At 51.3% G+C, this 57,671-nt stretch carries 47 protein-coding genes, 4 pseudogenes and 1 riboswitch (1 of these 52 running past the window's edge); of the genes and pseudogenes, 17 read left to right on the top strand and 34 right to left on the bottom strand.

Annotated features, from left to right (window positions below):
• Nucleotides 1-501: 501 nt before the first annotated feature.
• Nucleotides 502-4,392, bottom strand: a complete 3,891-nt coding sequence (gene purL / locus HPC37_RS02015; RefSeq protein WP_208121574.1) for a phosphoribosylformylglycinamidine synthase — start codon at nucleotides 4,390-4,392, stop codon at nucleotides 502-504.
• A gap of 169 nt (nucleotides 4,393-4,561) precedes the next feature.
• Here purL and mltF point away from each other — a divergent pair, with 169 nt between their 5' ends.
• Together mltF and HPC37_RS02025 are read left to right on the top strand one after the other, a co-directional pair.
• Nucleotides 4,562-6,043 (top strand): membrane-bound lytic murein transglycosylase MltF, encoded by a 1,482-nt coding sequence (mltF, locus tag HPC37_RS02020; protein ID WP_208121575.1) that lies wholly within the window; start codon nucleotides 4,562-4,564, stop codon nucleotides 6,041-6,043.
• A gap of 31 nt (nucleotides 6,044-6,074) precedes the next feature.
• On the top strand, nucleotides 6,075-6,224 hold the full coding sequence (locus tag HPC37_RS02025) for a hypothetical protein (protein WP_208121576.1): 150 nt from the start codon (nucleotides 6,075-6,077) through the stop codon (nucleotides 6,222-6,224).
• Nucleotides 6,225-6,231: 7 nt separating this feature from the next.
• On the opposite strand, the gene mutT is transcribed toward HPC37_RS02025, so the two are convergent.
• The 3 genes from mutT to secM all read right to left on the bottom strand — a co-directional run bounded on the left by mutT (nucleotide 6,232) and on the right by secM (nucleotide 9,746).
• On the bottom strand, nucleotides 6,232-6,642 hold the full coding sequence (gene mutT, locus HPC37_RS02030) for an 8-oxo-dGTP diphosphatase MutT (RefSeq protein WP_208121577.1): 411 nt from the start codon (nucleotides 6,640-6,642) through the stop codon (nucleotides 6,232-6,234).
• A 50-nt stretch (nucleotides 6,643-6,692) separates the two neighbouring features.
• Nucleotides 6,693-9,386, bottom strand: a complete 2,694-nt coding sequence (secA, locus tag HPC37_RS02035) for a preprotein translocase subunit SecA (protein WP_208121578.1) — start codon at nucleotides 9,384-9,386, stop codon at nucleotides 6,693-6,695.
• A gap of 63 nt (nucleotides 9,387-9,449) precedes the next feature.
• Nucleotides 9,450-9,746 (bottom strand): secA translation cis-regulator SecM, encoded by a 297-nt coding sequence (secM, locus tag HPC37_RS02040; protein WP_208121579.1) that lies wholly within the window; start codon nucleotides 9,744-9,746, stop codon nucleotides 9,450-9,452.
• Nucleotides 9,747-9,840: 94 nt separating this feature from the next.
• Between secM and HPC37_RS02045 the strand changes: the two genes are divergently transcribed.
• Nucleotides 9,841-10,152 carry a DciA family protein gene (locus HPC37_RS02045; protein ID WP_208121580.1) on the top strand — a complete coding sequence of 104 codons (312 nt, stop codon included), beginning with the start codon at nucleotides 9,841-9,843 and terminating at the stop codon, nucleotides 10,150-10,152.
• Here HPC37_RS02045 and HPC37_RS02050 read toward each other — a convergent pair.
• The 8 genes and pseudogenes from HPC37_RS02050 to HPC37_RS02085 form a co-directional block, all read right to left on the bottom strand.
• Nucleotides 10,139-10,993: a Dam family site-specific DNA-(adenine-N6)-methyltransferase gene (locus HPC37_RS02050; protein WP_208121581.1), complete on the bottom strand. Its 855-nt coding sequence runs from the start codon at nucleotides 10,991-10,993 to the stop codon at nucleotides 10,139-10,141. The two genes, HPC37_RS02045 and HPC37_RS02050, sit on opposite strands and share 14 nt — an antisense overlap.
• Nucleotides 10,986-12,076, bottom strand: a pseudogene (aroB, locus tag HPC37_RS02055) (3-dehydroquinate synthase). Before aroB ends, HPC37_RS02050 begins: the two are co-directional and overlap by 8 nt.
• 8 nt (nucleotides 12,077-12,084) lie before the next feature.
• Nucleotides 12,085-12,600: a shikimate kinase AroK gene (gene aroK / locus HPC37_RS02060; RefSeq protein ID WP_345789996.1), complete on the bottom strand. Its 516-nt coding sequence runs from the start codon at nucleotides 12,598-12,600 to the stop codon at nucleotides 12,085-12,087.
• A 205-nt stretch (nucleotides 12,601-12,805) separates the two neighbouring features.
• Nucleotides 12,806-14,107, bottom strand: coding sequence for a type IV pilus secretin PilQ (pilQ, locus tag HPC37_RS02065; protein ID WP_208121583.1), 1,302 nt, complete (start codon nucleotides 14,105-14,107; stop codon nucleotides 12,806-12,808).
• A 7-nt stretch (nucleotides 14,108-14,114) separates the two neighbouring features.
• Nucleotides 14,115-14,462, bottom strand: a complete 348-nt coding sequence (locus HPC37_RS02070) for a hypothetical protein (protein ID WP_208121584.1) — start codon at nucleotides 14,460-14,462, stop codon at nucleotides 14,115-14,117.
• Nucleotides 14,398-14,991 carry a hypothetical protein gene (locus tag HPC37_RS02075; RefSeq protein WP_208121585.1) on the bottom strand — a complete coding sequence of 198 codons (594 nt, stop codon included), beginning with the start codon at nucleotides 14,989-14,991 and terminating at the stop codon, nucleotides 14,398-14,400. Before HPC37_RS02075 ends, HPC37_RS02070 begins: the two co-directional genes overlap by 65 nt.
• A complete protein-coding gene (locus tag HPC37_RS02080) occupies nucleotides 14,984-15,520 on the bottom strand; it encodes a hypothetical protein (RefSeq protein WP_208121586.1) in 537 nt (178 codons plus the stop codon). Before HPC37_RS02080 ends, HPC37_RS02075 begins: the two co-directional genes overlap by 8 nt.
• Nucleotides 15,510-16,313 carry a hypothetical protein gene (locus HPC37_RS02085; RefSeq protein ID WP_208121587.1) on the bottom strand — a complete coding sequence of 268 codons (804 nt, stop codon included), beginning with the start codon at nucleotides 16,311-16,313 and terminating at the stop codon, nucleotides 15,510-15,512. The genes HPC37_RS02080 and HPC37_RS02085 overlap by 11 nt, the downstream gene beginning before the upstream one ends.
• Nucleotides 16,314-16,433: 120 nt before the next feature.
• Here HPC37_RS02085 and HPC37_RS02090 point away from each other — a divergent pair, with 120 nt between their 5' ends.
• Together HPC37_RS02090 and HPC37_RS02095 are read left to right on the top strand one after the other, a co-directional pair.
• Nucleotides 16,434-18,992: a penicillin-binding protein 1A gene (locus HPC37_RS02090; protein ID WP_208121588.1), complete on the top strand. Its 2,559-nt coding sequence runs from the start codon at nucleotides 16,434-16,436 to the stop codon at nucleotides 18,990-18,992.
• On the top strand, nucleotides 18,992-19,306 hold the full coding sequence (locus HPC37_RS02095; protein ID WP_208121589.1) for a DUF4298 domain-containing protein: 315 nt from the start codon (nucleotides 18,992-18,994) through the stop codon (nucleotides 19,304-19,306). Before HPC37_RS02090 ends, HPC37_RS02095 begins: the two co-directional genes overlap by 1 nt.
• A gap of 17 nt (nucleotides 19,307-19,323) precedes the next feature.
• On the opposite strand, the gene HPC37_RS02100 is transcribed toward HPC37_RS02095, so the two are convergent.
• The 6 genes from HPC37_RS02100 to iolD all read right to left on the bottom strand — a co-directional run bounded on the left by HPC37_RS02100 (nucleotide 19,324) and on the right by iolD (nucleotide 26,227).
• Nucleotides 19,324-19,977 (bottom strand): chalcone isomerase family protein, encoded by a 654-nt coding sequence (locus HPC37_RS02100; protein ID WP_208121590.1) that lies wholly within the window; start codon nucleotides 19,975-19,977, stop codon nucleotides 19,324-19,326.
• Nucleotides 19,978-20,060: 83 nt separating this feature from the next.
• Entirely contained in the window at nucleotides 20,061-21,455 is a 1,395-nt protein-coding gene (gene fumC, locus HPC37_RS02105) for a class II fumarate hydratase (protein ID WP_208121591.1), read from the bottom strand.
• A gap of 161 nt (nucleotides 21,456-21,616) precedes the next feature.
• A complete protein-coding gene (locus HPC37_RS02110; RefSeq protein ID WP_208121592.1) occupies nucleotides 21,617-22,162 on the bottom strand; it encodes a carboxymuconolactone decarboxylase family protein in 546 nt (181 codons plus the stop codon).
• A 189-nt stretch (nucleotides 22,163-22,351) separates the two neighbouring features.
• On the bottom strand, nucleotides 22,352-23,365 hold the full coding sequence (gene iolG, locus HPC37_RS02115; RefSeq protein ID WP_208121593.1) for an inositol 2-dehydrogenase: 1,014 nt from the start codon (nucleotides 23,363-23,365) through the stop codon (nucleotides 22,352-22,354).
• Between the two features lies 1 nt (nucleotide 23,366).
• Nucleotides 23,367-24,263 carry a myo-inosose-2 dehydratase gene (iolE, locus tag HPC37_RS02120; protein WP_208121594.1) on the bottom strand — a complete coding sequence of 299 codons (897 nt, stop codon included), beginning with the start codon at nucleotides 24,261-24,263 and terminating at the stop codon, nucleotides 23,367-23,369.
• 20 nt (nucleotides 24,264-24,283) lie between these two features.
• On the bottom strand, nucleotides 24,284-26,227 hold the full coding sequence (gene iolD / locus HPC37_RS02125) for a 3D-(3,5/4)-trihydroxycyclohexane-1,2-dione acylhydrolase (decyclizing) (RefSeq protein ID WP_208121595.1): 1,944 nt from the start codon (nucleotides 26,225-26,227) through the stop codon (nucleotides 24,284-24,286).
• 276 nt (nucleotides 26,228-26,503) lie between these two features.
• Here iolD and HPC37_RS02130 point away from each other — a divergent pair, with 276 nt between their 5' ends.
• The 5 genes from HPC37_RS02130 (at nucleotide 26,504) to HPC37_RS02150 (ending at nucleotide 31,063) form a co-directional block, all read left to right on the top strand.
• On the top strand, nucleotides 26,504-28,402 hold the full coding sequence (locus tag HPC37_RS02130; RefSeq protein ID WP_208121596.1) for a bifunctional 5-dehydro-2-deoxygluconokinase/5-dehydro-2-deoxyphosphogluconate aldolase: 1,899 nt from the start codon (nucleotides 26,504-26,506) through the stop codon (nucleotides 28,400-28,402).
• A 69-nt stretch (nucleotides 28,403-28,471) separates the two neighbouring features.
• A complete protein-coding gene (locus HPC37_RS02135) occupies nucleotides 28,472-29,251 on the top strand; it encodes a CBS domain-containing protein (protein WP_208121597.1) in 780 nt (259 codons plus the stop codon).
• A complete protein-coding gene (locus HPC37_RS02140) occupies nucleotides 29,227-29,919 on the top strand; it encodes a DUF294 nucleotidyltransferase-like domain-containing protein (RefSeq protein ID WP_208121598.1) in 693 nt (230 codons plus the stop codon). Before HPC37_RS02135 ends, HPC37_RS02140 begins: the two co-directional genes overlap by 25 nt.
• Nucleotides 29,916-30,338 (top strand): putative nucleotidyltransferase substrate binding domain-containing protein, encoded by a 423-nt coding sequence (locus HPC37_RS02145; protein WP_208121599.1) that lies wholly within the window; start codon nucleotides 29,916-29,918, stop codon nucleotides 30,336-30,338. Before HPC37_RS02140 ends, HPC37_RS02145 begins: the two co-directional genes overlap by 4 nt.
• Nucleotides 30,335-31,063 carry an exonuclease domain-containing protein gene (locus HPC37_RS02150; RefSeq protein WP_235961283.1) on the top strand — a complete coding sequence of 243 codons (729 nt, stop codon included), beginning with the start codon at nucleotides 30,335-30,337 and terminating at the stop codon, nucleotides 31,061-31,063. Before HPC37_RS02145 ends, HPC37_RS02150 begins: the two co-directional genes overlap by 4 nt.
• A gap of 41 nt (nucleotides 31,064-31,104) precedes the next feature.
• Here HPC37_RS02150 and HPC37_RS02155 read toward each other — a convergent pair.
• From HPC37_RS02155 to sstT, 6 genes and pseudogenes are all read right to left on the bottom strand, one after another.
• Nucleotides 31,105-32,777 (bottom strand): annotated as a pseudogene (locus HPC37_RS02155) (solute:sodium symporter family transporter).
• 195 nt (nucleotides 32,778-32,972) lie between these two features.
• A complete protein-coding gene (locus HPC37_RS02160) occupies nucleotides 32,973-33,566 on the bottom strand; it encodes an NAD(P)H-dependent oxidoreductase (protein WP_208121600.1) in 594 nt (197 codons plus the stop codon).
• Nucleotides 33,563-34,009 carry an NfeD family protein gene (locus HPC37_RS02165; protein WP_208121601.1) on the bottom strand — a complete coding sequence of 149 codons (447 nt, stop codon included), beginning with the start codon at nucleotides 34,007-34,009 and terminating at the stop codon, nucleotides 33,563-33,565. The genes HPC37_RS02160 and HPC37_RS02165 overlap by 4 nt, the downstream gene beginning before the upstream one ends.
• A gap of 8 nt (nucleotides 34,010-34,017) precedes the next feature.
• Nucleotides 34,018-34,938 carry an SPFH domain-containing protein gene (locus HPC37_RS02170; protein WP_208121602.1) on the bottom strand — a complete coding sequence of 307 codons (921 nt, stop codon included), beginning with the start codon at nucleotides 34,936-34,938 and terminating at the stop codon, nucleotides 34,018-34,020.
• A 14-nt stretch (nucleotides 34,939-34,952) separates the two neighbouring features.
• Entirely contained in the window at nucleotides 34,953-36,395 is a 1,443-nt protein-coding gene (modF, locus tag HPC37_RS02175) for a molybdate ABC transporter ATP-binding protein ModF (RefSeq protein WP_235961289.1), read from the bottom strand.
• 44 nt (nucleotides 36,396-36,439) lie between these two features.
• The gene (sstT, locus tag HPC37_RS02180) at nucleotides 36,440-37,696 is read right to left on the bottom strand and encodes a serine/threonine transporter SstT (protein ID WP_208121603.1); all 1,257 of its coding nucleotides are present in this window, start codon (nucleotides 37,694-37,696) and stop codon (nucleotides 36,440-36,442) included.
• A gap of 241 nt (nucleotides 37,697-37,937) precedes the next feature.
• Here sstT and HPC37_RS02185 point away from each other — a divergent pair, with 241 nt between their 5' ends.
• Both HPC37_RS02185 and HPC37_RS02190 read left to right on the top strand, forming a co-directional pair.
• Nucleotides 37,938-38,360, top strand: coding sequence for a S24 family peptidase (locus HPC37_RS02185; protein WP_208121604.1), 423 nt, complete (start codon nucleotides 37,938-37,940; stop codon nucleotides 38,358-38,360).
• 102 nt (nucleotides 38,361-38,462) lie between these two features.
• The gene (locus HPC37_RS02190; protein ID WP_208121605.1) at nucleotides 38,463-40,319 is read left to right on the top strand and encodes an SLC13 family permease; all 1,857 of its coding nucleotides are present in this window, start codon (nucleotides 38,463-38,465) and stop codon (nucleotides 40,317-40,319) included.
• Nucleotides 40,320-40,366: 47 nt separating this feature from the next.
• Here HPC37_RS02190 and rimO read toward each other — a convergent pair.
• Nucleotides 40,367-41,703, bottom strand: a pseudogene (rimO, locus tag HPC37_RS02195) (30S ribosomal protein S12 methylthiotransferase RimO).
• Nucleotides 41,704-41,732: 29 nt separating this feature from the next.
• On the opposite strand from rimO, the gene HPC37_RS02200 reads away from it, so the two are divergent.
• The 4 genes and pseudogenes from HPC37_RS02200 (at nucleotide 41,733) to lpdA (ending at nucleotide 48,149) form a co-directional block, all read left to right on the top strand.
• Nucleotides 41,733-41,897: a hypothetical protein gene (locus tag HPC37_RS02200; protein ID WP_208121606.1), complete on the top strand. Its 165-nt coding sequence runs from the start codon at nucleotides 41,733-41,735 to the stop codon at nucleotides 41,895-41,897.
• Nucleotides 41,898-42,063: 166 nt separating this feature from the next.
• Nucleotides 42,064-44,727 (top strand): pyruvate dehydrogenase (acetyl-transferring), homodimeric type, encoded by a 2,664-nt coding sequence (aceE, locus tag HPC37_RS02205; RefSeq protein WP_208121607.1) that lies wholly within the window; start codon nucleotides 42,064-42,066, stop codon nucleotides 44,725-44,727.
• A gap of 23 nt (nucleotides 44,728-44,750) precedes the next feature.
• Nucleotides 44,751-46,654 (top strand): annotated as a pseudogene (gene aceF, locus HPC37_RS02210) (pyruvate dehydrogenase complex dihydrolipoyllysine-residue acetyltransferase).
• 73 nt (nucleotides 46,655-46,727) lie between these two features.
• Nucleotides 46,728-48,149, top strand: a complete 1,422-nt coding sequence (gene lpdA / locus HPC37_RS02215; RefSeq protein ID WP_208121608.1) for a dihydrolipoyl dehydrogenase — start codon at nucleotides 46,728-46,730, stop codon at nucleotides 48,147-48,149.
• A 67-nt stretch (nucleotides 48,150-48,216) separates the two neighbouring features.
• On the opposite strand, the gene HPC37_RS02220 is transcribed toward lpdA, so the two are convergent.
• From HPC37_RS02220 to rho, 9 genes are all read right to left on the bottom strand, one after another.
• Nucleotides 48,217-48,843, bottom strand: a complete 627-nt coding sequence (locus tag HPC37_RS02220; RefSeq protein ID WP_208121609.1) for a C40 family peptidase — start codon at nucleotides 48,841-48,843, stop codon at nucleotides 48,217-48,219.
• Entirely contained in the window at nucleotides 48,843-49,250 is a 408-nt protein-coding gene (locus HPC37_RS02225; protein ID WP_208121610.1) for a DUF4878 domain-containing protein, read from the bottom strand. The genes HPC37_RS02220 and HPC37_RS02225 overlap by 1 nt, the downstream gene beginning before the upstream one ends.
• Nucleotides 49,247-50,266 carry a biotin synthase BioB gene (bioB, locus tag HPC37_RS02230; protein ID WP_208121611.1) on the bottom strand — a complete coding sequence of 340 codons (1,020 nt, stop codon included), beginning with the start codon at nucleotides 50,264-50,266 and terminating at the stop codon, nucleotides 49,247-49,249. The genes HPC37_RS02225 and bioB overlap by 4 nt, the downstream gene beginning before the upstream one ends.
• A gap of 65 nt (nucleotides 50,267-50,331) precedes the next feature.
• Complete coding sequence (thiQ, locus tag HPC37_RS02235; protein ID WP_208121612.1) at nucleotides 50,332-50,961, bottom strand: thiamine ABC transporter ATP-binding protein; 630 nt, start codon at nucleotides 50,959-50,961, stop codon at nucleotides 50,332-50,334.
• The gene (gene thiP / locus HPC37_RS02240; protein ID WP_345789992.1) at nucleotides 50,945-52,537 is read right to left on the bottom strand and encodes a thiamine/thiamine pyrophosphate ABC transporter permease; all 1,593 of its coding nucleotides are present in this window, start codon (nucleotides 52,535-52,537) and stop codon (nucleotides 50,945-50,947) included. The genes thiQ and thiP overlap by 17 nt, the downstream gene beginning before the upstream one ends.
• On the bottom strand, nucleotides 52,537-53,535 hold the full coding sequence (gene thiB / locus HPC37_RS02245) for a thiamine ABC transporter substrate binding subunit (RefSeq protein ID WP_208121613.1): 999 nt from the start codon (nucleotides 53,533-53,535) through the stop codon (nucleotides 52,537-52,539). Before thiB ends, thiP begins: the two co-directional genes overlap by 1 nt.
• 36 nt (nucleotides 53,536-53,571) lie before the next feature.
• Nucleotides 53,572-53,663: riboswitch (TPP riboswitch) on the bottom strand.
• A 42-nt stretch (nucleotides 53,664-53,705) separates the two neighbouring features.
• Nucleotides 53,706-54,134, bottom strand: coding sequence for an RrF2 family transcriptional regulator (locus HPC37_RS02250; RefSeq protein WP_208121614.1), 429 nt, complete (start codon nucleotides 54,132-54,134; stop codon nucleotides 53,706-53,708).
• A gap of 104 nt (nucleotides 54,135-54,238) precedes the next feature.
• On the bottom strand, nucleotides 54,239-55,708 hold the full coding sequence (locus HPC37_RS02255) for a YdgA family protein (protein WP_208121615.1): 1,470 nt from the start codon (nucleotides 55,706-55,708) through the stop codon (nucleotides 54,239-54,241).
• A gap of 94 nt (nucleotides 55,709-55,802) precedes the next feature.
• On the bottom strand, nucleotides 55,803-57,065 hold the full coding sequence (gene rho / locus HPC37_RS02260; protein WP_208119466.1) for a transcription termination factor Rho: 1,263 nt from the start codon (nucleotides 57,063-57,065) through the stop codon (nucleotides 55,803-55,805).
• Nucleotides 57,066-57,303: 238 nt separating this feature from the next.
• On the opposite strand from rho, the gene rhlB reads away from it, so the two are divergent.
• Nucleotides 57,304-57,671: the beginning of an ATP-dependent RNA helicase RhlB gene (gene rhlB / locus HPC37_RS02265; protein ID WP_208121616.1), read on the top strand. Its footprint extends 901 nt past the window's final position; the window shows 368 of its 1,269 coding nt (coding positions 1-368); its start codon is at nucleotides 57,304-57,306; its stop codon lies off the right edge, out of view.

A 57,671-nucleotide genomic window follows, 5' to 3' on the forward strand; every position in this document is an offset into this window, starting at 1 on the left:
GGATCACACCCTCACTCGACCTAGCACTTTAGGCACCCGCTCAAGCATCTTATTCCGGGGGCGGATCGCATCATTAAATTTTATTTTTTGAAAAGATAAAGTGCGGTTAAACGTGATTTAAAAGTGCGGTTTTGCGATCGTCTCGACCGCACTTTGTATTTTAACCCTCGTGAATGGCTGTGGTGTTTTTGGGCCCCATAGAGCCGCTAGTGCGGAGCGCAGTGGTTATCAGTGAGAATTTTTCGTGTCTGAAGCCCGCGTAGCGGGCAAGCTAAAAATTCGAACGGTTAAATAACCACGCAGCCGCAGCACGACCAGCGGCGAACCTGGGGTGCGTTGGGTTTGGAGGTGCTTGCGCAAACAAGCCCCTAAGCCGCCGCAGGCGGAACGGCGATAGAGATATCGGAGTTATGGCCGCGCGCGCCGAGCGCCAGCGCAAAATGGCGAGCAACAAAAAACCGCACTTTTAAAGTGCGGTTTTGTTTACAACGACAAAGGCAGTTACTTCAACGCCACGCGCGCATTACGGAACAACCGCATCCACGCGCCGTCTTCGCCCCAGTTATCAGGGTGCCACGAATTGCTCACCGTACGGAACACACGCTCAGGGTGCGGCATCATCACCGCCACACGGCCGTCGAGATTGCAAAGTGCGGTTATCCCATCAGCTGAACCGTTCGGATTGGCAGGGTAACGCTCGGTTGGGTTGCCATTGTTATCTACAAATTGCGCGCAAACGAGATTATTCGCCCACAATTGCGCCAATTGCCCCTCGCGTTGCAGCTCCAAGCGGCCTTCACCATGTGCCACTGCAATCGGCATTTGCGAGCCAGCCATGCCCGCAAACCACGGAGAGTTGTTTTCCACAATTTTTACCAACGCGGTGCGCGCTTCAAACCGCTCGGATTTATTGGTCACAAACCGCCCCCAATGCTCGGTGCCAGGGATAATCTCGGCCAAGGTTGAGAGCATTTGACAGCCATTGCAAATGCCGAGTGCGAGCGTGTCGCGGGTGAAAAATTGGCTGAATTGCTCACGCAGTTGCGGGTTGAACAAAATGGATTTTGCCCAGCCACCGCCGGCGCCGAGCACATCGCCGTAGGAGAACCCGCCGCAGGCGACAAAGGCTTGGAAGTCTTGCAGGTTATAGCGCGCCGCGCTCAAGTCACTCATGTGTACGTCGATGGCGTCAAAGCCCGCGCGGTCAAAGGCGGCGGCCATTTCAACATGGCTGTTCACCCCTTGCTCGCGCAGCACCGCGATGCGTGGGCGCACGCCTTTGGCGATGAATGGCGCGCAAATGTCGTCACTTGGGTCATAGCTCAAGTGTGCGCTGAAGCCTTTGTCATCGGCGACTTTTTTGGCCTCAAACTCTTGGTCGGCACATTCTGGGTTGTCGCGTAGGCGTTGCATATGCCAGGTCAACTCCGCCCAAATGCGGCGCAGTTGCGAGCGTTGGCGTTGGAAGATGACCGCATCGTTAAAGCGAATGGTCACCTCATCTTGGCTGTTCACCTCGCCTAATGTATGGCAAAGTGCGGTCAGGTTGTGCTCGGCCAGCACAGCTTGCACGCGCGCTAGATCGCTTTCGCGCACTTGAATTACGCCGCCAAGCTCTTCATTGAACAAAATGCTTAAAGGCGCTGCGCCAAGCTCGCTGATGTCAAGTTCAAGCCCGCAGTGGCCAGCAAAGGCCATTTCCAACAGCGTGGTGATCAGCCCGCCGTCGGAACGGTCGTGGTAGGCGAGCAGCAGGTTTTGCGCCACCAGCGCTTGCATGGCGAGATAAAACGCTTTGAGGTTGTCAGCGCTGACCACATCGGCAGGTTTGTCGCCGAGTTGGGCATAGACTTGCGCCAGCGCACTGGCGCCAAGGCGGTTGTGTTTTTCGCCCAAGTCAATCAATAAAAGTGCGGTTTTGCCTTGGTCGGTGCGCAATTGTGGCGTGACGGTTTTGCGCACGTCTTCCACCCGCGCAAAGGCGCTGATGACCAGTGAGAGTGGCGCGGTGACTTGTTTTTGCTCGCCGTTTTCTTGCCAGCGGGTTTGCATCGACATCGAATCTTTCCCAACCGGGATGGTCAAGCCCAAGGCAGGGCAGAGCTCTTCGCCCACGGCTTTGACGGCGGCGTAAAGCCCCGCGTCTTCACCGGGGTGGCCGGCGGCCGCCATCCAGTTGGCGGAGAGTTTGACGCGCTTGATATCGCCAATGTTGCTGCCGGCAATGTTAGTCAGCGATTCAGCCACTGCCATGCGGGCGGAGGCGGCAAAATCGAGCAGCGCAATTGGCGCGCGCTCGCCGATAGACATCGCCTCACCGTGGTAGCTGTCTAGGCTGGCGGTGGTTAAGGCGCAGTCGGCGACAGGGATTTGCCACGGGCCGATCATTTGATCGCGCGCCACCATGCCGGTGACGGAGCGATCGCCAATGGTGATGAGGAAGGTTTTTTCCGCCACCACCGGCAGGCGCAGCACACGCTCGACGGCCTCGTTGAGATCAATAGCATCGCAGCTCAGTGGCTGGCTTTTGACAACCGCACTTTGCACATCGCGGGTCATTTTCGGTGGCTTGCCAAGTAGGACGTTAAGCGGCATATCGATCGGTTTGTTGTTGAAATGCGCGTCGTTAAGGGTCAAGTGCGGTTGCTCAATTGCCTCACCAATCACGGCAAATGGCGCACGCTCGCGCTCACACAAGGCTTTGAACTCGTCTAGGCGATCAGGTGCGACGGCGAGCACATAGCGCTCTTGCGATTCGTTACACCAAATCTCCAGCGGCGTCATGCCAGGCTCGTCAGAGAGCACTTTACGCAGCTCAAAGTTGCCGCCGCGCCCGCCGTCGTTAATCAATTCAGGCATGGCGTTGGAAAGGCCACCGGCGCCCACATCGTGGATAAACAAAATCGGGTTGTCGTCGCCCATTTGCCAGCAGCGGTCGATCACCTCTTGGCAGCGGCGCTCCATTTCAGGGTTGTCGCGCTGCACTGAGGCAAAGTCGAGATCTTCTTTCGATTTGCCGGTGGCCATCGATGACGCCGCCCCGCCACCAAGCCCGATGTTCATCGCCGGCCCGCCGAGCACAATCAGTTGCGCGCCGACAGGGATGTCGCCTTTTTCCACGTGTTCGGTGCGGATGTTGCCCAGCCCGCCGGCCAGCATAATCGGTTTGTGATAGCCACGCACTTCCTCAGCGCCTAGGGTGTTGACGGCCTGTTCATAGGTGCGGAAATAGCCGAGCAGCGCAGGGCGGCCAAATTCGTTGTTAAACGCCGCGCCACCCAGTGGCCCTTGCAACATAATCTCCAGCGCGCTGGCAATGCGGGAGGGCTTGCTCATAGGCCGCTCCCACGGTTGGGCAAAGTGCGGTATGCACAAGTTGGACACCGAAAAGCCCACCAAGCCCGCTTTTGGCTTGGAGCCGCGGCCAGTGGCGCCTTCATCACGGATTTCGCCGCCTGAGCCGGTGGCCGCCCCTGGGAACGGGGAGATGGCGGTTGGGTGGTTGTGGGTTTCCACTTTCATTAAAATGTCGGTGCGCTCTGGGTGGTAGCGGTATTGCCCGTCGCGGTCAGCAAAAAAGCGCCCTACGGTGGAGCCTTCCATCACCGCGGCGTTATCTTTGTAGGCGCTCAGCACGTAATCAGGTGTTTTTTCAAAGGTGTTTTTGATCATCTTAAACAGTGATTTTGCCTGTGCGCTGCCGTCGATGATCCAATCCGCGTTGAAGATTTTATGCCGGCAGTGCTCGGAGTTGGCTTGGGCAAACATATAAAGCTCAACGTCCACCGGGTTGCGCTTGAGTTGCGAGAACTGGTCAAACAAATAATCAATTTCATCATCGGCCAGGGCGAGGCCTAAATCGCGGTTGGCTTGCTCAAGTGCGGTTTTGCCTTGGGTGAGAATATCGACGACGGTGAACGGTTTGGGTTGATGGTTTTCAAAAAGGGCGTGGGCTTGAGCGGGATCGGTGATGGTGGTTTCTAACATTCTGTCGTGTAACACACCTTGGAGCAGCTCACGCTGGCTGTCATCTAACGGCGCGGATAAGGTGAGATAATAGGCCAAGCCGCGCTCAATGCGTTTGACTTTATCCAAGCCACAATTGTGCGCAATGTCGGTGGCTTTGGACGACCAAGAAGAAATGGTGCCAAAACGCGGGATCACAATCACACATTCGCCTTGTGGCGTGTGTTCAGCAAGGGTTGGGCCATAATGCAAAAGTGCGGTCAGCTGAGCGGTTTCTTGCTCGTTTAGGGCGCTTTGCAAATCCACAAAGTGAATGTATTCGGCATAACAATCGCTTACAGGCAAGTTGTGCGTGGCAAAGGCATTGCGCAAGTGTTGCAGGCGAAAGTCGGAAAGTGCGGGTGAGCCGCGAAATGTTTGCATCATTTTTTGTACCATACAGTTGCTGTGGGAGGGAAATTGTGCATATTATAAGCGAGTAATCTCTAATCAGCAATTTGCATTTTCGTTTTCTTGCCGCCGCGTGGGGCGATCGCAGTTGGTTTTCGTGGCGATCCGCGCTAGAATGCAAACGTTGACATCAAAGGAGCAATGATTGAGAGGATTAGTGTTGCGCGTGATTTTTGCGCTGGGGCTGTTGCTGTGGGCGATTGATATGATTTCGCCGTGGCAAAAAATCATGCTAAGCGAGAAAAATCACTACCAAACCATTCAAGAAAAGGGCGAGCTGGTGGTCGGCACGCTCAATAATCCTGTCTATTATTTTATCGGCACCGACGCCCCACAGGGGCTGGAATATGAGCTGAGTAAAGCCTTTGCTGATTATTTAGGCGTGGCGCTTAAGGTAGTGAGTTTAGATAACAACAATGCGCTGTTTGAGGCCTTAAAAGAAGGCAAAATCGACATGGCGGCGGCGGGCTTGCGCTTTCAGCCAAGCCGCGCGGCCGATTTCCAAATGGGCCCGAGTTACACCTCGGCGTCATGGCAGCTGGTTTATCGCCAAGGGGCGGAGCGGCCAAAATCGTTTGCGGATATCAAAGAGCCGCTGTTGGTGCCCTATTCACAAGAGCTGACCGCACTTTTAAGCGCGCAAAAAGCCCGCTTTGCCAAGCTGCAATGGCAGGTGCATAAAAACCTCACGCAAGAGGAGATGTTGGTGATGGTTGCCGACGGCAAAGCGCCTTATGCCATTGCCAGCTCCATTGATGTGGCCTCGACTAAGCAAATTAAGCCGAATTTGGCGGTGGCGTTTGATGTCAGCGACGAGGCCAGCGTGCATTGGTATTTTTCTAAAAACAGCTACAGCGAGCTGCAAGCTGCTTCGCTTGATTTCATGCACCTCGCGCTTGACCAAGGCTTGGTGGCACGGTTAGAAGAGAAGTATTTCAACCACATGCAAAGCTTTGATTATGTTGATGCGCGCACCTATTTAGACGCCATCGACAACGTGCTGCCGAAATACACTGAGCTGTTTAAAAAATACAGCGGCGAGCTGCCGTGGTACACCTTAGCGGCGATCGCTTATCAAGAATCCCACTGGAATGAAAACGCCACCAGCCCCACTGGCGTGCGCGGCATTATGATGCTGACCAAAGAAACGGCCGAGCGCATGAAGGTACAAAACCGCACCGATCCTGAACAGAGCATTCGTGGCGGGGCGGAGTATCTGCATATGCTGATGCGCCAAATCCCAGACACCGTGCACAAAGAGGATAAAATTTGGTATGCTTTGGCCGCCTATAACATGGGGCTTGGGCATTTGCTCGATGCCAGACGGCTAACCAAGCAACTCGGCGGTGACCCCGACAACTGGCTGGATGTGAAGAAAAACTTGCCGCTGCTGGCGGAAAAACGCTACTACGACAAGCTCAAATACGGCTACGCCCGCGGCTATGAGGCCTACGCCTATGTGGAAAATATCCGCCGTTATATGAATAATATTCGCAAGCACTACCGCATCAAAGAGCTGGAAAAGGCAATTGATGCCGACAACCCCGCGCTGGTGGAGCAAGAAGATAAAAGTGCGGTCAGCCCGAAAGAAGAGGCCGCCCGTGAGGTGAGCGCCAACGGCCGTTAGCGCAGCCCTAAGCTAAAAATTGAGGTTTGATATGAAACGTTCTCGCACTGTGTTTAAGAAAAAACCGTCGCTGTCATTGATGCAAAACCGCCGCCGGCTGCTGCGTATGCGCCACAATCGGCGGGTGAAAAGCCGCATTGAAGAGCGCCATTGGCTGCAATTTTTGGCTGAAAATGACTAAAGTGCGGTCAGCGCTCTTGCAATAAACGCTCGATGATCCGCTTATTCGCCGGTGGAAACTGCCCCACATCGAGCGCGTGCTGCTCAATCCAAAAGCCCTCTTGCCCCTCGCGCCCAAACGGTTGGTTGACCCACTCTTCAATCAAATAAAAACTCAACTCAATGATTTTGGTTGGGTATTCAAACTCAAAGCGATCATAGAGCGAATAATTCAAGATCATAATCCCGATTTCTTCTTCCAGCTCGCGCGCGAGCGCTTGCTCTTCGCTCTCACCTGGGTCCACCTTGCCACCTGGGAACTCCCAACTTTGGGCAAAATCTTTACCCTCTAATCGTTGGGTGAGGTAGATTTGTTTGAACTCGTTGCGGATGATGCCGACGGCAACTTTGACTAAGGGTTTGGCTTGTGTTTGAGCCATGTTTCCTCCATAAGCAAAAGGCAGGCGAGCCTGCCTTTGATTGTGGATTGTTATTTCAAACGCCCGTGGCAATATTTGTATTTTTTGCCAGAGCCACACGGACACGGAGCGTTGCGGCTGACTTTAGGCACTTCACCTTGAAGGGCACTTTCATCATCGCTGTCACCGTCGTGATATTGCATCGCCGCCGCTTGCTTTTCTGCCAATGCGCGGCGCTCACGTTCGGCTTGCTCGACCTCTTCTTGCGTGCGCACTTGAATTTTCGACAAGGTGGAAATCACGGTGAATTTCAGCGCATCAAGCATTTCGGTGAACATTTGGAAAGACTCGCGTTTGTATTCTTGTTTCGGATCTTTTTGCGCATAACCCCGCAGGTGAATGCCGCGGCGCAGGTGATCCATCGCTGCCAAGTGCTCTTTCCACAGCTCGTCTAAGGTTTGCAGCATTAAGCCTTTTTCAAACTGGCGCATATTCGCCGCGCCCACCAATGCTTCTTTTTGCTCGTAGTCGGCAATGGCGGCGTCCATAATGCGCTCGCGCAGGGTTTCTTCGTGCAGGTTGTTGTCTTCTTCGAGCCATTGCACCAGTGGCAAATCCAGCCCAAAGTCGGTTTTCAGCCGTTGCTCAAGGCCTTCCACGTCCCACAACTCTTCGAGCGATTGTGGTGGGATGTATTGGTCAATCACGCGGTTGAACACATCTTCACGGATCACCTTAATGGTGTCTGAAATGTCGTCGTGATCGAGCAAATCATTGCGTTGTGAATAAATCGCATGGCGTTGATCGTTGGCCACATCATCAAATTGCAGCAGGTTTTTACGCCCGTCAAAGTTGTGGGATTCCACCTTCGCTTGCGCGCTGGCAATCACTTTCGCCAACAGTTTGGATTCCATCGCCTCGCCTGGCTCGCTGAAGGCTTTGCGCATCATGTTGAGCTTGCCTTCGTTGAGGTAAATACGCATCAGTGCATCATCCAATGAGAGGTAAAAACGTGATGAGCCTGGGTCCCCTTGGCGGCCTGAGCGGCCACGCAATTGGTTGTCGATGCGGCGTGATTCATGGCGCTCGGTGCCGATGATGTGCAAGCCACCGGCTTCCATCACGATGCGGTTTTTCTCTTCCCAGTCGGCTTTGATTTTGTCAATTTGCTCTTGAGTTGGGTTTTCCAGCGCGGCGATTTCGGCCTTCCAGTTCCCGCCGAGCACAATGTCCGTCCCACGGCCAGCCATGTTGGTGGCAATGGTGACCGCACCTGGTGCGCCAGCTTGCGCTACAATTTCCGCCTCTTGGGCGTGGAATTTGGCGTTGAGCACGTTGTGCTTGATGCCCGCTTTGGTCAAAATGTTGGACAACAGCTCAGATTTTTCAATCGAGATGGTGCCCACCAGCACAGGCTGATTGCGCGCCACGGCGTCTTTGATGTCTTCAACAATGGCGTTGAATTTCTCTTCTTCGCTTTTGTACATCAAATCCGTGCGGTCGTCGCGGATCATCGGCTTGTTGGTTGGCACAACGATGGTTTCAAGCCCATAAATTTGTTGGAATTCAAAAGCTTCGGTGTCCGCTGTACCTGTCATACCTGCGAGTTTTTCATACAAGCGGAAGTAGTTTTGGTAGGTGATTGACGCAGTGGTTTGGTTTTCGTTTTGGATTTGCACGCCTTCTTTGGCTTCGATCGCTTGGTGTAACCCTTCAGACCAGCGGCGGCCTTGCATGGTGCGGCCAGTGTGTTCGTCCACAATGATCACCTCACCGTCTTTGACAATGTAATCGACATTGCGCTCAAACAAGGTGTGGGCGCGTAAGGCGGCATACACGTGGTGCAGCAAGGTGACTTTTGACGGGGAATAGAGTGAGTCGCCCTCGTTCATCAAGCCGGCTTCCACCAGCAGTTGCTCGATTTTCTCTTGCCCACGCTCGGTCAAAAAGGCCTGTTTGTTTTTCAAATCCAAGGTGTAGTCGCCATCACCGGTGTATTCTTCGGTGTCTTCTTTTTCTTGAAAGACCAAGTGCGGTATCAATTTATCAATCGCGATGTAAAGCTCAGAGCTGTCTTCCGCTTGGCCGGAGATAATCAATGGAGTACGCGCTTCATCGATTAAGATGGAATCCACTTCATCGACCAAGGCATAAAATAGCGGGCGTTGAAAGCGCTCTTGCGCCGAGTGGGCAAGGTTGTCGCGCAAATAGTCAAAACCCAGCTCGGAGTTGGTGGCATAGGTGATATCCGCAGCATAGGCAGCGCGTTTTTCCGCACCCGACAGCCCTGGCACGTTGACCGCCACCGTCATGCCTAAAAACTCAAACAGCGGGCGGTTAGTTTCCGCGTCGCGGCGGGCGAGGTAGTCATTGACGGTCACCACGTGCACGCCGCGGCCGGTGAGGGCGTTGAGATAACACGGCAGCGTGGCGGTGAGCGTTTTCCCCTCCCCGGTGCGCATCTCAGCAATGCAGCGATCGTTTAAGATCATGCCGCCTAACAGTTGCACATCAAACGGGCGCATGCCGAGTGTACGTTTGGCGGCCTCGCGCACGGTGGCAAAGGCCTCTGGCATGATTTTTTCCAGCGTTTCGCCTTGCTCAAGGCGCGCTTTAAATTCGTCGGTTTTGGCGCGCAGTTGCTCGTCGCTCAGTGCCGCATAGTCGTCTTCAAGTTGGTTGATTTGCTTAACAATTTTGCCTAAACGGCGCAGCACGCGATCATTGCGGCTGCCAAATAATTTGGTTGCAATAGTTCTTAACATAATAAATTCTTCGTTTTAAAAATAGAAAAAGGCAGGCAAAGCCTGAGTTAATTAAATTGGCGGTTAGGCAAAATGGGGGCCTGCGCGAATGGGCGCATTGGCGTGCAGTGGCGCGCGATAAAGTGGCGCCAAATAGGCAAAGTGCGGTTGCACGCGCTGGGTTTGCGGGCGGGCGCGCTCGGCATGCAGTGTGCGCACCTGTTGCAGCACGCGCTCATGCTCGCACAGTTGCGAGATGTGATAAACTTGGCGGTATTCTTGCGCGGGTGTGGGCTGAGCGTTGACAGACACAGAAAAGATCGCAATAATGCCTAGCCATAATTGCGACCAAAAGTGCGGTTTTGTGTTACAACGATACATACACGCCTTGCCAGTCAAAGTAGAATTCCACGTATTATAAAGCAAACGCCTCGCCTTGTCATAGATATGGCGTCAATTTTACGAAAAACAAGCCATGAAACGCAACCACACCAAAAATATCACCGCCATTTTAGCCCACAGCACTTTGGGCAAAATCGCCCAGCACGCCAGCGCGATCAACGCCATTAATGCCGAGCTGCAAAAAAGCCTGCCGGCGCAGTGGCAAGGGGTGTTTCGGGTGATTCAATTTCGTGAAGGGGTGTTGTGCTGTGAGGTGCAAAGTGCGGTCGTGCGCCAAGCGTTGCTCTTTCAACAAGGGCAGATTCTCGCCCTAGCCCAGCGCCATTTGCAGGTCGAGCGCATTGAGTTTCAGCTCAACCCTGCGATGAACGCTAACTTGCCTTAAACAACGCCAACAACTCCCCAACTTTAGTGCGCTGGGTGCCGTTTTGGCTGATGTGGCGCTGCACCAGGATTTTTTTAATTTTCGCCCCTTTGTAAAGCTTGCGGGTATACGGCGTGTCGTGGTTTGAAATCAGCACAGGGCAGTGCTTTTCAAGGGCGCTTTGGCGGGATAGTTGGGCAAGCAGTTGCTGCTGCTCAAGCCCAAAAGCGCTGCCTGCGTAATGGGTGAAGTTGGACAGCTGCGCCAGTGGTGCATAAGGTGGGTCGCAATAGATGACCGCACTTTGATTGGCAAAAGCAAAACTGTGCTCAAAACTGGCGCACACAAAGGTGGCTTTTTGCGCTTTGTGGTGGAAATAGCGAATCTCTTCTTCAGGGAAATAGGGCTTCACATAGGCGCCAAAAGGCACGTTGAACTGCTGCTTGCTGTTGTAGCGGCACAATCCGTTGTAGCCAAAGCGGTTGAGGTAGAGAAAAATCAGCGCGCGCTCAAATGGGTCTTGTGATTGGTTGAACGCACTGCGCTGCTGGTAATAAACATGGGCGCTGTTGGCATCATCGCGCTCAAATAATCGGCGGCTTTCGTTGATGAAATGCTCCACATCGCGTTTAATTATCTCAAAAAGGGCGATCAAATCAGGGTTGAGATCGCAGAGAATATAGCGCTCAAACTGGCTGTTGAGAAATACCGACCCTGCGCCGACAAAAGGCTCAATCAGGCAGCTTTTGTCTTTTGGCAGCAGTTTGTTAATCTCGGGAATTAAGCGAAATTTGCCTCCCGCCCACTTTAAAAAGGGCGGTGCTTGCCAACCATGCCAGGGGAGCGGGCCATCATCAGTCAAATTGACTGCAATCGTTGATAGCGGCTTTCACGCTATCAATATCATCCACCGCGCTGACGTAGGCCTGTCCAAGTTTTTTCAGCAGCACCAAGCGCAATTGCCCTTTGAGCACTTTTTTATCGCGCATCATCAGCGGCAGGTAATCCTCGGCGCTCATGCCGTCTGGCGACACCGTTGGCAAATTGGCACGCGCCAGCAGCCGCTCGAGGCGGGCAACATCGTCGCGACTAATGTCACCCAAGCGGTGTGAGAGCGCCGCGGCCATCATCATGCCGGTGGCCACCGCCTCACCGTGCAGCCAGTTGCCGTAGCCCAAGTGGGTTTCAATCGCGTGGCCAAAGGTGTGGCCGAGGTTAAGCAGCGCGCGTTGGCCGTGCTCTTTTTCATCATTGGCCACCACCATCGCTTTAAGCTCGCAGCAACGCTGAATACAATGGGAAAGTGCGGTCGGCTCAAGGGCGAGCAGCTGGTCGATGTTTTCTTCCAGCCAGCAGAAGAAGTCGTAATCTAAAATCGCACCGTATTTGATCACCTCCGCCAGGCCTGCGCACACTTCCCGCATCGGCAAGGTGCGCAAGGTAGTGGTGTCAATCACCACACTGGCAGGTTGATAAAACGCGCCAATCATATTTTTCCCCAGCGGGTGGTTGACGGCGGTTTTGCCCCCAACGGAGGAATCCACCTGCGAGAGCAGTGTGGTGGGCACTTGAATAAGGCGCACGCCGCGTTGGAAGCTGGCCGCCGCAAAGCCGGCCACATCGCCAATCACACCGCCGCCCAGGGCGACAATGGTGGTGTCGCGCGCGTGTTTTTCGTCTAAAAGTGCGGTGAAAATCAGGTTTAACGACTCAAGGGTTTTGATTTTTCACCATCGGGGAGTTGAACGTTAGACACCTCACAGCCCAACTCACGCAAAGTGCGGTTGAGCGTGTCAAGATAAAAGCCCGCCACGGTTGGGTTGGTGACAATCATCACCTTGTCGCCGGATTTGAGCGGCGCAAAAGCGCTGGCGGATTGCAACAGCTTTTCGCCAATGGCAATGTCATAGCTGCGATCTTTGAGTTCAACGTTCACCGATGTCATAGTCTGTCCTAGTTGATTGAGGTAAATTCGTCAATTAAGTCCATTAATTGATTGGCCATGGTGCGGGCATTTTGCTCGTCGGTGCTGATGGTGATGTCGGCAATCTCTTCATAGAGTGGATTGCGCACTTGGGCTAAATCTTCGAGCACTTGGCGTGGGTCGTCAACATCTTGCAGCAGTGGGCGTTTTTTGTCGCGCAGTGTGCGTTCGTATTGTTTGTCAACGGTGGTTTCAAGATAAACCACAATGCCGCGGGCGGAGAGATGATTGCGGGCATCTTTTGAAATGATGGCACCGCCGCCGGTGGAGAGCACAATCCCTTGGCGTTGGGTCAGCTCATCAATAATGCGGCTTTCGCGTTTACGAAATCCGCTTTCACCTTCAACATCAAAAATCCAACCGATGTCGGCGCCTGCACGTTGTTCAATTTCATAATCAGAGTCAACAAAATCCATGCCCAAATTTTGTGCAAGCTGGCGGCCGATAGTGCTTTTCCCAGCACCCATCGGGCCAATTAAGAAAATATTTCTTTTTCTGCCATTGTTATTGTGTTCTTATTCGTTAGTGATTGGAAAGCCGCAGGGTGCGACCACAGGCAAGTTAAAGGCAAGGGGCGGGCCACAAGAGAACACTAGGAAAGAAAATAACCCCTAACACTTCAACAAATAATTAAGGGGCTAATTATCGCAATAAATCGCCCCCTTTTTCAACCACTGAAACCACTTTTTATTAAAAACCGTAATGAAAGGCTTTATTCACTTTTGCAGGCTTGGCCTGTGGGCTGTTTTTCACCAAGTGCGGTGTGACAAAAATCACCAGCTCGCGTTTGGTGTGGCGCTTGTTCTCGCGCGAGAAAAGATGCTTGATGCCAGGCACATCGCCAAGCAGCGGCACTTTGTCTTGGTGATCGCTAATGGTGTCGTGAAACACACCGCCGAGCACAATGGTTTCACCGTTTTGCGCCGCCACTTGCGTTTGAATTTCTTGCTTGTCGATGGTGGTCATCTGATTGTCACCATAGGCAATATTTTTCCCGGGCGCGTTTTGGCTGACGGTCAAATCGAGCAAAATTTGGTTATCGTGGGAGATTTGCGGCGTGACCTCAAGGCCAAGCACCGCTTCACGAAATTCCACGTTTTGCGTGTCTTTGGCGTTGATCACATAAGGGATCTCGGTGCCTTGCTTAATGCTCGCTGGCTGCTTGTTGGTGGTGATAAGGCGCGGGCTTGCGATGATATTGACGTTGTTTTCACGCTCAAGTGCGGTCAGCTCCAAATCCAGTAAGCGCGAGTCAATCTTCGCCACCTGTAACGTCACGCCCGCGGCGGTGGCAAAGCTGTTGCCAAAGTTCACGTTGAGCTGGTTGTCGATGTTGTTAAAGCCATTGCCGCCAAGCTTGCCGGTGACCGCACTTGCTGTTTCGCTGGGTTGAAACAGCCCCCAGCGCACGCCCAGCTCGCGCATGCTTTCGTCACTGATGGTGACAATGCGCGCTTCAATCAACACTTGCTGGCTGGGCTGGTCAAGCTCGTGCACCAATTTCACCAAATGCTTGAGCTGTTCGGGCGTGTCTTGTAAAATCAGGCTATTGCTGCGCGCATCGCCACTGATGCGGCCATCGCCCGAGAGCAGGCTGCCCGTTTTCGGATTGAGCACCTCAATGAGCTCACCGACTTTGGCATAACGCAACTTCACTCGCCGCGTGCTGATCGTCGGCCCCTCACTGAGCGGCACGATGCTTTTGGCTTTGGCGCGCAAGGCATTGGCGACAAAATACGTCCCTTCCTCGTGACTGACCTCAAGCTTGTGTGTTTTCGCCAAGCTGTTGACGGCCTGCTCAAAGCTCACATTGCGCAGCCGCAGGCTGACATGGCCCTCCACGTCATCGTCGATGATCATATTTTTATCTTCCAGCAGTGCTAAAAATTGCAAGGTGTCTGCCAGTGGCGCTTGTTTAAGCCACAGCGTCATCGGTGCGGCGCTGGCGGTGAGGGTGAAAAGTGCGGTTAAGATAATACTCCAAATGCGCATGCTCACCTCACAACTGCCAGATTTTTTCAAGGTTATCGCGGCAGTGGCGCAGCACAATGTGCCGCTGCGCCACTTCGCTGATCTGCCACTCGTTGGCGATCACATTCCCCACTTCAGCCAGCAGCACATCGCCTTCGAGCTTGAGCAGAATATGCGGCGTGTCGTGGTGGATAATCAGCCCAATAGGTTTGTATTGATCAATCGGGCTGTCGCTCATCAGCCCAATTTCGCCGCACGGGTTGGCCTTCGTCGTCAAAGCTGGCGCGCTGGGCGCTTGGTGGTTGAATGGGTCACTGGCCGCGATAGCGGCGTGCGGTAAAAGTGCGGTCAAAAACACAAGCCAAAAACGGGTCATGGTGTCTCCTTGTTCGTGATAAAAAGTCCACTTGCGCGTGCACCGCACTTTGGTCAAGTCCACTTTGCAGGCTCAAGCGCATCGGCGTGAGGTTGCCAAAGCGTGACAGCAGCGTGCGCAGCATTTCATCGAGGCTCAAAAACGGGCCTGAAAACTGCAAGCCAAGCGTGGTTTGCTGGTCGAACTGCCACTGCGGCGTATCCAACGCGATGTGGGGGAATTGGGCAACATAATCGAGCAGCTGGCGGTTGACCTCAGGCACCACGCTGGCCATTTGTTGCTTAAGATGATGCGCGTTGTCGCGCCGTTTTTGCTCCAACACGGTCAGCAACTGCTGCTTTTTCGTTAAGGTTTGCGCCTGCGTTGTGCGCTCTCGCTCAAGCTTTTGCAGTCGTTGGTTAAGGTGTTGATGGCGCCACAGGCTTTGGCCGAGCACGAGGGCGCAAAGCAGCAGCACAATCACGCCATGCCAACGGCCTTTGAGGTGCGCCCACTGCCAGAGTTTGCCGTACTGAGCGATGTTAGTCATCACTCACCCCGCTAATTAGGCGAAAGCTGATGCCATTGTGATCCGCCACAAAATGGGTCAACTTGTTGCGCTCGTCATTGCCGTCGGCCAGCCAGTGGTGGGCGAGGGTCTCTTGCAGCTGTTCAAATTCTTGCTCGCTGAGCTGCTCCCCTTCAAGCAGCAGCTGTTGGTCACGCCGGCTGGCGTCTATTTCGGCTAGCGTCAGCCGCCCTTGCTGCCAGCCAAGCTCGCCGAGCAGTTGCATAAAATCGACAAACCGCACTTTGCCGGCCAAAAGCTGAATTTTCTGCCTACTTTGCTGGCTTTTTTGCAGCAAATTGAGCTGCTGTTGCACGGTTTGATTTTGCCCACGCAAGGCGGTGATCGCCTGCTGAGTGGTGTTGATTTGCGCTAGTGTGTGCGCTTGTTGCTCGTTGAGCCACACCGCCACCAGCGCAGCAACGCTAAGCGTGACGACATAAAGTGCGGTCAGCTTGACAACGCGTGTTTTCAGCGCGCGTTCACGCCAAGGCTGGAGGTTAAGCATCATGCCTCCTTTGCCACAGCGCGCAGCCCAGTGCGGTGAGGTTGGTAAACTCTTGGGTACAAAGTGCGGTTTGCGCCACCGCCCAAGGCAAGTTGAGCGTGCAATCGGTAGTGTTGTAAATCACCACATGTTCAATTTTGAGCTTACCAAAGCGGCTTTGCCAAGCGCTCAGGGCGCCTTCAAGATCGCTATGGTAGAGGAAGTTGAGTGGCGCGGCTTGGGCGTGGATTAGGCAACACAGATCGCGCGTGAGGTAAAGATAAAGCGCATTTTCACCCGCCTCGGGTGCGGCAAAGGCAAATGCGCGGTGCAGCGCATGGGCGCGGGAGTCAAGTGCGGTGAGTGGCAGTGGCGAAAACGTTTTGTTCACCGCTTGCAGGTGCTCGCGTTTGCAGGCGATGATTTCCACACAATCAATTTGCCGGCGCGTGCCCTCATGTTGCAGCGCGTGGGCGTGGTAGTCAAAATGCAACGCCGCAGGCGGCAGTGGCAGATTTTCGCTTAAAATTTGCAGCACTTGCTGATGACACGTCGCCGGCGTACTGTGGGGGGTGATCACCGCTTTATACCACACTTGGCTGAAATCTAGGCTCGCCACTGGCTGGCAGTGCTTGAGCGCACAAGGCAAGCCCGCGATGGGCGTGTTGAGCGCACCTTGCGTTTGTGCAAGCCTTGTATAGTGCGGTTTTTGCTCATCGTCGAGCACGCAGGCACACAGCGTTTCACCGTAAAGGGCAAGGCCGACGGTGGGCTTGGGGCGGCGTGCTTTTGCAAAAAATGCGATAAAGTTTTCCATAGTTTGCCAATCCTGCGGTATCATAGTAAGGTTACGAATTAAAGTTGCACAACAGGTGCTTGCACGAAACGTTATAACGCACCTGAGAGAAGATCACGATTGGCAAGAGAGAAATTTTCGATGAAGATCGTAAAAATCGTTTTAAGTTCACTGCTCACGCTCCTGATTGTCGGCTGCGTTGCGGTGGGCATTATGTATTATCACATCAAATCAGAGCTGCCCGATGTCAAAACGCTCAAAACCGTTGAGCTGCAGCAACCGATGCAGGTTTACACCGCGGATAACAAACTCATTGGCGAAATCGGCGAGCAGCGGCGCATCCCGGTTGCCCTTGAAAACATCCCGCCGCAGCTGATTCACGCCGTGTTGGCAACAGAAGACAGCCGTTTTTATGATCACTACGGGCTAGACCCAGTTGGGATTGCTCGCGCCGTGTGGGTGGCGATCACCAATGGCGGTGCCTCCCAAGGGGCGAGCACCATCACCCAACAGCTGGCACGTAACTTCTATCTCTCGCCTGAAAAAACACTGCTGCGCAAAGTCAAAGAGGCTGTGTTGGCAATTGAAATTGAAAAAAACCTCAATAAAAACGAGATCTTAAACTTATACCTCAATAAAATTTATCTCGGCTACCGCTCTTATGGCGTGGCGGCCGCGGCCAAAACCTATTTTGGCAAAAGTTTGCAGGAGCTCAGCCTTGGCGAAATGGCGATGATTGCCGGCCTGCCGAAGGCGCCTTCGACCATGAACCCGCTCTATTCCCTCAAGCGCGCCACCGAGCGGCGCAATGTGGTGCTGGGTCGGATGCTTGATGAGGGCTATATCTCCAAAGAGGAATACACCCAAGCAAAAGACGAGCCGCTGAAGGCGAGCTATCACGGCAGCCAGCTTGATTTCCAAGCCGATTATGTGGTGGAGATGGTGCGCCAAGAGATGGTGAAACTCTACGGCGAAGAAAACGCCTACACCAAAGGCTACAAAGTGTTCACCACCATCAACTCTGATGACCAACGCGACGCGCAAACCGCACTTCGCAATAATTTGATTAACTACGACATGCGCCACGGTTATCGGGGTGGTGCGCCGTTGTGGAAAAGCGATGAAGCGCCGTGGGATGAAGCGCGCATTACGGGCTTTTTGCGCAAGCTGCCTGACAGCCAGCCGCTGATCCCCGCCGCTGTACTTTCCACCAATGCCAGTGGCGCGCATTTGTTGCTCGCTGATGGTTCAACCTTGGATTTACCGTTCTCGGGCATGAAATGGGCTGGCGCAAGCGCGAAAAACAGCAAAGTGCGCTCAGGCGATCAAATCTGGATTCGCCAAAACAGCAAGCAAGAGTGGGTGCTTGCGCAAATCCCGCACGCCAACTCGGCGCTGGTTTCGCTCAATAGCCACGACGGCGCGATTGTCGCGATTGTCGGCGGCTTTAGTTATGGCCAGAGCAAATTTAACCGCGCCACACAATCAATGGTGCAGGTGGGCTCATCGATCAAGCCGTTTATTTATGCCGCGGCGCTGGATAAAGGCTTGACGCTGGCGACTATTTTAAACGACAGCCCGATTACCGTGTACATTAAGGGGCAAAAACCGTGGTCGCCGAAAAATTCACCGAATCGCTACGACGGCCAGCTGCGGTTGCGCCAAGGACTGGGGCAGTCGAAAAACGTGATGATGGTGCGCGCCACCCAAATGGTAGGCATTGATTATGTCGCGGATTTCCTCCCGCGTTTTGGCTTCAAGCGTGACCAATACCAGGCGACACTGGCGCTTGCACTCGGTGCTGCCTCATTCACCCCGCTGGAGATGGCGCGCGCCTACGCCGTGTTTGATAACGGCGGCTTTTTGATTGACCCGTATTTGATCGCCAAAATTGAAGACAACGAGGGCAAAACGATGTATCGCGCCAATCCGAAAGTGGCGTGCTTTACCTGCAACGACATCCCGGTGATTTATGGCGAGCAAGAAAAACTGGCGTTTTTAGACACCGCGGATGAAAAAGACCCAAGTGCGGTCACGCCAGCCGCGCAAGCCGACGGGGACCCAGACCAACAACCCGACAGTGTGCCGGATATCCCTGAGTTGCAAATTGAAAACAAACAACTCGACGATACTCAAGCGCCTAAACTGCTGGCAGACTCCGATGAAAAAGAGCCTGAAATTGCCCCGCGTGTGATCTCAGGCGAATTGGCCTTTTTAATGCGCAGCGCGCTGCACACCGCTGTGTATGGCGAAAAGGGCAGCAGCTGGAAGGGCACCGGCTGGCGCATGGGTAACAGCTTCAAGCGTGATGATCTCGGCGGCAAAACCGGGACTACAAACAACAACAAAGTGGCGTGGTACGCCGGCTTTGGTGCTGATTTAGCCACCGCAGTTTATGTTGGCTTTGATGACAATAAATTTGACCTCGGCCGTGGTGAGGCGGGTGCAATTACCGCCATGCCAGCGTGGCAAAGCTACATGCAAGCCGTGCTCAAAGACGTGCCACAACGCAAAGATGAAATGCCTGAAAACGTAGTGGAAAAACGCATCGACAAAGCCAGCGGCTTGCTCGGCGGTGGCTTTAAAGAATACTTTATCAAAGGCACGGAGCCGGTGCGCCGACACATTAAAGAACGCGGTTATAAAATCATGATTGACCGTGGCGACGGCAGTGGCCCGAAAGCAGAAGAGTTATTCTGATGGCGCAAGAGAAAAAATCATTAGAGGACATTTGCGCGGAGTTTGCGCAAATGGACACACGCCTTGCTCAAGCCCAGCGTGACCTTGCAGCATTGGCGGAGTTTGAAAAACGCTGGCAGGCCGCGCAGCGCAACATCAGCGCCTTGGAGGCGTTTTATTTTGATGGCACCTGGCTCTGGCTTGCCGATATTGAGAAATTAGACGCCGCGGGCAAGCACTATGCCTGCGCCAGTGAAGATGGTATTTGGAATATTTCAACCGAATTTCATCAACTCAAAATTGCGTGGTTAAAGCGCTTAGCCAAATCGTTATAACAAAAAAAGTGCGGTCATCAAACCGCACTTTTTGTATCATCTTGCACGCGAGGCGCCTCGGGCGTGTTATTAGGCTCAGGGTCTTTCACATCAGGGCGAATCGGCTCGGCTTCAAGTTGTGGCGTTGGCGAGGTTTCGGCCGGTGGTGTTGCCTCTTCGTCTGGCTTTTCTTTGTCTTTGCCCAGCAATTTGGCCTGCATGCGTTTGAAACTGCTGTTATCAGACAACCAAATATTCAAAAAGGCCTGATTAAACTCAGGGCTAAATTGCGGCTCCAGCACAGTGTCGTTGAGGACAAAATAACCTGTGTCTTCCAGCGCGATGTAACTTAAGCTGTCTTCGGGGTGAAAATCAGGCAGCGCCTTTTCAAGCTGGGTGAACCACTGCGCGCGGGTTTCTTTTGGCACGTCTGGGGCGATGCTATCAAGCTCTTTTTTCAACGTGATGGCAAAATTTTTGCCTTCCACCTGTTTGGCGTATTTCAAGGTCAGCATTAACGGGCGTTGGCCAGTTTTGTACTGCCCATCTTCACTAAACAGCGTGATGGTATAAATATGAAACGGGCCCCATTTGTAATCAACAGTGCCAAGTGGGATCCACTGCGCAAAAGCCGATTGGCCAAAGCCAAGCAGCGCGCAAAACAGTAGCGGTTTAAACCATTTCAATCTCATTTTGCCTCTAAAGCGAATAGTGGCGCAATTGAAACACAATTGCGCCATTTGAGCAAGATGCCAGCCTTAAGCTTTACATTTGCTTATTTCAGGCTGCCAACCATATCTTGTGGGCGCACCCATTCGTCAAATTGCTCAGGGGTGACCAAGCCAAGATTAATCGCTTCTTCGCGCAAGGTGGTGCCATTTTTATGCGCTGTTTTGGCGATTTTGGCCGCATTTTCATAGCCAATTTTGGTGTTAAGTGCGGTCACCAGCATCAATGAGTTTTCAAGCTGCATTTTAATGCGAGGGTGATTTGGCTCAATGCCGCTGGCGCAGTGCTCGTCAAAAGAAACACAGGCATCTGCCAGCAATTGCGCTGATTGCAAGAAGTTGGCCGCCATCACCGGTTTAAACACATTCAATTGGAACTGGCCTTGGGTGCCAGCAAATGCGATGGTGGTGTCGTTGCCCAGCACTTGTGCGCACACCATGGTCAGCGCTTCACATTGAGTTGGGTTGACTTTACCTGGCATGATTGATGAGCCTGGTTCATTTTCAGGGATTAAAATTTCCCCAATGCCGCTGCGAGGGCCAGAGGCGAGCAGGCGGATGTCGTTGGCGATTTTAAACAGCGATACTGCCAGTTGTTTCAACGCGCCGTGGGTTTCCACAATCGCATCATGGGTGGCGAGGGCTTCAAATTTGTTTTGCGCAGTCACAAACGGCAAACCTGTGAATTTGGCGATGTATTCGGCCACTTTCACGTCATAGCCTTTTGGTGTGTTCAAGCCTGTGCCCACTGCGGTACCGCCGAGGGCGAGTTCAGCCAAGTGCGGTAGCGTGTTTTTCAACGCTTTCAAACCAAAGGCCAATTGCGCGGCATAAGCTGAGAATTCTTGACCCAGAGTGAGCGGGGTGGCGTCCATCAAGTGGGTACGGCCAATTTTAACCACGTCTTTGAAATCTTGTGATTTTTTCGCCAACGTTTGTTGCAAACGTTCCACGCACGGAATGGTCACTTCCACCACTTTTTTATAGGCGGCAATGTGCATCGCGGTTGGGTAAGTGTCGTTAGAGGATTGGGATTTATTCACATCATCATTTGGGTGAATGGTGCTTTTTTCACCGAGTTTACCGCCGTTGAGGACGTGCGCACGGTGGGAGACCACTTCATTGACGTTCATATTTGACTGGGTGCCAGAACCCGTTTGCCAAATCACCAGCGGGAATTGCTCGTCGAGTTTTCCGTCTAAAATTTCATCACACACACTGCCGATGAGATCGCGTTTTTCTTGCGGCAACACGCCCAAATCACAGTTGGCATAGGCGGCGGCTTTTTTCAAATAACCAAACGCTTCAATGATTTCGTGCGGCATCGAGGCGGCAGGGCCAATTTTGAAATTGTTGCGAGAACGCTCAGTTTGCGCACCCCAGTATTTATCAGCGGGCACTTTGACTTCGCCCATGGTGTCTTTTTCGATACGATAATCCATGATGTTATCCTTAGTGTGATTGAAAATAGTGGGTTAAGTGTATCACTCGAAAGGATTAATTGAAATTCTTGCGTGGAGGAAAAAATCAATTTTTGTGACATAGATCATAAAACCTAACTGGCTGAATTATCAACAAAAATTGATTTTTAACGTGCGATTGATTAAGGTGCAAACGCTTTGAGTTGATCGTTAATCTCGGTTTGCGCCACATTGTTGGCATAATTACAAAGTGTGGCCAAAGCAACACCCATCACCACATCAAGCACGTTTTGATCGCTAAAGCCGGCCGCCTTGAAATCATTAAGCTGCGCGTCACTGACTTTGCCGCGCGTGTCGATAAGCTGCTGGGTGAATAACGCAAGGGCTTGATATTTTGGGTTTTCATCAATCAAAGTGCGGTTGCGCAGCGCTTGGAGCACACCTTCCGGCAAGCCAATCAGCGTGGCGATTTTGCTGTGGCCGGCGACACAAAAATCACAGCCATTATTCACCGCCGCCGTGATTTGCACCACCTCCAATTCAAACTTATCCAAACTGTTATGCCCGTTGAGCTTGCCCACTTCCTGATAAAACGCCAGTGCCTGCGGTGAGTTGGCCAACACCCCAATCAGATTGGGGATAAAGCCATTGTTTTTCTCCACTAATGCCACGCGCGCACGCGTATCCTCAGGCGCACTTTGCGCAGTATGAACGGTTAATCTAGCCATCATATTTCCTCTTTTTGTTGTGTTTTCAGTAGATTAACCAAGCCTAAGGGCATTGTAAAAGACACAAGGGTTATAGCTTATGCCTTTTTGGCATAACCGCACTTTGCGTATGTCGTATAAGTATAAACAAGATAAGAAGACATAAAAAAACCACTGCGATGAGTGGTTTTTTAATTTGGGTTTGATAGATTAACAATCGACTTCAGCGATTTTTACTGGGCGGCCCTCTTGCAATGATTTTTTCGCGGCCAGCGCGATTAAAACCGGTTGCAAGCCATCGTTGCCGTTGACGGCCGTCGGTTTGTCGTTGAGGATGGCATCAATGAAACTGTCGATTTCGCTGGCAAAAGATTGCATATAGCGCTCAAGGAAAAAATACTTCGGCTTTTCTGAAACAATGCCATGTTCACCCGAGAAAACCGCACTTGAGGCTGTGTCGTTACTGATTTGAATCGCCCCTTTTGAGCCGAAAACCTCAGCGCGTTGGTCGTAGCCATAAACCGCTTTTCGGCTGTTATCAATCACGCCGATGGCGCCATTGGCCAGTTTTAACGTGATGACGGCGGTGTCGATATCGCCAGCTTCGCCAATTTTAGGGTCGACAAGCACATCGCCGAAGGCGAACACTTCAACCACCTCGCTGCCAGAGAGATAACGCACCATGTCGAAATCATGAATAGTCATGTCAAAGAACATGCCACCTGATACTTTCACATACTCAATTGGCGGCGCTTCTGGGTCGCGGGAGGTGACTTTGATAATATGCGGCTGGCCGATATCACCTGCTTGAACACGATCTTTAATCGCTTTGAAATTATGATCAAAGCGGCGGTTAAAGCCCACTTGGAATTTCACCCCTGCACTGTCAACCGCGTTGAGTACCTCTTTGATTTTGCCGACCTCAGCATCGACGGGCTTTTCACAAAAAATGTGTTTGCCAGCGGCTGCCGCTTCAATTGAGATTGGCGCGTGAGTATTGGTTGAGCTGCAAATTAGCACGGCAGTAATGTCTGGGTCATTCAAAATAGCATGGTAGTCATCGTAAACGTGCTCAATCCCCATCGAGCTTGCCCATTCTTTTAGCTCTGGTGTGATTTTTACATCAGAAATCGCCTTGATTTCAGCGTCTTTTACATATTTGCTGATACTTTCGCTGTGCACACGGCCAATTCGGCCAGCGCCAATAATGCCAACTTTTAACATATTACACTCCTGCAACGTCTTTAATATAACGGCGACCTTTTAAAGCATATTCAAATGGATTGGCCAGCGCGGGGTCTTGCTCTGCTTCAACCACCATCCAGCCTTGATAATTGTGTTTATCTAAAATGTCAAAGATCGGTTTAAAATCAATTACGCCATCACCCGGCACGGTGAAAGTGCCTTTTTTCACGCCGTCAAGGAAGCTCAAATCATTTTGTTTGACCTCCTCAACAATCTCGTCGCGCACGTCTTTTAAATGCACATGAACAATGCGATCCACGTATTTTTCAAGCACATCTAGCATGGCTTGTTGGGAGCCTTCAGAATAATACAAGTGGCCTGAGTCAAATAAGAGATAAACATCATCGTTGACGATTGCCATGTAACGATCAATTTCTTCAGGTGTTTGAATACCAGTGCCCATGTGGTGATGGAGGCAGACTTTCATGTCTTTTTCGCCAGCCAATTTAGCCAGCTCGTTGTAGCCCTCGGCTAAGCGTTGCCATTCTTCATCGTTAAATGTTGTTTTCTCTTTAAAAATGGCTTTATTTTGCCCCTGAATGCTGCGGCTTTGCTCAGAGCAGCCGATAACTTTCGCTCCTAAGGCATGCAAAAAATCGCGGTGTTCGATAAAGGCTTTAATGGTTTCGTCTTTTTTGCCGTCCACAAAAAAGGTGCTAAACCAAGCATTGCAGACGCTGATGCCACGAACGTCTAATTTATGCTTTAATTCAGCAACATTTTTGGGGTATTTATTGCCGACTTCACAGCCTTCAAAGCCGGCCAGTGCCATTTCACTAATGCATTGCTCAAATGTATTTTCAGCACCCAGTTCAGGCAAATCGTCATTTGTCCAACCAATTGGGGCAATACCGAGCTTAATATTTTCTTTTTTCATTGTTGTCTCCTATTGTGAATTTAATATTGTCGAGCTTGTTTAATATGCTGTTGAGATTTTTCAAATGCGGCTTTAATGCGCTCTTTTTGTGATACTTCAGCCACACCGACATGCCACCAGCTACCATAACCATGAGCCATCGTTTTCGGTAAAACTTTAATATCAATTAACGTTGAAACCTGTTGTTTTTTCGCATCTTGCAATGCCAACAAAAGTTCTTCTTCTGACCGCACTTTATAGGTTTTGCAGCCATAGGAGGCGGCATTCATGGCAAAATCAACAGGGATTAACCCTGCATCAAGGCGATTATTTTCGGCATTTCTGTAACGAAATTCGGTACAGAAACTGTCCATGCCATTGCCCACTTGTAAATTATTAATGCAGCCATGGGCCATGTTATCGAAGAGAATAATGTTGATTTTTTTGCGCTCTTGAATAGAGGTGATCAACTCTGAATGGAGCATTAAATAAGATCCATCACCCACAAGGGCGTAAACTTCTTTTTCAGGTTCAGCGAGTTTGACACCCAATGCGGCGTTAACCTCATAGCCCATGCAGGAATAGCCATATTCCAAATGGTAACTGTTTTCGCCTTTGCTCTCCCAGGTGCGTTGAAGATCGCCAGGCAAGCTGCCGGCGGCCGCGACAATAATATCGTCTTTGCCAAATGCTTGATTCAACAGACCAAGCACGCGGGTTTGCGTTAGAGTTGAGCCCGTGATGGAGAGAAATTCTTGGAAAAGCTGATCGCGATTTGTGATGGCATCATCAATTTCAGGCGTGAAGCTGCGCCCTGTGTAGGTCACATTTTCCAAGCGACGTAACTCATTATGCAGCGCTTCTTTGGCTGATTGAATGCGATCATGCCATTGCGCTTTCCAGCCTAGCTCTGTTAACTTGGCGTGTAATTGCGAAAGTGCGGTTTTGGCATCAGCACAAATTTGGATGCCATCTAATTTATAAGCATCAAAGCGCGCAATATTAATGTTGATGAAGTTCACCTCAGGGTGTTGGAACAACCATTTTGATGAGGTGGTGAAATCCGTGTAGCGGGTGCCGATGCCGATAATCACATCCGCTTCTTTTGCCAAGGTGTTAGCGCTCAAACAGCCCGTTTCACCAACGCCACCGACATTAAACGGATGTGTGCAATCGACCGCACTTTTACCGGCTTGGGTTTCAGCAAAAGGGATGTCAAAGGCCTCAGCGAAGCGTTTTAATTCCTCAGCTGCTTGGGAATAACGCACGCCACCGCCACAGATGATAAGCGGTTTTTTCTTTTCTTTTAAGCAGGCCAGCGCATCGTCCAGCATGGCTGGTGTGGCTGGGGTTCTTTCAATGCGGTGAATCCGTTTTGCTAAAAAACTTTCAGGGAAATCATAAGCCTCCGCTTGCACATCTTGAGGTAGCGCAAGGGTCACAGCACCTGTTTCAGCCGGGTCAGTGAGCACGCGCATTGCATTAATGCAGGCCGACATCAATTGTTCAGCGCGCGTGATGCGATCCCAATATTTACTGACCGCTTTGAAAGCGTCGTTGGTGCTAATGCTTAAATTGTATGGCTGCTCAATTTGTTGTAATACTGGGTCAGGTTGGCGGGTTGCAAACACATCGCCAGGCAACAGCAGGAGGGGGATACGGTTGGCCGAGGCGGTTGCGGCGGCGGTAATCATATTGGCCGCACCAGGCCCGACCGATGACGTGCAAGCATAAATTTGTTGGCGGTTTTTTTGTTTGGCATAACCGATAGCGGCATGCGCCATCCCTTGTTCGTTTCTGCCTTGGTGAACAATAAGCTGGCCTGGGTCTTGCTCAAGCGCTTGGCCAATGCCAAGCACATTGCCATGACCAAAAATGCCAAAAATCCCAGTGACAAATTTGATGACTTTGCCATCTACTTCAACATATTGATTATCTAAGAATTTAATCAGCGCTTGTGCGACGGTTAAGCGTTGTGTACCCATAGATTCTCCTTACATCTGCGTAATAAGTTTGGTTGCTTGCATTGTACTGCAAAAAATCGGCTGCGAAACCACAAATGGAATATTAATTTCATTTTTGAGACAGCGATCAATTTTTTGATAATTTTTACTGGATAACAATAAGTTGTTATTCCTTCTTGGCAGTGGTATGAGTAGAAAAAGTGAGATCTGGCTCTAAAAATTTTGTCGTCATGCTAGACAATTGAAATATTTATTCTAAAATTTGAGAAAATGAGACACCACGTTATGGAGCGTATTATGAAAAAAACACGAGATGTCATTTGCCTAGGGCGTGTAGCTGTTGACTTATATGGGCAACAAATTGGCTCAAGGTTAGAAGATATGGGCAGTTTTGCCAAATACTTAGGCGGCTCATCAGGGAATGTGGCCTATGGAACTGCGATTCAAGGCTTGAAATCCGCGATGCTTGCCCGTGTTGGTGATGAACACATGGGGCGTTTTTTAAGAGAAGAGCTTCAAAGTGTGGGTGTGGATACCAGCCATTTGATCACCGACAAAGAGCGGCTAACCGCACTGGTGATTTTGGGCATTAAGGATACAGAAACGTTTCCGCTGATTTTTTATCGTGACAACTGTGCCGACATGGCCATCACCTCAGAGGATATTGATGAGGAATTTATCGCCAGCGCAAAAGCATTAGCTATCACCGGCACGCATTTATCCCATCCGCACACTCGCCAAGCAGTGTTGACCGCACTTGAGTATGCCGCGCGCAATGGCACGAAGCGCTTGCTGGATATTGATTATCGGCCCGTGCTGTGGGGGCTCACCTCATTAGGAGACGGTGAAACACGCTATATTGACTCCCAAGCGGTGACGCAATCGCTACAAGAGGTGCTGCACCATTTTGATGTGTTGGTGGGCACTGAAGAAGAGTTTCATATCGCAGGTGGCTCGACAGATACGCTAACCGCTTTAAAGAATGTGAGAAAATGCTCCAACGCCACATTGGTTTGTAAGCGCGGTGCGTCAGGCTGCTCTGTGTTTGAAGGCGACATTCCAGATGATATTGATGGTGGCTTAAATGTGTACGGCGTCAGAGTGGCGGTGTTGAATGTGCTCGGCGCGGGGGATGCGTTTATGTCGGGTTTGCTGCGCGGTTACATCAACAATGAAGGCTGGGAGCAGGCCTGCCGTTATGCCAATGCCTGCGGTGCGCTTGTGGTCTCGCGTCACGGCTGCGCGCCAGCTATGCCAACCAAAGTGGAGTTGGATGATTATTTAGCCCGCGCTGAACGTGTGCCACGGCCTGATTTAGATGAGCGTTTAAATCATCTCCACCGTGTCACCACCCGCAAACAGCAATGGCAAAATCTGTGTATTTTTGCTTTTGATCATCGCAAACAACTTGAAGATATGGCGAGAAGTTGTGGCGCCGATGTGGAAAAAATCCCGCAACTCAAAGTGCTATTGCTTAAAGCGGCAGAACGCGTTGAGCGTAATGAAGCCCTGCAAGGTGAAGTGGGCATTTTAGCCGATACCACCTACGCGCAAGAAACGCTCAACCATGCCACTGGCAAAGGTTGGTGGATTGCGCGGCCAATTGAGCAACCAAGCTCTCGCCCGTTGTCACTTGAGCATGGCGACCTTGGCACGCAGCTCGTAAAATGGCCAACGGATCACATTGTCAAATGCCTTGTGTTTTATCATCCAAGCGATGAAACAGCCCTCAAACAGCAACAAGACAAAAAACTCCTGGAGGTTTATCAAGCCTGTTGCCGCAGTGGTCACGAATTGCTGTTAGAGGTCATTTTACCGGCGGATATGCCGCATGAAGAGCACTATTATCGCGACATTATCTCGCACTTGTATGACTTAGGCATCAAACCTGATTGGTGGAAATTGCCAGGCTTGAGTGCTCAAGCTTGGGCCAAATTAAGTAAGATTATCACCACCCAAGACGACTATTGTCGTGGTATACTCATTCTAGGCTTAGATGCCCCTGAAAGTGTGTTTGACCGCACTTTTAGTGAGGCGAAAGACTGCAAGCTGGTGAAAGGTTTTGCTGTTGGCCGGACCATTTTTGGTGAGCCATCAAAACAGTGGCTGGCAGGTGAGATTGATGATACGCAATTAATTGATGCGGTGGCTGAGCGTTATCAACGGTTAGTCCAGCTGTGGAAAAAATACCGTTAGTGCACAGCACAGACAATAATAAGCCGCATGAAAGTGCGGTTTATTTTTTAAATCGCGCGTGGAGGGCATATGAATGAATCGCTAATTCCCAATATTGAATTGTTTTTAACACAGGTTACGCCCTTTAATTATCTGCCCGAGGAGATGATCACCCAAATCGCGCACCATATTGAAATAAGCTATTATCCTAAAGGCCAGCAAATCATACTTGAAAAAGCAGGCCAAACCGCACTTTTTATTATTCGCGTTGGGGCGATTGAGCAGCGTTATCAAGATAATTCACTAAGAGCGCGGCTCGAGAACGGAGAAGTGTTTGGCTTTAGTTTGTTTAATCAGCAAGAACAAGAAAAATATGAAGCGATAGCACTTGAAAATACGCTTTTGTATCAGGTGCCTAATCACTATTTGAGCACGCTGCTGGCCGAATACCCTCATTATGCGCCCTATTTTTCCGACCAAGTTGCAACCCGGCTGATGAATGCCAGCTCAAAGCAGATTCTCTCTCACCAGCAAAGCACACTGATGAAAGAAGTCGGCGAGATTGCCAATCGCAAAGTCGCCTTTGTTGACCCCAACCATTCCATTCGTGAGGCGGCTTTGGTGATGACCAATCAGCGGCGATCTTCGGCATTAATTATGCAAGAGGGCAGGCTTGTAGGGATTGTTAACGATCGCGATATGACCAAAAAAGTGGTTGCCAATGGGCGCAATATTAATGAACCTGTCACGTCAATTATGACGGAAAATCCGCCCACCATTGCAGCCTCAGAGCGAGTTTTAAATGCCATTGTGTTAATGATGAAAATAATTTACGCAATCTCCCAGTGCTTGACGGCGATGAAATTGTAGCGGTGTTGAGTGCGACTGATTTGGTCAGCAATAACTCTGTGCAATCGATCTTTATTATTAACCGAATTTTTCAAGCCAAAACGTTGGAAGCACTGGTAGAATTAAAAAAAATGCGTGATGAAATTTTTATCACATTGATTGAAAATGAAGTATCTTATGATCAAATTATGCAAGTGATGAGCTTGATTGCAGATTCTTTTATGCAAAAGCTTATCATGATGGGCGAAAATCAGTTAGGCACACCGCCGTGCCATTATGCATGGTGCGTTGCCGGCTCCCAAGCTCGGGAGGAAATGCACGTTGTATCTGATCAAGATAATTTTATTATCTTGTCGCACGAGCTTAATGATCAAGAGCGAGACTATTTTTCTCAACTGACGCAATTTGTTAATGACAGCTTAGATAAGTGCGGTTATGAAAAATGCAGTGGCGATTTCATGGCGTCTAATCCGAAATGGTGCCAATCTTTGCCAGTTTGGGAGGCTTATTTTGCTGATTGGATAATGCATCCTGAACTTGAAAAGCTGCTCAATGCCTCTGTGTTTCTTGACCGTAGAGTTATTTTTGGTGATGAATCACTGCTGCACAAACTGGATAATCAAGTGATTGAGCGGATAAAAATAATCATCGATTTATTTCCTATTTGGTTGCAAACTCCATTCGCGTGAAAGCGCCCATCAGTATTTTCAAAAACTTTGTGTTGATCAAAGAGGGCGAAAATAAAAATAAACTGAATCTTAAAAAGCGCGCGATCAGTTTGCTGGTTGATTTAGCCAGAATTTATGCACTAGTTGGTAACTGTGAGCGAACCTTAAACACAAAAGAGCGGTTTAAATACAGTGTTGAGCAGGGTGTGATTGACAAAAACACCTATGATGACATCAGTGCGGCCTATCAATTTGTTTGTTCATTGCGGTTGAAATATCAACTCAACGATATTAAGCAAAACCGCACTTTATCTAATCATATTGACCCCAAATCGCTCAACGCCTTTGAGCGGAATAATTTAAAAGATGTTTTCCGGTTGATCAATCAACTCCAGCAAGCCGCTGAAATGCGCTTTTCACAAAAGGGATTAATGCGATGATTTTGGATAACATCCTGCATTTTAGTCATCCTCTGGCTAAATTGGAGAAGCAACGCCTGAAATTGTGTCAATCCAAAACATTGCCAGATAGCCTTTACCCGTTGTTGAGTACAAAAATTGCGACTATTGATAGCCCACTTGAGCAGTTGCATTATCTTGTGATCGATTTTGAAACAACGGGATTAAATTCGATGATCGATAATATCCTCAGTGTGGCGGCTGTACCCATTGATCATTTTCAAATTAAACTCTCTCACGCCTTCCACTACTATGTGGCTGAAACACAAGTGAAAGAAGATACGGCAATCATTAATCACATCGTGCCTCAAATGCTAGACGGTGCCCGCATTCTTGATGACGTGATGCATCAGCTTTTTAAACTGATGTGCGGCAGGGTTATTATTGCTCATGGCGCTATGATTGAAAAACGTTTTATTCTTCACTATTTGGCTGCACGCTATAATATATCTTCATTGCCTATTATCTGGCTAGATACATTAAAACTTGAGCGTTCATTTATCAATAAATATCGTGGCAGTATGAATGAAGATTTTCAGTTGTCTTCCGTCCGTAAAACATATGATTTGCCAGATTATATTACTCACAATGCTTTAATCGACTCCATTGCCACAGCAGAGCTTTTTTTGGCACAGGTGAATTATTTATTTGGCGAGGATAAGAAAACATTAGGCGAGGTTTACAAACGTTCTTCAACCGCACTTTAAAAATAGCAAGCTGCAAAGCAGCTTGCTATTTGCGATGAGCGTTAATGGAATGCATTCAATCTTTGTTTTGCAAAGGTATACAGGAAGTACAATACCGTGGCTGCCGCGAAACAGTAGTAGCCAATCCAGACGGCTGTCATCACGTTATTTGCCATGAAGATATACATGGTCAATGACAACAAAGTGATGATCAATGAGACAGGTTTAACATAGGCCCAAGGCTCAATATCCACTTGTTTGGTATAAACTTCCTCATAAGGTGTTTCCATCGGTTTGAAGTGACCGATTAACAGCATCACAGCAATGTTAATCACAAATAAAATGCCGACAAGATGGAAGAAGTGAATATCTAATTTCAAAATGAAATTACACAAGATATAAGCGGCCATACCAAAAATTAAACCAAATTTAGCGGCAATTGGTGGCACGCGTTTGGTCAGCAAGCCAATAATCACGACACTTAAAATTGGGGCATTAAACACACCTTGAAGTTGTTGGATAAGATAAAACAATCCATCTGGCGCATTGGCTACAAGCGGGGCAACAATCATTGCAGTGATGGCCAAGACTATCCCGACAATTTTGCCCACGTTGACCAATTTGGTGTCACTGGCATTTGGATTAATTTGTGCTTTATACACATTGCGAGAAAACAAGGTGACGGAGGAGTTCAGCGCACTGTTAAAGGTGGATAACACCGCCCCCACAACAACAGCCGCGAAGAAGCCAACCAACGCATCAGGCAAGACAAGGTGAACCAGATTTGGGTACGCTTGGTCAGGGATATCCAATTTCCCTTGGAAAATATGATAAGCAACAATCCCTGGCAGGATGATCAAAAGCGGCCCTAATAATTTCAAGAAGGCACACAACAGCACCCCTTTTTGCCCTTCTTTTAGACTTTTAGCGCCCAGAGCGCGTTGAATAATGGACTGGTTTGTACACCAAAAGAACATATTCGAGACAATCAGGCCAGTAAAGAGGGTGGAGAAAGGCACAACGGAGTCAGCGTCACCAATGGAGTTGAAATGTTCAGGATTGGCGTGATAAACCTCTTTAAGCCCTTGCCATGCATTGCCATCACCCACATAACTCAAGCCAAGGTAAGTGACCAAGATCCCGCCAACCAATAAGCCAACACCGTTGATGGTATCGGATACTGCAACGGCTTTTAAACCGCCGAAAATGGCGTAAATTGAGCCAAGGATGCCCACGCCCCAAACAATAAACCAAAGTGATGTGGTTTTATCAACGCCGAACACTTCAGAGACTTGAAACAAGCTTTCCAGCGCCAAAGCCCCTGTGTAAAGCACAATCGGCAGCAATGAAATGACATAACAGCCTAAGAACAAGAGCGAGGTGATTAACAGCGTACCTTTATCGAAACGCTTTTCGAGAAATTCAGGAATCGTGGCAATCCCCAATTTCAGATATTTAGGCAAAAGTAAAAGGCAAAAAGTGCAATCGTAATCGCCGCCATCACCTCCCAGGCCATCACGATAAATCCAGAGCGGTAAGAGAGGCCGTTTAGCCCCACAAGATGTTCAGTTGAAAGGTTTGTGAGCATCATTGAGCCTGCAATAAAGATTGCAGTCAGTGAGCGCCCAGCCAGATAATAACCCTCGGAATGAGTCAGATCATCTTTGTGCGTGTACCACCATGCTAAAATTGCCACAAAGGCCGTGAAGCCTATAAACGAAATAAATGCCAACATACCAGCTCCTTTTTGATTAAAACAACACGATTTACATTTCAATCAATAAGATCAAAATTGTTTCATCTTTGTTCTAATATGAAATATACGTTTCAAAAATAATGTTGTAAATATGCAATGTGTTATTTTGCTAGCGAGATCAAATTTTTAGTCACAGTGATGCACTGCCCAAAACCGCACTTTAAAGTGCGGTTTTTAGATCTGATTCAGGCGCGTTTCGGTGAGGTGGTGGGCGGTGGTGAGGTAGTCACTCAAGGTGGTGCGGCTGACGAGGTGGATGTCGTCGAAGACGTGGTGGGTGATGTCGCTGATGCCGCAGAAGTTGAAAAGGCCGTCGGCGAGCATGTCGCGGATGGATTTGTCAAAGCCAAAGCCTTTGTATTCTTGCCAGTTGCTGCCGATGGTGATGAATTGGTGCAGCCGTTTGCCGCGCAACAGCCCTTGGGATTCGCCGTTGACGGTTTGATAGGCAAAGCCGAAGGTTAAAGTGCGGTCGAGGTAGCCTTTCAAAATGGCGGGGAAGCCCATCCACCACAGTGGGTAGATTAAGGTGATCAAATCCGCTTGGCGGATGAGCGCGTGCTCGTAGGCGATGGCGTCGTCGATTTTGCCTTGGTAGCTTGCCGAAAGCTCTTCCCAAGAAAGCACGGGGTTGAACAGCATGGCGTGCAGGTCCCGCACCACGGGTGCCCAACCGCACTTTTTGCTCGCCTCCACCACTTGCGCGAGGATCGCGTGGTTGAAACTGTCAGGATTGGGGTGAGCGATGATGATTAAATGTTGTTTCATGCCACTTTCTCAACACAAAGGGTGATGCCTTGCACGGCGATGACTTTCACGTTGTCGCCGATGCGTAATTGTTGGCCTTGAATGCGCCAGGTGGTGTCGCCAAATTGCCCGCGGCCAATGCCGCTGTCGGCAAAGGCCAGCACGCGACCGGTTTGCCCGATCATCGCCACGCCACGCTGGTTGAGCTCGTTGTGGCTGTCGTCGGCTTGGTCTTTTTGATGCTGCACGCGCCACCACACCATGCTGCAGGCGATCGCGATGCAGGCAAACAGCACCCAGCTTAGCGTGACAGACAACGGTAAAAGTACGGTCAACAGCGCCATCACCAGCCCTGCCAGGCCAAACCACAGCAAGAAGATGCCAGGCAGCAGCAGCTCGCCGATGAGCAAAATAAAGCCCAAAATCAGCCACTGCCACATGCCCCAATCGCTAAGCCACGCCATAATGCCCCCTAATCTTTTTGTGTTTTCAACAATTCGGCGATGCCGGCGATGGAGCCAATTAAATTGCCCGCCTCAAGCGGCATCAGCACCACTTTGCTGTTGTCGGCTTGGCCAATTTTTTGCAGCGCTTCGGTGTAGCGTTGCGCCACAAAGTAGTTGATGGCATTAGTGTTGCCTTGGGCGATGGCGTCAGACACCATTTTGGTGGCACGCGCCTCGGCTTGTGCTTCCCGCTCACGCGCTTCGGCTTTTAAGAAAGCCTCTTGACGTTCCCCTTCGGCTTGCAAAATGCGTGATTGTTTGTCCCCTTCGGCGCGCAATATTGCCGCTTGGCGAATCCCTTCGGCCTCAAGCACCTCGGCGCGTTTGTTACGCTCGGCTTTCATTTGCGCATTCATCGAATCAATCAGCTCGCGCGGTGGGCGCACGTCGCGGATTTCAATCCGCGTAACCTTCACGCCCCACGGGTTGGTGGCTTCATCGACAATCATCAGCAAGCGCGAGTTGATGGAATCACGCTGGGAGAGCATTTCATCAAGCTCCATTGAGCCGAGCACGGTGCGGATATTGGTCAAGGTGAGATTGACAATCGCCTGCTCAAGATTATTTACCTCATAGGCGGCGTTGCGCGCGTCAATCACCTGCACAAAGCAGACCGCGTCGATCGACACATTGGCGTTGTCTTTGGAGATCACCTCTTGAGAGGGAATGTCGATCACCTGCTCCATCATATTAATTTTGCGCCCCACGCGGTCGATAAACGGCACAATAAAATTCAAACCAGGCGTGAGCGTGCGGGTGTAGCGCCCAAAGCGTTCAATCGTCCAGTGGTAGCCTTGTGGCACCGTTTTGAGGCTGGAGAACAGGGTGACGACCACCAGCATGATAAAAAAGATCACCGCCACCGGCAGGGTATCGAGAAATTCCATAGCAAACTCCACAGTTAAATCACCTCTTGATGATAATCATAACCCGCGCCGTTTGCAATAAAATGCAAAGTGCGGTTGATGCAACTTGGCTCGTCTTCATCGTGGTGAGAGACAAAAATCAGCTGCGTTTGGCTGTTGTCGATCAACTGCTCGATAAAGGTCAGCACCAAATGGCGGTTGAGCGCATCGAGGCCCATCAGCGGCTCGTCTAAAATCAGCACGGGTGGGTGCTTGACCATTGCGCGGGCGATGAGCAGCAATCGCTGCTGGCCAAATGAGAGGCTTTTAAACGGCTTGTTGGCCAGCGCGCTGAGGTTGAGCCGCGCTAGCCACTGCTGAGCGCGCAAGCGCGTGGCGTCATCAACATGTTGGTAAACGCCAATGGAGTCAAAAAAGCCCGAGATAATCACATCCAACGCGCAGCAGTTGACGCGGTAATCAAGATGCAATTGGTTAGATACGTAGCCGATGTGTTGTTTGATTTCCCACACCGTTTCACCACTGCCGCGCTGGCGGCCAAAAATATGCACATGGTTGTTGAACGCCTGTGGATGATCACCTGTAATCAGTGAAAGCAGAGTGGATTTGCCGCAGCCATTGCCGCCTTTAATCCACCAGTGCTCGCCCTTTTTCACCTGCCATGAGAGCTGATTTAAAATCACCTTATCGCCAAATTGCACGCGCACATCTTTGAGATCAAACAGCACTTCGCAACCCAGGGGCGCTGGCGGGTTTAGCGGGGCAGGGATGGCTTGATGGGTTGCCGTTTCGGCATAACACAGTTGCTGGAAAATCGGATTTTGCTGAATCTGTGAAAACGGCGCTTGCAGCACTTGGTGGCAGTGGCTGAGCAGCGTGATACTGTGCGCTTCGGCTGGGATGTCGTGCAAACGGTTGAGAATCAGCACCACGCAGCGTGATTGGCTCAGTTGCGCCATCAACGCTTGCCAATCACGTTGCGCTTGTTGGTCGAGCCCCTCGAAGGGCTCGTCGAGGATCACTAAATCAGGTTCATCGAGCAGACATTGTGCCAGCAGCACTTTGCGCGCTTCGCCGGTGGAAAGTAGCTTGAATGGACGCGCTAAAAGTGTGGAGATATTGAGCTGTTGCGCCACCGTGTGCAGTGCGGCGTGATGGGCGCGGCCATTGAGGATAATCTCTTGCGCGCTTGGGCCAAAATCGTCAGGTGAGCGGGTGTCGTCGTTGAGCTCGTGGGCAATGCGCTCAATCAGCTTTTGGTGCGTGCGCAATGACAGCAGTGCAGGGCGTTGAAAGCGGTTTTCATACTCGCCGCGCGCGCAAGGCTGATGCTGGCTGATAAACTGCGCCAAGGTGCTTTTGCCCGAGCCATTGTGGCCCACAATCACACCAAAGTGCGGTGTGCTTAGGCTAAATTGGTCAATGTGCAGCGCGCGCGAGGGCGCGATTTTAATCTCAGCGTTGCAAAGGCGTAACATAATCCTCCCATAAAAAAAGCGAACGCAAGGTTCGCTTTCGGTTATTAGTTGGCTTTGTTGCGCTCGCCGATGTCGGCGGCGGCGGTGAACACCACGTCGGTGGAGGAGTTCAGCGCGGTTTCGGCGGAGTCTTGAATCACCCCGATGATAAAGCCCACGCCGATCACTTGCGCGGCGATGTCGTTGGAGATGCCAAACAAGCTACATGCCAGCGGGATCAACAGCAGTGAGCCGCCCGCCACACCCGAGGCGCCGCAGGCGCAGATGCTGGCTACCACGCTCAATAAAAGTGCGGTGGTGAAGCTCACCTCAACCCCGAGGGTGTTCACCGCGGCCAGCGTTAAAATGGTCACAGTGATCGCAGCACCCGCCATGTTGATTGACGCCCCCAGCGGGATAGAAACCGAGTACGTTTCTTCATCGAGGTTCAAGCGCTTACACAGGTTGATGTTCACCGGGATATTGGCCGCTGAGCTGCGGGTGAAAAAGGCGGTCAAGCCACTTTCACGAATGCACACCCAAATGAGCGGGAACGGGTTTTGGCGCGTTTTCCAAAACACCAAAATTGGGTTGACGACAAAGGCGACGAACAGCATGGCGCCGACTAGCACCCCAATCAAGCGCGCGTAAGTATTGAGCTCGCTCAAGCCTTGTGAGGCAATGGAGGCGGCCACCAAGCCGAACACCCCAAATGGCGCAAAGGCAATCACCACTTTCACGATCATCGACACCGCCTCGGCCAGCTCGTGGATAAAGCGTTTGGTGGATTCACTGGCGTGGCGCAGTGCAAAGCCAAGCCCGATCGCCCAGGCCAAAATGCCGATGTAATTGGCGTTGAACAGCGCTTTGACTGGGTTGTCGACAATGTTCATTAACACGCTCATGATAACCTCAGTGACATTTTGTGGCGGGCTGAGCTCGGCATCAGTGGTCACCAGCGAGAGCGTGGTTGGAAAGAGGTAACTGGCGATGACCGCCACCAGTGCCGCCAAAAACGTGCCGATCAAATACAACACAATGATCGATTTCATGGTTTTGCCGCTGTGGTCGCTGTCGCTTTTCTTTTTATTGCTGATGGCCGAAAGCACCAGCACAAAAATCAAAATAGGCGCAATTGAGCGCAAAGCGCGCACAAAAAGCTCACCTAACACGCCAACACTGTTGGCTAAATTAAACCCAAGGGTTGGCTCAAGTGGCGCGCTGATGAGGGCAACCAGCAGCCCCAGCACCAAGCCCACGGCGATTTTGGCAATTAAACTGCCTTGAAATAAAAGTGCGGTTAGTCGATTTGAGTTACTCATAATTCATTGTAATTGTGATGTGAAAATTCAGCTTTGGCGTGCAAAGCTCCCTATGCTGAAAGATTACCCGAAAATGGCCATAATGCAAAACAAAAAGTGCGAAATTGGCTAAATCTTCAAAGGGTTATCTGCTTATGGCAGGCATGGTTAAAAAAAGATCAAAAAAACGCTTGCGTATTGTATAAAAACACAGTATAAATACCTGTATAAAAAAACAGTAAAGCTGTTGCAAGGAGTGACGATGAAAATGATGACCAGCCCAAGCCCGCGTGCGTATAGCTATCAACCAATGCCGCTGTGCTACGACAAAGACGCGCAAAGTGCGGTGCAATATAAATTGGATTTGAACATGTATTGTATTAAAAAGCCGCAAGAAACCTTCTTTATGCATGTCAGCAACACCAACCTCACCGCCTGGGGCATTGAGGCCGGCGACGTGCTGGTGGTGGAGCGCAGCAGCGCGGTGAACAAGGGCGATTTGGTGGTGATTGCGCGCGCCGGCCAACTTAGCGTGTTTGAAGTGTTCGCCACGCCACCCGCTGGCTGGGTGCTGTTCCCGCTCGATTCGACCCAATCATGCTTGCAAGTGGCGTCATTAAACGAGGTGGATCTGCAAGGGGTGGTGACCAACACCATTCACCAAGTGCGCCGCCGTGCCGCGTGAGAATAAAGTGTAAAGTGCGGTCAAACAAAGTCAAAAAACCGCACTTTGGTGTTAAAGCTATGTTATAATGACGCCATTTCAACCGCACTTTATGGCAATTTTGTGAGTATATTTTCCGGACTTTCTGCAATCAATTCTGATCTCTGGCTGGTGCTGCTATTTCTCAGCGCCGCCATTGTGTTATTCATCTCCAACAAGCTGCGCATGGACGTGGTGGCGCTGCTGATTATGGTGGCGTTTAGCATCAGCGGCATTCTCTCCACCAATGAAATTTTAGCTGGCTTCAGTGACCCCAACGTGATTTTGATCGCTTTGCTGTTTATTGTCGGCGACGCATTGCTGCGCACGGGCGTGGCCTATCAAGTGAGCGCGTGGCTTTTGAAAGTGGCGAACAACAATGAGCTGAAAGTACTGCTGTTGCTGATGGTCACTGTTTGCGGCTTGGGTGCTTTTATGAGTTCCACCGGCATTGTGGCCATTTTCATTCCCGTGGTGCTGGCGATTTGCACCCGCATGAACATCTCCCCGCGCCGGCTGATGATGCCATTGAGTATCGCGGGGCTGATTAGCGGCATGATGACGCTAATTGCCACGCCGCCAAACTTAATTGCCAACGCCGAATTGGTGCGCGCAGGCCTGCCGGCGCTGAACTTTTTCTCGTTCACGCCAATTGGCATCATGGTGTTGGTGCTGGGCGTGGGCTATATGCTGTTTGCGCGCAAGCTGCTCGACGGCGGCGATGCCCAAAGCGAGCAGGCCAATTACAACCGCACGTCAATGAATGATTTGATTGAAAGTTATCACCTGCAAGGCCGCTCCAAGCAGGCGTTGATTTTGCCCGACTCGCCACTGGTGGGCAAAACCCTTGATGAGCTGCATTTGCACTCTCAGCATGGCATTTTGGTGGTGGCGATTGAGCGCTGGCGGCGGATTCGCCGCATTGTGGTCAGCGCCTTTGGCTCCTCTGAACTGCGCGCTAAAGATATTTTGCTGCTTGATATTTCCTCCCCCGAGCTCGACTGGGAGGCCTTTTGTGCGGCGAACAAGCTCAAGCCGATTGAGGTGCGCGGCAGCTATTTCAGTGAAAAGGCCAACACTGTCGGCATGGCAGAAATCTCACCGATTCCAGACAGCACTTTGATTGGCAAAAACGTGCGGGATATCAAATTCCAACAGCGTTATGGCTTGATCATTGTTGGCGTGAAACGCGGCGGCAAGCTGCTTGATGCCAGCCCAAGTGACGTTGAAATGACCACGGGGGACCAATACCTCGTGATTGGCGAGTGGCGCATGATTCAAGAAATGCGCTCTAACAGCCGTGACTTTTTTATCCTCAACTACCCCGCTGAAATCGACAACGTAGCGCCGGCCGCCAGCCAAGCGCCTCATGCGATTTTGTCGGTGGCGTTGATGGTGGCAATGATGGTCAGCGGTGTGGTGTCGAATGTGATTGCTGCACTCATCACCTGCATGCTGCTGGCTAAATTCCGCTGCGTGGACGCCAAAAGTGCTTATCGTGCCATTCACTGGCCAAGCATTGTGTTGATTGTTGGCATGATGCCGTTTGCCACCGCTTTGACCAAAACGGGCGGGATCAGTCTTGCCGTGAATGGCTTGCTGGAGCTGGTCGGCGGCTTGGGCATTCACGCCATTTTGGCCAGTTTATTTATCTTGTGCGCGGTGGTCAGCTCATTTATCTCTAACACCGCCACTGCGATTTTGATGGCGCCGATTGCCATTGCCATGGCGCAAGAACTTGACACCTCGCCGGTGCCGTTTGTCATCACCATTGCTGTGTCAGCCTCCGCCGCCTTTATGACGCCAGTGGCCTCGCCGGTCAACACTATGGTGCTCGGCCCGGGTGGCTATCGCTTTGGTGATTTCTTAAAAGTTGGTGTGCCGTTTACCATTATTGTGATGATCGCCACCGTCATTGTGGTGCCATGGATGTTTGGCTAACGCGATGGAATTAAAAAAAGGGGCGTGATGCCCCTTTTTGCTGCCCGTTAGGCGACGATTTCGCCCCACAGGTCGTATTCATCACTGTGGGTGATGGTGGCTTGCACGAAATCGCCGACCTTGACCGCACTTTGCTGTGGGTTTTGCAAATAAACCAGCCCGTCGATTTCAGGCGCGTCCGCCATCGAGCGGGCGATGATGCAGTCATCATCGATTTCATCAATGAGAACAGTGAGCGTTTGCCCGACTTTTTGCGCCAAGCGCGCGGTGGAAATGCGCTGCTGGGTTTGCATAAAGCGGTGGTAGCGTTCCTCTTTCACCTCTTCTGGCACTTGCTCGGCCATCTCGGTGGCTGGCGCACCCTCCACTGGGCTGAATTTAAAGCAGCCCACGCGGTCAAGCTGCGCGGCGTCTAAAAAGTCGAGCAGTTGTTGGAAATCTTCTTCCGTTTCACCCGGGAAGCCGACAATAAAGGTGGAGCGCAAAGTCAGTTGCGGGCACATTTCGCGCCATTGTTTGATGCGTTCTAAAGTGCGGTCAATGCTACCAGGGCGCTTCATTGCTTTGAGGATTTTCGGGCTGGCGTGCTGCAGTGGGATGTCTAAATACGGCAAAATTTTGCCCTGCGCCATCAGTGGGATGAGTTTGTCCACGTGCGGATAAGGGTAAACATAATGCAGCCGCACCCATACGCCAAGGGTGGCGAGCTGCTCGCACAACGCTTGCAGCGAGTTGTTCAGTGGCATGCCGTTCCAAAAGGCGATTTTGCTTTTCTCTTTTTGGTTTTATCCAAGGCATAAGCACTGGTGTCTTGTGATACCACCAGCAGCTCTTTCACGCCAGCGTCCACCAATCGTTTTGCCTCATCGAGCACTTGCCCGATAGGGCGGCTGTCTAGATCACCGCGCATAGATGGGATAATGCAAAAGGTGCATCGGTGATCGCAACCTTCAGAGATTTTGAGATAAGCATAATGCTTTGGCGTGAGTTTGATGCCTTGTTTCGGCACGAGGCTTAAATACGGGTTGAATTCAGGCCGTGGGACATACTTGTGGACTTGCTTGAGCACCGTTTCATAGCTGTGCGGGCCGCTGATGGCCAAAACATTGGGGTAAACCTCACGGATTTGATCTTCTTTCGCGCCCAAGCAGCCGGTGACAATCACTTTGCCGTTTTCATCAAGTGCCTCGCCAATGGCCTCAAGAGACTCCTGCACCGCCGAGTCGATAAAGCCGCAGGTGTTAACAATCACCAGCTCCGCGTTGTCGTAGCTTGGTACAATGTTGTAGCCTTGCGTGCGCAGCTCGGTTAAAATCCGCTCCGAATCCACGAGGTTTTTCGGGCAGCCTAAACTTAAAAATCCAATATTCGGGCTATTGCTCATTTTTCATCCCACAGTCAGCACCGCACTTTGTGTGCGGCTTAAAAATTAAACGCGCTATTTTAGAGAATTTTTCACCAAAAGGCTATGGCTTTGCGCAGGCAACAGGGCAAAGTGCGGTTGGCGGTGGCGAAATTATTAAAATTGGTAATTTTTTACAAAAAAAGTTGAATAAAGCGGGGATATTTTACAGATAAGGATTAATTTTTTGCCAAATTTAGGCTATATTAGGCAAGATAATTTTTAGCATTTTTATTACAAACCATTAATAATTATTTTATGGTGAAAAATAAATCTGCTTTTCGTTAAGTCATCATCAAAGCTGTGGCTTGACCGCACTTTTGAACAACAAAAGGAAAGACTATGTCCGATATGGTTAAAAATGACGTGGATACAGCGGAAACTAACGATTGGCTATTGGCCATTGACTCCGTGATCCGTGAAGAAGGCGTTGAACGTGCGCAGTTTATCATTGAGCAGTTGATGCAGCGTGCGCGTGCGAACAACGTTTCCTTGCCAACTGGCACCACCACTGATTATGTCAACACCATCCCAACCGCTGATGAGCCAAATTACCCAGGTAATTTAGACATCGAGCGTCGTATTCGTGGCGCTATCCGCTGGAATGCGATCATGATGGTGTTGCGCGCCTCGAAAAAAGACCTCGAACTCGGCGGCCACATGGCGTCTTTCCAATCTGCGGCGACCATGTATGAAGTGTGTTTCAACCACTTTTTCAAAGCCCGCACGGAGCAAAACGGCGGCGATTTGGTGTTCTTCCAAGGCCACATCTCCCCAGGCATCTATGCTCGCGCCTTCCTGGAAGGCCGCTTGAGCGAAGAGCAGCTGGATAACTTCCGCCAAGAAGTACACGGCCACGGCTTGTCTTCTTACCCGCATCCAAAATTGATGCCAGAATTTTGGCAATTCCCAACCGTATCAATGGGCTTAGGGCCGTTGAATGCGATTTATCAAGCGCGTTTCTTGAAATACCTCGAGCACCGCGGCTTGAAAGACACCTCTGACCAAACCGTTTATGCCTTCTTGGGTGACGGCGAGATGGACGAAGTAGAATCTCGCGGTGCGTTGGCCTTTGCCGCCCGTGAAAAACTCGACAACCTCGTGTTTGTGATCAACTGTAACTTACAGCGCCTCGACGGCCCTGTCACCGGCAACAGCAAAATCATCCAAGAATTGGAAGGCCAATTCACCGGCTGTGGTTGGGAGGTGATCAAAGTGATTTGGGGCCGCCGTTGGGATCGCCTATTGCAACGCGACACCTCTGGCAAGTTGCTGCAATTGATGACCGAAGTGGTTGACGGTGACTACCAAACCATGAAATCCAAAGACGGCGCCTATGTGCGTGAGCACTTCTTCGGCCGTTACCCTGAAACTGCCGCACTGGTGGCTGACATGACCGACGATGAAATCTGGGCATTGAACCGTGGTGGTCACGACCCAATCAAAGTGTTTGCCGCCTTCAACAAAGCCAAACAAGTGAAAGGCAAACCGGTTGTGTTGCTGGTGAAAACCATCAAAGGTTACGGCATGGGTGAAGCAGCTGAAGGCAAAAACATTGCTCACCAAGTGAAAAAAATGGATATGTCTGGCGTGCGCCACGTGCGTGATTACTTCTCAATTCCAGTCAGCGACGACAACATTGAGAAATTGCCATACATCAAATTTGAAGAAGGCTCCGACGAGTACAAATACCTCCACGAGCGCCGCCAAGCTCTTAACGGCTACTTGCCAACTCGCGCGCGCCGCTTCACCACTGAGCTTGAAGTGCCGGCATTGGAAGACTTCTCGCAATTGTTTGAAGCGCAAAATCGCCCAATTTCAACCACCATGGCGTTTGTGCGTTCATTGAACGTGCTCTTGAAAAACAAATCGGTGGGCAAACACATTGTGCCAATCATCGCCGATGAAGCCCGTACATTCGGTATGGAAGGTTTGTTCCGCCAAATTGGTATTTACAACCCACACGGCCAAAACTACACTCCGCAAGACCGCGAACAAGTAGCCTATTACCGTGAAGCCGTGGACGGCCAAGTGCTGCAAGAAGGCATCAACGAGCAAGGCGCAACTGCCTCATGGTTGGCAGCGGCAACCTCTTATAGCACCAACAACGTGCCAATGATTCCATTCTTTGTTTATTACTCTATGTTTGGTTTCCAACGTGTGGGTGATTTGATGTGGGCGGCAGGTGACCAACAAGCCCGCGGCTTTATGATCGGCGGTACATCAGGACGCACCACGTTAAACGGTGAAGGCTTGCAACACGAAGACGGCCACAGCCACATTCAATCGGCGGTGATCCCTAACTGTGTCTCTTATGACCCCGCATTCGCCTTTGAAGTGGCGGTGATCATCCAAGACGGTGTGCGCCGTATGTATGGCCCAGATCAAGAAAACGTGTACTACTACATCACTACCTTGAACGAAACCTACGACCAACCAGCCATGCCAAAAGGCGCGGAAGAAGGTATCCGCAAAGGTATCTACAAATTTGAAACCGTCAACGGCCAAGGCAAAGGCAAAGTGCAGTTGCTCGGCTCTGGCGCGATTTTACGCCACGTGCGTGAAGCGGCGAAATTGCTGGCTGACGACTTCGGTGTCACCTCGGATGTCTACAGCGTGACCTCATTTACGGAAGTTGCGCGTGAAGGTGCCGATGCTGAACGTTACAACATGCTGCACCCAACTGAAGAGGCCCGCGTGCCATACATCGCGCAAGTGATGAACGACGCGCCAGCCGTGGCGGCAACAGATTACATCAAACTGTTTGCTGAACAAGTGCGCCCATTCATCCCAGCGTCAAGCTACCGCGTGCTCGGCACCGACGGCTTTGGCCGCTCAGACAGCCGCGACAATTTGCGTGAGCACTTTGAGGTGAACGCCCACTATGTGGTGGTGGCCGCCTTGACCGAATTGGCCGCGAAAGGCGATGTTGATAAGAAAGTGGTTGCTGATGCAATTGCGAAATACGGCATCGATGCAGATAAAATTAACCCATTGTATGCCTAATCAGCGAGGAAAAAGGAAATACTATGTCTAAACAAATTCAAGTGCCCGATATCGGCAGCGATGAAGTCACCGTAACGGAAGTGATGGTGAAAGTGGGCGATAAAGTGGACGTTGATCAAAGCATTATCAACGTTGAAGGCGACAAAGCCTCGATGGAAGTGCCGTCCCCTGAAGCGGGCGTGGTGAAAGAGTTGCTGGTTAAAGAAGGCGACAAAGTGACCACTGGCAGCCCAATGATGGTGCTCGAAGCCGACGGTGCAGCTGAAGCTGCACCTGCCAAAGCTGAAGAAAAACCAGCCGAAAAAGCGGCTGACAAACCCGCCGCTGCCAAAAGTGCGGTGGTGGATGTCAACGTGCCAGATATCGGCGGCGATGAAGTCAACGTGACTGAAATCATGGTCAGCGTGGGCGACAAAGTTGAAGCAGAGCAGTCGCTCATCACCGTGGAAGGCGACAAAGCCTCGATGGAAGTGCCAGCCCCATTTGCAGGCGTGGTGAAAGAAATCTTGATTAAAGATGGTGATAAAGTTTCCACTGGCAGCCTGATCATGCGTTTTGAAAGCGCGGAAGGCGGTGACAGTGCGGCCCAAGCGCCTGCCTCGGCAGAACAACAAGACGCTGCACCACAAGCCGCAGGCGGCGTAGTTGACGTGAACGTGCCTGACATCGGCGGTGATGAAGTCAACGTGACTGAAATCATGGTGGCCGTGGGTGACAGCGTAAGCGAAGAGCAGTCACTCATCACCGTGGAAGGCGACAAAGCCTCAATGGAAGTGCCAGCGCCATTTGCAGGCGTGGTGAAAGAAATCCTCGTCAAAGACGGTGATAAAGTATCCACCGGTAGCTTGATTATGCGCTTTGAAGTGGCAGGCGCCGCGCCTGCGCAAGCACCAGCCAAAGCCCAAGCCAAAGCGGAAGAAAAGCACCAGCACAGGCGGCAAAAAGTGAAAGTGCGGTTAGTTCACAACAAGAAGTGGTTGAAAGCGCCACCTTCGCCCACGCCACCCCTGTGGTGCGCCGCTTAGCGCGTGAATTTGGTGTCAACCTTGATAAAGTGAAAGGCACCGGTCGCAAAGGCCGCATCTTGAAAGAAGACGTACAAAACTATGTGAAAAATCTCATCAAACAAGTGGAATCTGGCCAAGCGCCTGCCGCATCGGGCGGTGTGGCCAACGGCGCTGGCTTAGGCTTGTTGCCATGGCCGAAAGTGGATTTCAGCAAGTTTGGTGAAGTCGAAGAAGTTGAATTAACCCGCATCAACAAAATTTCAGGCGCCAATTTGCACCGCAACTGGGTGATGATCCCACACGTGACGCACTTTGACCGTGCGGACATCACCGAACTTGAAGCGTTCCGCAAAGAGCAAAACGTGCTGTCTGAAAAACAAAAATGGGGCGTGAAAATCACCCCTGTGGTGTTCATCATGAAAGCGGCTGCCAAAGCGCTTGAGGCTTACCCACGCTTTAACAGCTCGATTTCAGAAGACGGCCAACGCTTGACACTGAAAAAATACATCAACATCGGCGTGGCGGTGGATACACCAAACGGCCTGGTGGTGCCTGTGTTTAAAGATGTCAACAAAAAAGGCATCATCGAGCTTTCTCGCGAGTTGATGGAAGTCTCGAAAAAAGCCCGCGACGGCAAACTTACCGCCAGCGATATGCAAGGTGGCTGTTTCACCATTTCAAGCCTTGGTGGCTTGGGCACAACCCACTTTGCGCCGATTGTCAACGCGCCAGAAGTGGCTATCTTAGGTGTGTCGAAATCCGACATGGCACCAGTGTGGAACGGCAAAGAGTTCACACCACGCTTGATGCTGCCATTGTCACTCTCGTTTGACCACCGCGTGATCGACGGTGCCGACGGTGCGCGCTTTATTAGCTACATCGGCAGCGTGTTGGCTGACTTGCGTCGCTTAGTCATGTAATCGAAATCCAGCCCACGCCTTCGGGCGTGGGATAATGAACCAAAGTGCGGTTGCGCACACAAAAGGGGAAATTATGAGTAAAGAGATTAAAACCCAAGTGGTTGTTTTAGGGGCGGGCCCTGCGGGCTATTCTGCAGCGTTTCGTTGCGCGGACTTAGGCCTTGAAACCGTCATTGTTGAGCGTTATTCAACCCTAGGCGGGGTGTGCTTGAATGTGGGCTGTATCCCATCTAAAGCGTTGTTGCACGTGGCAAAAGTGATTGAAGAGGCCAAAGCGCTGGCACAACACGGCATCGTATTCGGTGAGCCAAAAACCGACGTTGAAAAAATCCGCGGCTGGAAAGAAAAAGTCATCAGCCAATTAACAGGCGGTTTGGCGGGCATGGCCAAAATGCGTAAAGTGCAAGTGGTCAACGGCTACGGCAAATTCTCAGGCCCAAATTCCATCATCGTGGCGGGCGAAAAAGAAGACGTTACCATCAAATTTGACAACGCCATCATCGCGGCTGGTTCTCGCCCAATTCAGCTGCCATTCATCCCGCATGAAGACCCACGCATTTGGGATTCTACCGACGCGTTAGAGCTTAAAGAAGTGCCAGAAAACTTGCTCATCATGGGCGGTGGCATCATCGGGCTTGAAATGGGTACGGTGTATCACGCACTCGGCTCGAACATCGACGTGGTAGAAATGTTTGACCAAGTGATCCCAGCGGCTGATAAAGACATCGTGAAAGTGTTCACCAAACGCATCAGTGACAAATTCAACTTAATGCTGGAAACCAAAGTCACCGCGGTGGAAGCCAAAGAAGACGGCATCTATGTGTCAATGGAAGGCAAAGCCAACGAAACCAAACGCTATGACGCAGTGCTGGTGGCAATTGGGCGGACACCAAACGGCAAATTGATTGATGCCAATCTCGCCGGCGTTGACGTGGACGAGCGCGGCTTTATCCGCACCGACAAACAAATGCGCACCAACGTTGACCATATTTTCGCCATCGGCGATGTGGTTGGCCAACCAATGCTGGCGCACAAAGGGGTGCATGAAGGCCACGTAGCGGCGGAAGTGATCGCAGGCAAAAAACACTACTTCGACCCGAAAGTTATCCCATCCATTGCCTACACCGAGCCAGAAGTGGCCTGGGTGGGCAAAACCGAGAAAGAATGTAAAGCCGAAGGCATCAACTACGAAGTGGCGACATTCCCATGGGCAGCATCAGGCCGTGCGATCGCCTCTGACTGCTCAGACGGCATGACCAAGCTGATTTTCGACAAAGAATCTCACCGCGTGATTGGTGGTGCCATCGTGGGTACTAACGGCGGTGAATTGCTCGGCGAAATCGGCCTTGCGATCGAAATGGGCTGTGACGCAGAAGACCTCGCACTCACCATCCACGCCCACCCAACCTTGCATGAGTCCGTCGGGCTTGCTGCTGAAGTGTTTGAAGGCACCATCACCGACCTACCAAACGCCAAAGCGAAAAAGAAAAAATAACGCAAGTTAAACACAAAACCGCACTGTAAAGTGCGGTTTTTTTATGCGCTCAAGCCCAACCGCACTTTTACTGTTCACCGCGTTGATAAATCACTTCGGTGTTGGGGTAGTGTTCAAAGGCGGTGGGGAGGAGATAGTCGCCTTGCATTAAGGGGGCGGTGATGGCCTGCCAAGCGGGGCTGAAGGTGGGCTCAACGGCGTGGATGTGCTCGGCGAGCAAGGTGGTGCAGTATAAGTGCGGTTGGCTGCGCTCAGCTAAGTGAAATTTTTGCCCTTGGGTTTGGATTAGGCGCGCGGCAATGCGGGCTTTTTGTGTCGCAGTCAAAAAGTGCGGTCGCACAATGGCGTAGGCGTTCGCTAGGCTGGGGCTTAAAAACTCATCGAGCGGGGAGAGGAAAACTTGGTCGCGCTCGCGGTAGCCATCGTCGGTGGTGGCGTGAATCACCATCACTCGCGGCTCAGTGGCGACAATCATGCCAATGTGGGAGTAGCGCGCGTTGGAGACTTGCATGATGATGTGGCTGTCGAGCGTGGTGCCTTGGCGCAGCACCCAGTCGCCCACCTCAAGTGCTGGCAGGTGCGTAAGATCCGCGCGTGACCGCACTTTGGGTTGGTGGCAGGTGGTCAGCACCAACAGCGCGATAAAAAAGGCGAGCCACAGCACGCCTTTTTTCACCCAACTGATAATCAGCATTACAGTTTCACTTTCCAGCCGTCGTCGGTTTTGATCACCCGAATATCCGCCATTTCAGGCTCGGCTTTTTTTAACTCCACTTTCAGTCGAACATTAGCGCGGTTTTTGTCTTGCTCGTCATAATAGATGGTCTCTTCATGGTAGATGGCCTTCAAGCCGCCTTTTTGCTCAGCGCGGGCTTTGTTGGCTTGGGCTGATTCCGCCAGTTTGCCACGCACGAGATCGTTGATGCCGGCTTGCTGTTTGTCTTTTTCACTGAGATAAACCAGCTTAACGGCGCGGTCAACATCGCCTTGATACATCGCTTGCACATAAGCGGTGGCGGCATTTTCAGGCGTGTTGTCGTCACCGCCGCCACAGGCCGCGAGGGTGAACAGGGCTAAACAAAGCGCGAAGAGTTTTTTCATAATGTCTCCTTGTCGTCGTGGTTAGGGGTGTCGCTGCCAGCAGGGTAGAGGTCAAGCTTGGCCATCAATGCCATGTCGCTGTCTTCTTGCGGCAAGGGGGTGGTGAGCAGTTTGTCACCGTAGAAAATCGAGTTAGCGCCGGCCATAAAGCACATCGCTTGCATGCTCTCCGACATGCCATGGCGGCCGGCGGACAGGCGCACGTAGCTTTTCGGCATGGTGATGCGCGCCACCGCAATCGTGCGCACAAATTCTGTCCAGTCGAGTTCCTCGGCGTCCATCATCGGCGTGCCTTCCACCTTGACTAATTGGTTAATCGGCACCGATTCCGGTTGTGGGTCAAGGTTGGCGAGGCTGGCAATCAGCCCAGCGCGCTCTTTGCGCGTTTCGTTCATGCCGACAATGCCGCCGCAGCACACTTTCAAGCCCGCGTTGCGCACTTTGCCTAAGGTGTTAATGCGGTCATCAAAGCGCCGCGTGCCAATCACCTCTTTGTAGTGCTCGGGCGCGGTGTCGAGGTTGTGGTTGTAATAATCCAAGCCCGCTTCTTTAAATTGCTCGGCCATGCCGTCTTGCAGTAGGCCAAAGGTGCCGCAGGTTTCAAGGCCTAAGTCCTTCACGGCTTTGATGATTTTAGTGAGCTTTTCCACATCTTTTGGCTTTGGCCCACGCCACGCCGCCCCCATGCAAAAGCGCCCCGCGCCGCGGGATTTGGCGATTTTAGCCTTTTCGATGATTTCATCGACATCGAGCAATTTTTCGTTTTGCACGCCTGTGTGGTAGCGCGCCGACTGCGGGCAGTAGCCGCAATCTTCAGGGCAGCCGCCCGTTTTGATGGAAAGCAGGGTGGAGAGCTGAATCGCTTGCGGGTCAAAATGGGCGCGGTGGACTTGTGCCGCGCGGAAAATCAAATCCAAAAAGGGGGTTTCAAACAACGCCTCCACTTTGCACACCGACCAGTATTCCACGCTCGGGTGTGGGGTAAGTTGGCTAAGTTCAATGGGTTGTACGCTCATCAAAAATCCTTTTTTTAAGTTATTTCGGCTATGGTAACGGAAAACGACTATTTACTTAAGCAAATTTATATTAATTTTCCATTTTCCACCACCACCGTGCGCGTGGTGAACGACCGCACTTCATCAAGCTGGTGAGTCACCATCACCACCGTCAGTTCACGCTCGGCGCTGATGCGCGAGAGCAGCGCGAGCATATCGGCGCGCAATTCACCATCTAATGCGGAGAAGGGCTCATCAAGCAGCAAAACGGGCTTATCGCGCAGCAAGGTGCGCGCCAGTGCCACCCGCTGCTGTTGCCCGCCGGAGAGCGCATCAGGTGTGCGTGAGAGCAGCTCACGGATGCCCATTTGCTCGGCAATGGCTTCAATTTGGTGCTGCTGCGCTTGGCTGATGCGCAAGTGCGGTTGCAGCCCCAGCGCGATGTTTTGCGCGCAGGTTAAATGGCCAAATAAATTATGCGCTTGAAACAGCATCGACACCGGCCGCGCGTGGGGCGGCGTGTGCGTGTGGTTTTCACCATTTAGCCAAATCTCTCCACCGGTGGGCTGCAAAAAGCCCGCCATTAAATTGAGCAAGGTGGATTTGCCCGCGCCGCTTTTGCCCACCAGCGCAATGTGCTCGCCGCGCGCGGCAGCTAGGTTGAAGTTAAAGGCGTTTTCGCCATAATCAAAGCGAACGTTATTGAGTTTTATCATATTTTTCGATCACCAAAAAGAGGGCGGCGCACAGCAGCAAAAGCACAAGTGCGGTCAGCGCGCCGTCGCCGGTGCGGTAGTGGCCGAGTTGTTGATACAACAGCCGTGGCAGCGAGGTGAAGTCTTGGCTGCCAAACAGCGCAATGGCGGTGAAATCGCCCAGTGAGAGCGCACAGGCATAGGCCAGCGCACTACGCAGCGGCTGCTTAAGCGTGGCCCACTCCACCAACGTAAAGCGCCGCAGGCCGCGAATGCCGAGAGATTGGCACAGCCGCTGGTAGCGCTGCATATTATCAAACAAGGTTGGCTGCAAAATGCGCAGGGCAAAGGGCATCGCCACCAGCGCGTTGCACAGCGCCACCACGCCAAACAGCCAGCCGTTGCCATCAAGCTCGCGCAGGGCGAGGTAAAGCCCCGTGGCAATCACCAGCATCGGCAGCGCGAGGATCGCCATGCCGATGTTAATCAGCTCCCGCGCGGAGGTTGTAAAGCCATAAAAATGCCACTGCCGCGCGCACAGCAGCAGCGCCAAACTTAACGCCACACACAAAGCGCCAGCGCACAGCGCCAAAGCAAGGGAGTAGCGCGCTGCTAGCCATAAATCTGCCAGCGTGCCTTCGCTCAAGGTGCTCAACGCACTCAAACCTTGGGCGATGATGTTGCTAAGGGGCAGCGCGACAAAGAGCGCCAAAAGGCAAAGTGCGGTGCAATGAGCCCAGCGCAGCGCCTTGGATGTGGCTGGCAAAAAGCCGTGCGTGGTGCCATCACTGCTGGTGGCGTGGGCGCTAAAGCGGTGGCTTAAACGGAAAAGTGCGGTGCAAATCAGCAGTTGCACAATCGCCAGTTGTGCCGCGCGAGCGAGGTCAAAATCAAAGGTCAGCGCTTGATAAATCGCAACCTCTAAGGTGGTGTATTTCGGCCCGCCGCCGAGGGTCAACACAATCGCAAAGCTGGTGAAACAGAGCATAAAAATCAGCGTGGCGGTGGGCATTAATTGCTTTTTAAGAAAGGGCAGCTCAAGGGTGTTGAACAGATTCAAGCCGCGCAAATTCAGCTGAGCGGCGAGTTTGTAGTGCTCGGCTGGGATGCTTAGCAGCGCGCTGTAAAACAATTTGGTTGCCAGCGGCAGGTTGAAAAACACGTGCGCGAGCAAAATGCCCGCAAGGCCATAAATGCTCAGCGCTTCAAGGCCGAAAAAAGCCAAAGTGCGGTTGAGCCAGCCCGAGAGACCATAAACCCCCAGCAGCCCAAACACCGCCACCAGCGTGGGCAGCACAAAGGTCAGCGAGCAGAGCTTAAGCAGCAGCGTTTTGCCCACAAAGTGCTGGTAGTGCAGGGCGTGGGCACAAATCACGCCGAACACCACACTCAACGCGGTGCTCAGCAGCGCTTGAAACAGGCTAAATTGTAAAATATGCCAAAAATAGGCTGAGGTAAAAAGCCCGCGCCAGTCACTGTGGCCGGCGTGCAGCAGCAGTTGGCCAGCGCTGTTGAGATAAAGCGCAAGCAACGCCAGCGCCACCACAACCCCAAGCAGGGATTGGGTGGCGGAAAGTTGGCGAAAGGCGCCTTTCACTATTGACTAAGGGCTTGTTGCCACACGTTGATTTGCGCCTTGCTTTGGATGTCGCTTGGATACGGCACCGGCAGGCTGGCAAACGGCTTGAAGGCGTCGTATTGCGCGTTTACGTGGGTTTTAATCACCGGCAGCATCACGTTTTTCAGCGCGATCGTTTTTTGCGCTTCAGGGCTGATTAAAAACGCCAAAAATTGATCCGCCAGTTTCGGGTGCAGGGCGCTTTTGGTTTTGGCGGCCAGCTCAATTTGCACAATGTGGCCTTCAGCAAATGGCGCGGCCACGAAGTTGTATTTGCCTTCATTGAGCTGGTGATAAAACGGGGACGTGTTGTAGCTCAGCACCATGTCTGACTCGCCTTTTAAAAACGCGCCATAACTCTCCGACCAGCCTTTGCCTACGGTTACGGTGTGTTTGGCCAAACGCTTCCACGCCTCGGCCACCTCATTTTTCGGGTAAACGCTGTTCATCCACGCCAGCAAACCGCGGCCAACGGTGGAGGTGCGTGGGTCTTGGTAGATGATTTTAACATCTTGACGGTCCACCAGCTCTTTCAAGCTTTTCGGTGGGTTTTGCAATTTTTCTTTGTCGTAGATAAAGGCATATTGGCCGTAGTCATACGGCAAAAAGGTGTGGTTGTCCCATTTTTGCGGCAGGGCGAGGGTGTCGAGCTTGACATTATTACTGTCAAACAAGTTGGAGTTTTCCGCCTCGGGCAGCAAGTTGTTATCCAGCCCCACCACTACATCGACTTTCGCCTTCGCGCCTTGCAACCGCAGGCGGTTGAACATGGTCACCGCATCTTCAAAGGTGACAAAATTGACCTCACAACCGCACTTTTGCTCAAACGCGGCTTTCAACTCTGGGCCTGGGCCCCATTTGCTGGTGAAGGAATCGTAACTGTACACGTTCAACACCGGCTTATTCGCTGCCAGTGTGGCAGTGCTGGTAAGCAGAGTGAAAAGTGCGGTTGCGATGATGGTTTTTTTGATAGTCATAAGGAATCCTTTTTACGGTTAAAAAAGGATCTAAGTGCGGTGTCCCGTCTCAAATCCCTTCGCTGCTACTAATCAGATCAGGTTCAATGGGTATTTTCTCAGCGCCAAGCGCACCCCAATGAGAACGATTTATCATAACCAAAGCCGCGCGCGCGGTCAAAGGGAAATGGCTAGGAGGCCAAGGTGGTGTAAACTTGCTCGCCGAGCAGCTCCGGCTGGTGAATCACATCTTGCAGGGTGTATTGTGAGAGCACGGCATAAAAGGCGGTGAGGGCTTGCTCAAAAATGCACGGCAACTGGCAGTGGCTGACAATGCAGCAGCCGTCGCATTTGACGTAAGGATCGTCGCCTTCCACTTTTTGCACAATCTCGCCGAGGTTGAGCGCATCAGGCGTGGCGGCGAGCGCAATGCCGCCACCTTTGCCGCGCTTGGAGAGGATCACGCCAAGCTTGGCAAGGTTGTGGATCACCTTCATCAGGTGATTTTCGGAAATCTGATAAGCCTGGGCAATTTCTTGAATCGTGCTCAAACGCCCCGGGTGGGTGGCAAGATAAATCAACACTCGCAGGCTGTAATCCGTAAATTTGTTTAATCTCATCCGCGCATCTCACTTATCAATCTTTAACCAGTATAGCATAGATTAAAAAGTGCGGTTGGGCCGCCGTCACAAAAAGGCGAATTGCTCGCCTTTTTGCCGAAGCCTTAATAAAAACTCGCGCCCAAAATGCCCATCAGGATCATATTGGCGATGTCTTTTTCAGGGATGACTTGCCCGTTGAGTTTCAACTCGCCGTTATCAAGCTTGAGCTCAAGGGTGTAGTGATCGTCACTTTGCTGGTGCAAAATGTTTTCAGCGACCGCACTTTGCAGCATTTCGTTCACGTCGGCTTGTGCCTGCGCTTGCGCGGTTTGTGCATCAACGTCGTCATCGCCCATGGCCAGTGTTTTCAGCGTTTCTGTCAGCGCCGGTCTGTTGACATCCGCATTCACCGCAAAGCGCTCAAACAGCGAAAGCACCTTGCCTTTCATCAAGGCTTTTTGCCAATCGGTTTGGGCAAAGGCGATGTCGGCGGTCAGTTTATTTTCCCCCGCGCTGTTAGTCAGGCTAAACGGCTGGAGTTTCAGCTCTGGCTGGTGTTGGAAAAACGCCATGCCCGCACTTTGCAGCGCGTGCTCAAGGCGTGCCTCGTCCATATTTTCCGCATTGCGAATGGTGCTCATCAGCTCGTCTAGCGCTTTGGCATCAAGGTGATTAAAGGCGATGTCGTAGAACAATTTGCCCAAATCTTGGCCAGAGAGCAGCATTTTATCGGCTTGCAATTTGGAGCGAATATTCACCGAGTCGTTATCCAGCGCGATATCGCCGTTGGCATCAAGGTTGTGCAGCGAAAAATAGGCCTTGGCGTCGGCTTGGTTGCTGTCAAACAACTCAAGGGCGTCGAGTTTGATGTGTTGCGTGCCCACGCCGATGTTTTTGTATTCACTTGGCTGGTAGTCTGATTTCACCACCACATTTTTAAGCGCCAATTTAAACGGCATTGGGTCACCGTCAAGGCCGTCGTTGGCGTTGCTGGTGATAGCAAGGTTTTCAATTTCTGTTTCCACCTTGCCGATGCCGTTGAGATCGGTGTCGCTGATGAATTTAAACGGCGAAGAGGTGAATTCGTGGCTGCCGTCTTCGCTGCGATAATGCATCGCGGCAAAATCAAGCGTTTGCGCCACGCGTTGATCATAACCGACAGAAAAATCGCCTTTTAATGGTGTTTTGCTGTCGCTGGCGTCAAATATTGGGCTGATGCTTGGGTCATTGAGCAGCTCAATGTTGCCGCTGGCCATCACCGGCAACCAGCGCAGAGTCAACAAGCGCGAGAGCGGCAGTGGGCCGTGCTCAACCAAAATTTTAAACGGCAAGGTGTAGTTTTTATTATCTTGCGTATTAGTGACCACCAGCTGGTTTTCAATCGTGGTGGTGAACAAATGCTTGTTGTAATTGGTGGTTTTGTACTCGAGCTTGTAAGGCGAGGTGAGGGAGACTTGCGCAAACTCGCTGTTCACGCGCTCAACCAATTGCGGGTATTGCTCGGCCAACAACTTGCCCGAGTACCAACTGCCGCCCAGCCACGCGCCGCCTAAAACCACCGCCAACATGAGTGCAATATGCCGTTTTTTCATTCACTTCTCCTTCATTTGTAACGTTTTTGTCACTATAACAGCTAATAGATAAAAAAACACCCGCAAAATGCGGGTGTTAACATCAAAAGTGCGGTTATGAGCGCTTCATCACTTCAAAAAACTCTTCGTTGGTTTTCGCCATCGCCAGTTTATCCAGCAAGAACTCCATCGCTTCAATCTCACCCATTGGGTGAACAATTTTGCGCAGAATCCACATTTTTTGTAGCTCGTCAGGGGTGGTGAGCAGCTCTTCTTTACGCGTACCTGAGCGGTTGAAGTCAATCGCTGGGAACACGCGTTTTTCAGCAATTTTGCGTGAAAGGTGCAGCTCCATGTTACCGGTGCCTTTAAACTCTTCGTAGATCACCTCATCCATTTTCGAGCCGGTGTCCACCAGCGCGGTGGCGATGATGGTCAAGCTGCCGCCTTCTTCGACGTTACGCGCGGCACCAAAAAAGCGTTTAGGGCGGTGCAGAGCATTGGCGTCCACCCCACCCGAGAGGATCTTGCCGGAGGCTGGGGTCACGGTATTGTAGGCGCGCGCCAAGCGGGTGATGGAGTCGAGCAAAATCACCACGTCTTTTTTGTGCTCAACCAAGCGTTTGGCTTTTTCGATCACCATTTCAGCCACTTGCACGTGGCGTGTTGCTGGTTCATCAAAGGTGGAGGCGACCACTTCGCCTTTCACCATGCGTTGCATTTCAGTCACCTCTTCAGGGCGCTCGTCGATCAGCAACACCATCAGCACACATTCAGGGTAGTTGTAGGTGATGCTTTGCGCGATGCTTTGCAGCAACATGGTTTTACCCGCTTTCGGCGGGGCGACGATCAAACCACGCTGGCCTTTACCGATTGGCGCGGCGAGGTCAAGAATACGGGAGGTTAAATCTTCTGTTGAGCCATTGCCGCGCTCCATATACATGCGGGAGTTGGCGTGCAGCGGGGTTAAGTTTTCAAATAGGATTTTGTTGCGGGAGATTTCAGGTTTGTCGGCGTTGACTTCTTTGATTTTTAATAACGCAAAATAGCGCTCGCCTTCTTTTGGTGGGCGGATTTTGCCTTCCACCATGTCGCCCGTGCGCAAGTTAAAGCGGCGAATTTGGCTTGGCGAAACATAAATATCATCGGGGCCGGCCAAATAGGAGCTGTCAGCCGAGCGCAAAAAGCCAAAGCCGTCGGGCAAAATTTCCAACACGCCGTCGCCGAAGATGTCTTCACCGCTTTTGGCGTGTTGTTTTAAGATCGCAAAAATAATGTCTTGTTTGCGCAAGCGGGCTAAGTTTTCCAAACCCATTTGCTCTTCACCGAGCTTGACGAGCTCAGATACAGGCGTGTTTTTCAGTTCTGTTAAATTCATAATGTAATAAGAGAAGTAAATCGAGTTGATTAATGGAATGTTAAAGTGCGGTCGCACGAAAGTTTTGAATGGGCGTAAAATTACCATTAAAACTGTGCACTGTCTAGCCTGATTTAAGAAAAACCGCCGGTTGCAGGCAATTGTGTGATTAAAATCAAGTTTATTTTGTGGATAAGGGCGCAAAATGCTATGCTTATGCTTTAGGATGAACGTAAAATAAACGCTTAAAGGACACGTCATGGAAAAAGATACCCACCTCAGCCAGTTGCGCTTTAGCGAACTGGCGTTACACCCCAAAGTGGCGCAAGCATTAGCCGATAAAGGGTTTGATTTTTGCACCCCGATTCAGGCCTTGACCTTGCCAATTACACTCTCTGGGCGCGATGTGGCAGGCCAAGCGCAAACGGGCACAGGCAAAACCATGGCGTTTTTGATTGCCACATTTCACCATCTGCTTAAAGACACCGAAAGTGCGGTGCGCGCCAACCAACCGCGAGCGCTGATTTTAGCCCCCACACGCGAGCTGGCAGTGCAAATCGCCCACGACGCTGATACGTTAAGCGCACAAACTGGGCTGAAAACCGCACTGGCCTATGGCGGTGACGG

Source organism: Spirabiliibacterium mucosae, assembly GCF_014884965.1.
GTDB classification, from domain to species: domain Bacteria; phylum Pseudomonadota; class Gammaproteobacteria; order Enterobacterales; family Pasteurellaceae; genus Spirabiliibacterium; species Spirabiliibacterium mucosae.

What these genes read in the sequence shown, in the direction of transcription:
- purL (WP_208121574.1), bottom strand. Translation starts at nt 4,392, where the DNA reads ATGATGCAAACATTTCGCGGCTCACCCGCACTTTCCGACTTTCGCCTG.
- HPC37_RS02025 (WP_208121576.1), top strand. Translation starts at nt 6,075, where the DNA reads ATGAAACGTTCTCGCACTGTGTTTAAGAAAAAACCGTCGCTGTCATTG.
- mutT (WP_208121577.1), bottom strand. Translation starts at nt 6,642, where the DNA reads ATGGCTCAAACACAAGCCAAACCCTTAGTCAAAGTTGCCGTCGGCATC.
- secA (WP_208121578.1), bottom strand. Translation starts at nt 9,386, where the DNA reads ATGTTAAGAACTATTGCAACCAAATTATTTGGCAGCCGCAATGATCGC.
- secM (WP_208121579.1), bottom strand. Translation starts at nt 9,746, where the DNA reads ATGTATCGTTGTAACACAAAACCGCACTTTTGGTCGCAATTATGGCTA.
- HPC37_RS02045 (WP_208121580.1), top strand. Translation starts at nt 9,841, where the DNA reads ATGAAACGCAACCACACCAAAAATATCACCGCCATTTTAGCCCACAGC.
- pilQ (WP_208121583.1), bottom strand. Translation starts at nt 14,107, where the DNA reads ATGCGCATTTGGAGTATTATCTTAACCGCACTTTTCACCCTCACCGCC.
- HPC37_RS02070 (WP_208121584.1), bottom strand. Translation starts at nt 14,462, where the DNA reads ATGACCCGTTTTTGGCTTGTGTTTTTGACCGCACTTTTACCGCACGCC.
- HPC37_RS02075 (WP_208121585.1), bottom strand. Translation starts at nt 14,991, where the DNA reads ATGACTAACATCGCTCAGTACGGCAAACTCTGGCAGTGGGCGCACCTC.
- HPC37_RS02080 (WP_208121586.1), bottom strand. Translation starts at nt 15,520, where the DNA reads ATGATGCTTAACCTCCAGCCTTGGCGTGAACGCGCGCTGAAAACACGC.
- HPC37_RS02085 (WP_208121587.1), bottom strand. Translation starts at nt 16,313, where the DNA reads ATGGAAAACTTTATCGCATTTTTTGCAAAAGCACGCCGCCCCAAGCCC.
- HPC37_RS02090 (WP_208121588.1), top strand. Translation starts at nt 16,434, where the DNA reads ATGAAGATCGTAAAAATCGTTTTAAGTTCACTGCTCACGCTCCTGATT.
- HPC37_RS02095 (WP_208121589.1), top strand. Translation starts at nt 18,992, where the DNA reads ATGGCGCAAGAGAAAAAATCATTAGAGGACATTTGCGCGGAGTTTGCG.
- HPC37_RS02100 (WP_208121590.1), bottom strand. Translation starts at nt 19,977, where the DNA reads ATGAGATTGAAATGGTTTAAACCGCTACTGTTTTGCGCGCTGCTTGGC.
- fumC (WP_208121591.1), bottom strand. Translation starts at nt 21,455, where the DNA reads ATGGATTATCGTATCGAAAAAGACACCATGGGCGAAGTCAAAGTGCCC.
- HPC37_RS02110 (WP_208121592.1), bottom strand. Translation starts at nt 22,162, where the DNA reads ATGGCTAGATTAACCGTTCATACTGCGCAAAGTGCGCCTGAGGATACG.
- iolG (WP_208121593.1), bottom strand. Translation starts at nt 23,365, where the DNA reads ATGTTAAAAGTTGGCATTATTGGCGCTGGCCGAATTGGCCGTGTGCAC.
- iolE (WP_208121594.1), bottom strand. Translation starts at nt 24,263, where the DNA reads ATGAAAAAAGAAAATATTAAGCTCGGTATTGCCCCAATTGGTTGGACA.
- iolD (WP_208121595.1), bottom strand. Translation starts at nt 26,227, where the DNA reads ATGGGTACACAACGCTTAACCGTCGCACAAGCGCTGATTAAATTCTTA.
- HPC37_RS02130 (WP_208121596.1), top strand. Translation starts at nt 26,504, where the DNA reads ATGAAAAAAACACGAGATGTCATTTGCCTAGGGCGTGTAGCTGTTGAC.
- HPC37_RS02135 (WP_208121597.1), top strand. Translation starts at nt 28,472, where the DNA reads ATGAATGAATCGCTAATTCCCAATATTGAATTGTTTTTAACACAGGTT.
- HPC37_RS02150 (WP_235961283.1), top strand. Translation starts at nt 30,335, where the DNA reads ATGATTTTGGATAACATCCTGCATTTTAGTCATCCTCTGGCTAAATTG.
- HPC37_RS02160 (WP_208121600.1), bottom strand. Translation starts at nt 33,566, where the DNA reads ATGAAACAACATTTAATCATCATCGCTCACCCCAATCCTGACAGTTTC.
- HPC37_RS02165 (WP_208121601.1), bottom strand. Translation starts at nt 34,009, where the DNA reads ATGGCGTGGCTTAGCGATTGGGGCATGTGGCAGTGGCTGATTTTGGGC.
- HPC37_RS02170 (WP_208121602.1), bottom strand. Translation starts at nt 34,938, where the DNA reads ATGGAATTTCTCGATACCCTGCCGGTGGCGGTGATCTTTTTTATCATG.
- modF (WP_235961289.1), bottom strand. Translation starts at nt 36,395, where the DNA reads ATGTTACGCCTTTGCAACGCTGAGATTAAAATCGCGCCCTCGCGCGCG.
- sstT (WP_208121603.1), bottom strand. Translation starts at nt 37,696, where the DNA reads ATGAGTAACTCAAATCGACTAACCGCACTTTTATTTCAAGGCAGTTTA.
- HPC37_RS02185 (WP_208121604.1), top strand. Translation starts at nt 37,938, where the DNA reads ATGAAAATGATGACCAGCCCAAGCCCGCGTGCGTATAGCTATCAACCA.
- aceE (WP_208121607.1), top strand. Translation starts at nt 42,064, where the DNA reads ATGTCCGATATGGTTAAAAATGACGTGGATACAGCGGAAACTAACGAT.
- lpdA (WP_208121608.1), top strand. Translation starts at nt 46,728, where the DNA reads ATGAGTAAAGAGATTAAAACCCAAGTGGTTGTTTTAGGGGCGGGCCCT.
- HPC37_RS02220 (WP_208121609.1), bottom strand. Translation starts at nt 48,843, where the DNA reads ATGCTGATTATCAGTTGGGTGAAAAAAGGCGTGCTGTGGCTCGCCTTT.
- HPC37_RS02225 (WP_208121610.1), bottom strand. Translation starts at nt 49,250, where the DNA reads ATGAAAAAACTCTTCGCGCTTTGTTTAGCCCTGTTCACCCTCGCGGCC.
- bioB (WP_208121611.1), bottom strand. Translation starts at nt 50,266, where the DNA reads ATGAGCGTACAACCCATTGAACTTAGCCAACTTACCCCACACCCGAGC.
- thiQ (WP_208121612.1), bottom strand. Translation starts at nt 50,961, where the DNA reads ATGATAAAACTCAATAACGTTCGCTTTGATTATGGCGAAAACGCCTTT.
- thiB (WP_208121613.1), bottom strand. Translation starts at nt 53,535, where the DNA reads ATGACTATCAAAAAAACCATCATCGCAACCGCACTTTTCACTCTGCTT.
- HPC37_RS02250 (WP_208121614.1), bottom strand. Translation starts at nt 54,134, where the DNA reads ATGAGATTAAACAAATTTACGGATTACAGCCTGCGAGTGTTGATTTAT.
- HPC37_RS02255 (WP_208121615.1), bottom strand. Translation starts at nt 55,708, where the DNA reads ATGAAAAAACGGCATATTGCACTCATGTTGGCGGTGGTTTTAGGCGGC.
- rho (WP_208119466.1), bottom strand. Translation starts at nt 57,065, where the DNA reads ATGAATTTAACAGAACTGAAAAACACGCCTGTATCTGAGCTCGTCAAG.